The sequence below is a fragment of the Bittarella massiliensis (ex Durand et al. 2017) genome (genome assembly GCF_001486165.1).
Taxonomy (GTDB): domain Bacteria; phylum Bacillota; class Clostridia; order Oscillospirales; family Ruminococcaceae; genus Bittarella; species Bittarella massiliensis.
The window spans coordinates 1,167,618-1,225,288 of sequence record NZ_LN908977.1; the positions used below are offsets into that span (position 1 = coordinate 1,167,618).

The window sequence follows — 57,671 nt, forward strand, 5'->3', positions numbered from 1 at the left end:
GACCCAGCGGGGGGTCCCCCGCTTGAAAAACCAGAAGGGGGCCGCCCGGGTCAAAAAGGTCACCGCCCCCACGACGGCGATCACCGCCACCACACGCCAAGCGCTCACTGCTCCCCCTCCTCTCCCAGCTTTTTCACGATCGGCCGCGAACAGGCCAACAGCCCCAGCACCGCCAGCAGCAGGGCGGGGATCAGGAACTTGTCCGGCCCCAGCAGGAGCAGGCAGGCCAGGGCGCACCCGGCCCCCCAGAGGGCGGGGAAGCGGCTCTTGTAGGCCTGCCACTGCTCGACGGCGATGACGATGAAGAGGGCGGTCATGGCAAAGTCGATGCCGGTGGTGTCAAAGGGGAGCAGCCCTCCCACCACCGTGCCCAGCACCGCCCCGGCGATCCAGTAGAGCTCGTCCAACAGGGCGATGGCAAAGAAAAACTGCCCCTGCTCCACCCCTTCCGGCGCCCGCTGGGAGCAGAGGAGGGAGTAGGTCTCGTCGGTGAGGGAGTAGATCATGTACCAGCGCTTTTTCCCCATCTGGCGGAAGCGCTCGGTGAAGGAGAGGCCGTAAAAGAGGTGGCGGAAGTTCACCGCCAGGGTCATCAGCGCCACCTGCACCAGGGAAAAGCCGCCCCCCAGAAAGTTGAGCATCACAAACTGCATCGAGCCGGCGTAGACCGCCGCGCTCATCCCCGCCGCCCAGAGGGGGCCGTACCCGCCCTGGCGCAGCAGCACCCCAAAGGCAAGCCCCACAAACAGGTATCCCAGCAGCACCGGCACCGTGACCGGAAAGGCCGCGCGAAAGGCTTTTTTCAACTGTCTCTTCTCCCCTTTTCAACATCCTGTTCCGCTCGGGGCGTCAGCGCCCCAGGGTGTGTTCCAAAAAAATCTTGACGCCGATGCCCACCAGCAGCCAGCCCCCCACCACCTGGGCCCAGCGCCCCAGCAGGCAGCCGAAGCGGTGGCCCAGGTAGACCCCGACAAAGCAGCACAAAAAGGTGCAGCCGCCGATGATGGCCGCCGCCTGCCAGATATTCGCCCCGATACAGGAGAGGCTGACCCCCAGGGCCAGAGCGTCGATGCTGGTGGCCACGGCCTGCCCCAGGAGCAGCTGCCCGGTGAGCCGGCGGGGGCGGGAGAGGGGTTCGATCTCCTCCTCCCGGGCCTCCCAGACCATCCTTCCCCCCAACAGCGCCAGCAGCGCCAGGGCCACCCAGTGGTCAAACCGGTGGATGTACCCGCTGAAGGTGTACCCGGCAAAAAAGCCCAGCAGCGGCATCGCCGCCTGGGCCAGGCCAAAGGCCGTGCCGCAGGCCAGGGCGCAGGGGAGCGGCCGCCCCCTGTGCGCCAACCCGTTGGAGACCGAGACGGCAAAGGCGTCCATGGCCATCCCCAATCCCAGCAAAACCATGGTGGCAAAATCCACTCTTTCTTCCCTCCCACACGATACCACAAGGGCAGCGGTCGTTGGCCATTGGGCAGGGAGCAAACGGCATTTGTGCATCTGCCTGGCCATTATACCGCTATTTGTATGCACTCGGCAACCGCTTTACCTCTCCCCCCCGCTTGCCGGGGGGTGGATTTTCCCCGCCAAATCCTCTATAATGAAATCGGTTTGGGCCCGCAAATCCCCTGCGCCCAACCTCCATTCGCCGCTAAAGGAGTTTTTTGCCATGATCATTGAACCGAAGATCCGCGGGTTTATCTGCACCACCGCCCACCCCGCCGGGTGCCGCGAAAATGTGCGGGAACAGATCGCATACGTCCGCTCTCAGCCCAAGACCGAGGGGGGCAAAAAGGCCCTCGTCATCGGCAGTTCCACCGGGTACGGCCTGGCCACCCGCATCGCCCTGGCCTATTCCTGCGGGGCCGCCACCCTGGGGGTGCAGTTTGAAAAGCCCGCCGCGGGCAAGCGCACCGCCTCCGCCGGGTGGTACAACACCGCCGCCTTCGAGGCGTTCGCCGCCGCCGACGGCCTCTACGCCAAAACCGTCAACGGCGACGCCTACTCCCAGCAGTGCAAGGACGAGGTCATCGCCCAAATCAAGGCCGATCTGGGCCAGGTGGACGTGGTGATCTACAGTTTGGCCGCCCCCCGGCGCACCCTCAAAGACGGGACCACCGTCTCCTCGGTGCTCAAGACCACCGGCAGCGACTACACCAACAAGACCATCGACTTAAAGGAGCGCACCCTCTCTGAAATCACCATCCCCCAGGCCAGCGAGGAGGAGATCGCCCACACCGTGGCCGTCATGGGCGGCGAGGACTGGGAGGACTGGATGCTCGCCCTGCAGGGTGCGGGGGTCCTGGCCGAGGGGGCGGTGACCGCCGCCTACTCCTACATCGGGCCGGAGCTGACCCACCCCATGTACAAAGACGGCTCCATCGGCCGGGCCAAGGACCACCTCTTTGCCACCGCCGCCAAGCTGGCCCAAGAGATCCCCGGCCTGCGCAGCTACCTGTCGGTCAACAAGGCCCTGGTGACCCAGTCCAGCGCCGCCATCCCCATCGTCCCCCTCTACATCTCCCTGCTCTACAAGGTGATGAAGGAGAAGGGGCTGCACGAGGGCTGCATCGAGCAGATGTACCGGCTGGTGCACGACCGGCTCTACGCCGAACCCACCCCGGTGGACGGGGAGGGCCGCATCCGCCTGGACGACTGGGAGATGAAGGACGAGGTCCAGGCCGAGATCGCCCACATCTGGGAGGGGCTGAACGACGAAAATCTGGAGCAGTACGCCGACATCGACGGCTACTGGCAGGACTTCTACCAGATGTTCGGCTTTGACCTGCCCGGCGTCGACTACCAGGCAGACGTCGACCCCGACGTGAAGATCCCCAGCATTGCCGAATAGTGCCGGAGCGGGCGGGATACCGCCCGCTCCTTTTGTGTTAAGGAGAGGAGGGGGAGCAGATGCTGCGCATCGGGGTATTTTCCGACCCACACGGCAACCTGCCCGCCCTGAAGGCCGCCCTGGCCTACCTGGAGGGGGCGGGATGCCGCGAATTTCTCTGCTGCGGCGACCTGGTGGGGGTCGGCCCCTGGCCCCAGGAGGTGGCCGCCCTGCTGCAAAGCCGGGGGGACATCCACTGCCTGGCGGGCAACCACGACCGCTACTTTGACCGCTGTCTCGCCCCGCCCTATCCGCCCCGGATGGAGGAGGGGGAGGCCGCCCACCACCGCTGGGTGTACAGCGCCCTCACCCCCGCCTCCCGGGGGTGGCTGCGGGACCTCCCCCTCTCCCTGACCCTGCGTCGAGAAGGGGTCTGCATCAGCGCCCTCCACTACCCGCTGGACACGGCGGGCGAGTTTGCCGCCCCCCGCCCGTCCCCCACCGCCGGGGACTGCCGCGCCCTCTTTGGCCATCTGCCCGGACAGGTGGTCCTCTGCGGGCACGACCACGCCGGCTTTGCGGTGGCGGACGGGGCCCGCCTTTACCTCGATCCCGGCTCTCTGGGCTGTCCCCACGGGCTGGGCGGCGTCGCCCGCTGCGGGGTGCTCACCCTGGACCGGGGCCGCTGGCGGTGGCAGGCCGTCGCCCCCGCCTACGACCTGGAGGAGGTGCGGGCCGCCTTTGCCCGCCGCCGGGTGCCGGAGGGGCCCGCCCTGCTGCGGGCCTTCTATGGGCCGGCCCACCCCTCCCCCTAAAAGAAAGCACCCGTGAAAAAGAACTGGCAGCCCATGACCCCATTTCCCCGTTTTAAGAGAAGCAGCGCGATGGCAAAAACCATCGCGCTGCTTCTCTCTTTTGTTTCACAACTTCGTGGATGATGGCGCGTCCGCCGACAAAGATATGGCGGATGACCGCCTGCCGCCTTCGTCGGCTGCCGGACCTGTCCAGTGCACGGACGGCGCCCTTCTCAATCGGGAGTCAAAGCCCCCCCGTATTGGCTCCTCGACACCGAGGCGCCTTGACCGCTTTCAAAAAGCTGCGGATGTACAACGCCTTCTCGCCTGTCCTCTAAATTGCCGCCTGGCGTTGCGGCACCTGAACTTTTCAGGGGAACTTCTCATCCCCGCAGCCAGCCGAGAGGGCCGGGACGTGCTTGCCGGGGAAAATCGCTCCAACAGGTGAAAAAGGCATTCCTCTCCACTGCCTGTGCGGGCGGCCACGGCCGGACCTTTCCTCGGTTCAAGGGTTAAACAAAATCATGTGCAAGATCGCGGTCCCGTCCCCGACATTTCTGTACGAGTGCACGCGGTCGGCCTTGAATCGAATGCTCTCCCCTGTCGCAACGGAAAACCGCTGATCCTCTGTCTCAATTTCAATATTCCCTTTAAAGATGGTGATAAACTCGGTGGTCCCTCTGAGATGCGGTTCCGACTCCCAATAGCTCCCCCCGTCCAGCTCCAGATAGTAGACCGCAAACCGGCGGTTGTCGTCGTCGGGAAAGATCGAATAGTTCTTGACCTTGCCGCCATCTTCAAGCAGCGGCTGCAACTCCGACGTTTTTACAATTTCGTATGGGCTTTCAGGGCGAACCGTCAGGGCGTCAAAGGGCACATTCATTCCATTTGAAATTTTCCACAGCGTGGAGATGGTCGGGTTCCCTTCGCCGCGCTCGATTTGTGAGAGCATACTTTTGCTGACGCCGCTCAACTTGGAGAGCTCGTCCATGCTCAACTTGTTCTTTTCACGGAGCCTTTTGATGTTTTTAGCGACGATCTGATTCATGGAATCCAAAAAAATCCGCCCTCCCTGTTGACAATATATCGAACTATATGTATCATTATATCAAACGAACAATATATTGTTCGTTTTGTACCATTATAATTTATATTTCAATTTTGTAAAGAGGAGAGCGAATAGAAATGGTCCCAAATTTACAACAAGCCCGCGATTTGCTGAAAAAGTACAATAGCGGCGAGTTTCACCTGCTCCACGGAGAGGTGGTTTCCGGCATCATGGGCTACTTCGCCCGCCGGGATGACCCCCAAAACGAGGAGTATTGGGCATCGGTGGGGATGCTGCACGACATTGACTTTGAACGCTATCCCGAGGAGCATTGTGCAAAATGCGTTGAGATCCTGCGGGCGCACAGCGTTGACGAGGGGATGATCCGCTCCATCGTAAGCCACGGCTATGGCCGTTTAAACTGGGTGACGGTCAAGCCCGAGCAAAAGATGGAGAAGATCCTATTTGCCACCGACGAACTGTCCGGGCTGATTGGAGCTTGTGCGATGGTGCGCCCCTCTAAAAGCGTCCGGGACATGGAGGTGAGTTCCATCAAGAAGAAGTTCAAAAAGAAGGAGTTTGCCGCCGGCTGCTGCCGGGAAGATATGGTGCAGGGCGCAGAGATGTTGGGGATATCGCTGGAAGAGCTGATGCAGCAGACACTTGACGCCATGAAGACCCTGGTCGACGTACTCCCTGTTTAGTGCCTGCTCCCGGACTTCGGCGCCGTGAAGGTCGGCGTCTGCATCTATCTTCGCCGGGAGGGGTCCATTTTGAACAGCAACCTGCTCCCCCCGGGGAGCTCGGTATTTTTTCTGCTTTGCGTGCGCCGCTCTGGGTGGGGTCGGGAGCGTTTTGGTCGGGAGCCCCCCAGCAAAAAGGGGCCGCCCGATTCCAGTTTCGCCTCAAAACCATCCCTTGTATTTTCCCGGTAAGAATCCTCACCGGCGGCTATCCGTCCTTTTAAAATCGCCCCCATCTGTGGGGGACAGGAGGGTCTTAAATTGTTCGATTTGTCAGATTTCTTGATTTATTGTTTGATTACGGCATACACGCCGGGGGCCAACAATTTGCTGTCCATGAGCAACGCGGCCCGGTTGGGTTTTCGCCGCAGCTTCCGCTTCAACTTGGGCATCCTGGCCGGATTTGCAGTTGTGATGTCGGCCTGCACCCTGTTCAGCACCACGCTGTACTCCTCCCTCCCCAAAGTGAAGATCTTCATGCAGCTCTTCGGGGCGGCCTATATGCTTTACCTCGCTTGGAAGGTGTGGAAAAGCTCGGCCGATGTGAATGCGGACAGCGGAAAAGAGGCCAGTTTTCTGTCGGGGATGCTCCTGCAATTCGCCAACCCCAAAATCTACATCTACGCGATCACCGCCATGACCCTCTACATTTTGCCGGTCTACCATTCCGCCGCAGCGATCACTGGATTTACAGTCCTCCTCGCGCTGATCGGGGCATCCGGCTCCTTCGTATGGGCCCTGTTCGGATCGGCCTTCTGCAAATTCTTTTCAAAGCACACAAAAGCGGTCAATCTTGTGATGGCTTTGCTGCTTGTCTACTGCGCGGTCGCTCTGTTCCTGTAAAACACCTACACCAATTATAAGGCCCGCGCTCCTTTCGCTTTTTCCCGTCATGCGGCCGCCCGATCCGCATGGTCAGCGGCCGCTTTGCTTGTCCACCGGGCCGCCCCGCGGGCCCTCTTTTACCGCTGGGCCCCCGCCCCTTGCAGATAAGCCAAAACAGGGGCCAACTCCCCCTCGTCCGCCCGGCGCACCGCGACGCCCAACAGGTCCCGCCTCGCCAGGCGGATGAGCCCCTTGTGCACCAGCCCCAGCGCGTCGAAATCAAAGTCCCCCGGCAGCCAGAAGGCGGCGGCGCCAGAGGGGAGGTTCTGCCCCTTGAGGGCGTTCAGGTCCACCTCTTCCCGGGGGGTGAGCCCACAAAAACAGGCGACCACCTCTTTGCCGGCCAGTTGGGTCGCCCGCTTTTTCACCCCGGAGGCGCAGCTCCAACAGCCGGCGTAGACCCCGCCCACCAACACCAGGGTCTGCACTCCGGCCAGCGCCTCTGGGCGCACCCGGTCCCACTCCACGGCGGGGCAGTGCAGGCGCTCGGCCAGCCACCCGGCGTACCGGCGGGAACTGCCGTAGTGGGAGCGGTAGGCCACCAAAATCGTCTTCGTCATCTCTCCATCTCCTCCAATCGGTTGCAGAGGGTCAGCAACAGCCGGTTTGCCGCCGCCAGCTCCTCCGGGGCGACACCGGCAAAGAGCCGCTCGACAAAGGCCCCGTCCCTCTCCTGCCGGCGCGCCTGGTAGGCGGCCAGTTGTTCGGTGGGTCCCACCCGCAGGGCGCGGCGGTCACTCTCGTCCCGCACCAGGGCGACAAACCCCTTCTTTTCCAACTTCAGGGCCAACTGCTTGACGTTTTGGCGGGAGCTGCCCATCTGTTCCGCCAGCTGGCTCAGGGTCGGGGGCCGCTCAAAAAAGGTGGTGAGGCAGAGCAGCAGGTACCACTGCTTGGCCGTCAGCTCCTCCAGATAGCGGTCCCCCACCGTCTCCAACCGGTTGCTGGCCGCAAAGAGCAGGCCAAAGGCCAGATAGCGCCCGTCCATCCCCTCCAACTTCTCCATCCTCTGCACAGCGCATCCTCCTTTGCAAATAAGTAATATATTACTTATTTTGAGTATACCCCCTCTTCTCCCCCCTGTCAACCGCCCGATGGCGCAAAACAGCCGCCCTCCCCGCAAACGGGGGAGGACGGCTATTCTTTTCATTGGCTATGGCCCCGGTCAGTTTTGGTAGAAGGCCACCATTTCCTGCAGCAGGGCGTAGAGTTTTTCCTTGTCGGCGGACATGGCCACGTCCACATTGGGCTCTTTCTTCCAGCGGTTCGGCAGGTCCACCACCGTCTGTCCCTCGGTGAGGCTGCCCCGCACCTCGCAGGTGGCAAAATAGGGCTCGGTACGGATGACCTCCGGGCAGTAGATGGCGGCAATGGCCAGCGCGTCGTGGAGGATGATGCCGCTCTCCCGCCCCTCTCTGGCCTTCTGGGCCCGGGTGTACTCCCAAATGCCCCGCAGCAGCGGCGAGATCGCGCAGTCGGGGGCCAGCAGCCGGTCCATCTCCTCCGCGGTGAAGAAGGTCTGGCGGGTGGCGTCCAGCCCCACCATGGTGATGGGGATGCCGCTCTTAAAGACCACATCGCAGGCGTGAGGGTCGATCCAGATGTTGAACTCCGCGTAGGGGGTGGAGTTGCCCACCCCCCAGGCCCCGCCCATCATGGTGATGCGCTTGATCAGGGGCTTGATGTCGGGGTATTTCAGCAAGGTGATGGCGATGTTGGTCAGGGGGCCGATGGCAGCGATCTCCAACTCGCCCTTCTGGGCCACCGCCTCCCGGTAGATCACGTCCCAGGCGGGGTCCTCTTCAAAGGTGCAGCGGGGGGCGGGCAGTTCTACCTCGCCCAGCCCGTTTTCGCCGTGGGTGGCGGGGTTGATCACCCGCTCTTTGATCATGGGGCGGTCGGCCCCCTTGCCCACCGGCACCCCCAGGGCCAGGTAGTCGTTCAGGGCCAGGGCGTTGGGGGCGGTGTGCTCCAGCCCCACGTTGCCGGAGACCGGGGTCAGGGCGCGGATGTCCAGCCGGCCGCTGGCCTTTGCCAGGGCAATGGCAAAGGCGTCGTCGGTGCCGGGGTCGCAGTCGATGATGACGGGGATCTTCTTCACAGCAATCTCTCCCTTTTGATCTGTTCAGGCGGCCAGGGCCGCGCGTGTTTCCTCGCTCTAGGGCAGCCGCCGCAGCGCCGCCAACAGGCGGTGGGCAAAGGCCTCGCGGTCCACCTCCACCCCCACCAGGGCGTTGCAGGGGCGGCCGGTCTTGGCGCCGCCCACATCCACCGCCGTGGCGCCGCGGGTATAGCGGCCGCAGAGGTCCGCCTCCAGATGGGCGGGCAGGGCTTTCACCAGCGCCTCGTCCAGCGCCCAAGCGGCCGCCAGGGGATCGTGGAGGGCACAGCCGGGCGCGCCCTCGTAAAAGGCGGCATAGTGGACAAACATCTCCCAGGCAAACCGGCCCGCCCGGGTGCCGCAGTCCCGCCAGGCCGCCCGCTCCGCCGCGGTGACATAGGCCTTGTAGGTGACGTCCAGCCCCGCCAGCTTGACGGGGATACCGGCGGAAAAGACGATCTGCGCCGCCTCCGGGTCGCGGCCGATGTTGGCCTCGGCCACCGGGGAAAAATTCCCCCGGCACCAGGCCGCGCCCCCCATCAGCACCAGCTGTTCGATCTTCTCTTTCAGATGGGGGTAGCACAGCAGGAAGGTCGCCAGGTTGGTCATGGCGGCCACCGCCACCACGGTGACCCTTTCCGGGCTCTCCTCGATCAGGCGGGCCATCAACTCCACCGCCCGGCAGGGGGCGGGCCGCCGCACCGGGTCGGGGATGGAGACATTCCCCAACCCGTTTTCCCCGTGGATGGAGACCTTGCCGGAGGGGGAGAACCGCCCCAGCAGCGGCTTTTGGGCCCCCAGCGCCACTGGGATGTCCTCCCGCCCGCACAGCCGCAAGACCGCCAGGGTATTGCGGGCCACCTGCGCCAGGGGGACGCTCCCCTCCATGGCGGTGATGCCCAGCAGCTTGGCCCGCGGCTCCCCCAGCAGGTAGAGCAGGGCCAGCGCGTCGTCGATGCCGGTGTCCACGTCCAGCAAGACCGGCACCGGCCGCCCCTCCTCGCCCCTCACTTCAGCCTCTCGCAGGCGGCGGCCAGCAGGTCGATAAAGGCCTCTCTGTCCAGATCCATCGCCACCTGGACGTTGGGGGCCTTGCCGGTGACCCCCCGCAGGTCGCAGACGGTGCAGCCCTGGGTGTGCTCCCCCTCGATGTCCACCGTCACGTAGCAGTCGCGCAGGGTGAGCACCTGGGGGGCCACCACCGCCGCCACCGCCACCGCGTCGTGCATCGGCACCTCCAGCCAGTCGGTGCCCGGCAGGGTCTGGTCTTTAAAAAAGTCCATCAGTCCGGCCACCAGCCGCCCGCCCCGGGTGTCGATGGCGTGAAAGCGGGCCAGGTCGCCCAGGGTGGGGCGGGCCTTGTTGGTGGCGTCCAGCCCGCACATGGTGATGGGGATGCCCGCGTCAAAGACGATGCGGGCGGCCTCGGCGTCCTCCCAGATGTTGAACTCGGCGGTGGGGGTCCAGTTTCCCCCCACCGCGGCGCCCCCCATCAGGCAGATGCGGGCGATCTTCTGGTGCAACTCGGGGTTTGCCAGCAGGAAGATGGCGATGTTGGTCAGGGGACCCATCCCCACCAGCACCGTCTTCTCCTCGCTGCCGCGCACCTTTTCGGCCATGAAGTCCCAGGCGTTTTGCTCCACCGGCGCGTGGGTGATGGGCGGGAAGACCGGGCCGTCCAACCCGCTCTCGCCGTGCACGCTGTCGGCGATCTCCAACCCCCGCATCAGGGGCTGGGCCGCCCCCTGGCAGACCGGCACGTCGGCCCGGCCGACCCACTCCAACACCCGAATGGCGTTTCGCGAGGTGTTTTGCAGGGTGCTGTTGCCGGCCACCACCGTCATCCCTCGCACCTCCACCAGGTCGCTGGCCAGGGCCAGCACCATGGCCATGGCGTCGTCGTGCCCCGGGTCCCCATCCAACAGGACGGGTATCTTCTTTGTCGTTTCCACCGCTTCAAACTCCTCCCCTGTGCGGCGCAAAAAGGGCGTCGCTTGTCTCCCTTAGTATACAGGAAAAATCCCCCTGGCGCAACGCCGTCCCGCCGGGGAGAGGCCCCTCTTTTTTCGCCTTTTCACCCGGCTGCCGTCCCGCCTGCCCGGTGCACAAAAGGGGATGTTTTCGCCAAAAGGGGGCCCTTCCCCGACCCGGCGCGCATATCCCCCCCGCCCCGGCCGTATAGATAAAGCAGTGCAAAACTTTGGCAGCGATGGAGTGGATGATATGAAGTGTTATGTGTTTCGCCTGAAAAAGCGGATGCTCGTGATCCCCCTGGCGGTGCTGGCGGCCATCGGCATCTGCGTTGCCGCCTTTGCCGGGCGGGGCGGGGAGAGCGAGTCCGACCTCTTCCCCAGCGAGTACGGGCTGAACGCCGAGACCCTGGCAAACGCCGTTCCCCAGTCGGAAAGCGGGCAGAAGGTGGCCTACCTGACCTTTGACGACGGCCCCTCGGAGGAGACCGAGAAAATCCTCAACACCCTCCAGGAGAAGGATGTCAAGGCCACCTTCTTCGTGCTGGGCACAGAGCTTGAAAAGCGGCCCGACACCTACAAGCGGATCGTGAGCGAGGGGCATGTGCTGGGGCTCCACTCCTTCTCCCACGAGTACAAGGAGATCTACGCCTCCCCCGAGTCCTTCTGGAACGACCTCAACAAGCTGCAGGAGGCGGTGACCACCCTCACCGGCCAGCCCAGCACCGCCTACCGCTTCCCCGGCGGCAGCTCCAACACGGTCTACCGGCGCTACAGCAAAATCAGCGGCCTGATGGACACCCTCATCCCCCAGCTGTCGGAAAAGGGGCTCTCCTACTACGACTGGACCGTCTCCGCCGAGGACGCGGTGGGGAGCAAGAAGAGCGCCGACTACATTGTGAACAAGGTGGTCAAAGAGGCCCTCAAACAGGACTGCCCGGTGATCTTGATGCACGATGGAGCCGGCCACAAGGCCACCGCCGAAGCAGTCCCCCGCATCGTCGACGAGCTGCAAAAGGAGGGGTACTCCTTCGCCACCCTCTCCGACTCCGTCACCTGCCACCACAGCCGCAGCAAGTGATCCCCTGCGGCCTCCTCCCCCCTGTGCAACCCGACAGGCGGGCCTTGCGGCCCGTCTGTTTTCGTGGTATTTTGTACGATAGACAAAAAACAGAGGAGGGCGAACCGTGGCACAGAGAGAGAAGACAGAGCCGGTGGAACTGACCAACATGGTGATGGTCTACGACCCCCAGAGCAACCGGGCGGTGGTCCAGCGCCGGGTCAAGAGCTGGAAGGGGGTCACCTTCCCCGGCGGCCATGTGGAGCCGGAGGAGAGCTTGGTGGATTCCGCCGTGCGGGAGGTGAGGGAGGAGACCGGCCTTGCAATCTCGCAGCTGGAGCCCTGCGGCGTCATCCACTGGAGCACCGGGCACGGCCGGCCCCGCTACCTGGTCTTTCTCTACAAGACCTGCCACTACCAGGGAGAACTGCTCGCCGCCACCGACGAGGGGGCGGTCTGGTGGCAGGAGCTGGACACCCTGCCCCAGCTCGACCTCTGCAAAAACTTCGACCTGTATCTCCCCCTCTTTTTAGAGGGCGGGTACTGCGAGGTCTACGGCACCGGGATCGAGGCCGACGACAGCCGCCGCATCACCTACAAATAGGGCGTCAAAACAGGCCCCCTGGGGGGAGGAAAACCGTTTTTTCCACCCCATTTTGGGCCGCGCGCTCCACTCGGGCGAAAAAAACGGCTCAATTTGTCCACACACAGCCAGTATTTACAAATTGTCCATTGTCAAAGGCGGTGGGCCGTTGTAAACTGATACTATTCCAGAGCAGCCGGACCGGCTGCTCTGTCCATCGGGTGGTGTTTCCTTGTTCGGCTATGTCAAGCCCTTTCAGCCCTATCTCCGCGTCTGCGAGTTGGACACCTACAAGTCCCTCTACTGCGGGCTCTGCCGCCAGCTGGGGGCCAGTTTCGGCCCCTTTTCGCGGCTGACCCTCAGTTACGACTTCGTCTTTCTCGCCCTCCTCTTCACCGGCCTTTCGGAGGAGGGACCCCAGTACGGCCGCTGCCGCTGTATGGCCAACCCCCTCAAAAAAAAGGCCTGCTGCCTTGAAAATGAGGGGCTGCGCTTCTCCGCTGGGTGCGCCATGATCATGGCCTACTACAAGGCCAAGGACAACCTGCACGACCACGGCTTCAAGGACCGGGTGCTCTCCGCCCTCTCCTACCCCTTTTTGGCCCGGGCGCGAAAAAAGGCCGCCCGCCAGTACGGGGAGATCGACGCCATCATGGCTAAAGCCATGGCCGCCCAGCGCCGCATCGAGGAAGAGGGCTGCGACAGCATCGACCGGGCGGCCGACCCGTCCGGCACCTTTTTGCGCCAGGTGTTTGAACAGGTGGCCCGCACCGACGGGCAGCGGCGCATCCTCTCGCGCATGGGCTACCTCCTGGGCCGCTGGATCTACATGATGGACGCCTTTGACGACCTGGAGAGCGACCTCAAGCGGGGAAACTACAACCCCCTCATCGGCCGGTACGGCCTGCGCGGGGGAGAGGATTATAATCGGGCGGCCATCGGCCAAGATATTGTGGAGATGCTCAACTTTACCATCAGCGAGTTTTCCGCCGGCTACCAACTGCTGGAGCTGTATCACTACAAGCCCATTTTAGACAACATCGTCTTTCTGGGTTTTAAAAATACCCAAGCCAATGTTTTTACCAAATACAAAGGGGACGCATAAATGGACGCATATCGAGTACTGGGGGTATCCCGCGACGCCAGCGACGAGGAGATCAAATCCGCCTACAAAAAACTGGCCACCAAATACCACCCGGACAACTATGTCAACAACCCGCTGGAGGACCTGGCCGCCGAAAAGATGAAGGAGATCAACGCCGCCTACGACGAGATCATCACCGACCGGCGCTCCGCCAAGCACACCGGCAGCGCGGCCGGCTCCGGCGCGGGTCCGACCAGCTCCCAGCGCCGCTACGGCGCCACCACCCAGTTCGGCGACGTGCGCAAGCTCATCGAGCAGGGGCGGATCGTCGAGGCCGAGGAGATCCTCGACGGGGTGCCCGGCGGCTCCCGCAGCGCCGAGTGGTACTTCCTCAAGGGCTCCATCTTCTACAACCGCGCCTGGCTGGAAGACGCCCTCAAGTACTTTCAGCAGGCCCAGAGCATGGACCCCGGAAATCCCGAGTACGCCGCTGCCATCCGCCAGATCCAGAGCCAGCGGGGCGGCGCCATGTACGGCAATCCCTACGGGGGCGGGTACAACACCAACCCCAACGTGGGCGGCTGTTCGGCCTGCGACGTCTGCAACGGCCTCATCTGTGCCGACTGCTGCTGCGAGTGCATGGGCGGCGACCTGATCCGCTGCTGCTGACAAGCTCTGTAAACGCCTTTCAAGATTGCGGGGGACCGTTGTGAAATCCAGAAGTTTTCGGGTGGCCCTGGGCGGGGTCCTGGGTGCGTTGAGCATCGTCATGCTCTTCTTCTCCGGCCTCTTTCCCTTCGCCTCCATCGCCCTGCCCGCCGTGGCGGGGGTGCTGTTTATGCCCATCGTGGTCGAGTCGGGCCGCCGGTGGGCCTTTTTCTGCTACCTGGGGGTGGCGGTGCTGGCGGCGCTGCTGGTGCCCGACAAAGAGGTGGTCTGTCTCTTTGTCTTCTACCTGGGCTACTACCCCATCCTCAAATCCAAAATCGAGGAGCTCTCCCACCGCTGGCTCCAGTGGGGCTGCAAGCTCCTCCTCTTCAACGGGGCGATCCTCCTCGCCTACTACCTGATGCTCCACGTCTTTGGGCTGGCGGCGGTGGCCGACGAGTTCTCCACCTACACCACCGGCTTCCTCGCGGTACTGCTGGCGGTGGCCAACGTCACCAACGTGGTCTACGACATCGCCCTCACCCGGGTGGTCTCGATGTATGTCCACTGGTTCCGCCCCAAATTTCTGCGCCGCTTCTGACCCCGTCCCATCGCCCTCCGCCCCCCGCCTGCCACGGGGGCTTTTTTGCGCCCGCTTTTGCAGGGAGCGCCTGCCCATCCTGCAACTTAAATGGGAAGGGACTGGCGGACACCCCTCCCTCTCCTCTCCAGTGATCCCCTTTTGGCCCGTCCCTTTCGAGCGGGAGGGGGGAACGCTTCTCCCCTCCCCTCTTTTCTTTTTGGGGGAGAAATCGCGCAAAAAGCAGCACGAATTTTGACTTTTTGCATAACATGGGGTATAATATCTTTCACTTGTGAGGAGAAAGGAGGGCAGGGGAAGAGAAAGCGCCAGGGCCCACGGGGCCGACGAGGTGGAGGGTAATCGAAGATTCGGCGGATGCCCTCCCGGCTTTGGCAGAAGAGATTCTGCCCGGTCGTGACCGTCGCCACAAAACCCGCTGGCAACAGCGGGGACAAAGGGCGTTCGGGGAACAATTTTTGAAATGATTTGAGGGATACATAGTATGTGTGGAATCGTAGGGTATGTCGGCCGTGAAAACTGCGCCGACCTGTTGATCGACGGTCTGAGCAAACTGGAGTACCGGGGGTACGACTCGGCCGGGGTGGCCATCTTTGACGAGGGGGCCATCCGGGTCGTCAAGGCCCAAGGCCGCCTGGCCTGTCTGGAAGAGAAGCTCAAGTCCCAGGGCTGGCCCACCGGCCACTGCGGCATCGGCCACACCCGCTGGGCCACCCACGGGGTGCCTTCCGACGTGAACTCCCACCCCCACTGCGGCAAGCACACCGCCGTGGTGCACAACGGCATCATCGAAAACTACATCGAAATCAAGGAATTTTTGCTGGGCAAGGGCTACACCTTCCAGTCCCAGACCGACACCGAGACCGTCGCCAAGCTGCTTGACTACCACCTGGAAAACGGCGCCAAAGACGAGTTTGACGCCATCAGCCGCACCCTGCGGCAGGTGCGGGGCTCCTACGCCCTGGGCATCCTCTTTGACAGCTGCCCCGACAAACTCTTCGGCGTGCGCAAGGAGAGCCCACTCATCGTCGGGCTGGGCGAGGGGGAAAACTTCATCGCCTCCGACGTGCCTGCCATCCTCAAGCACACCCGCAACTACTACCTGCTGGAGGAAAACGAGGTGGCCACCCTCACCGCAGAAGGGGTCACCATCACCGACCTGGACGGAGCCCCCATCGAGAAAGAGGTGCTCACCGCCACCTGGGACATCGAGGCGGCCGAAAAGGGCGGCTACCCCCACTTCATGCTCAAGGAGATTTTTGAGCAGCCCTCAGCCTTCTCCAACACCGTCTCCCCCCGCCTGCGCGACGGGAAGATCGACCTGGGCATCGAGCTGACCGACGAGCAGCTAAAAAACTTTAAGCAGATCCACATCGTCGCCTGCGGCACCGCCATGCACGCCGGCATCGTCGGGCGCTACCTCATCGAAAAGCTGGCCCGCATCCCGGTCAATGTGGACGTGGCCTCCGAATTCCGCTACCGCGACCCCATCCTCAACAAAGAGGACCTGGTCATCATCATCTCCCAGTCGGGCGAGACCGCCGACACCCTGGCCGCCATGCGGTTGGCCAAGAAACACGGCGCCCACACCCTGGCGGTGGTCAACGTGGTGGGCTCCTCCATCGCCCGCGAGGCCGATAGCGTCCTCTACACCTGGGCCGGCCCCGAAATCGCCGTGGCCAGCACCAAGGCCTATACCGTGCAGCTGTCGGTGATGTACCTGCTGGCCTTCAAGCTGGGGCTCTGCAAGGGCACCCTCTCCCAGGCCGACGCCGCCGCCCTCATCGACGAGCTGGCCGGCATCCCGGTGCAGCTGCAGTCGATCCTCGACCACGCCGAAGAGTACAAGGCCATTGCCGAGAAGTACTGCCACGCAGAAGATATGTTCTTCATCGGCCGGGGGCTGGACTACGCCCTCTCCCAGGAGGGGTCTCTCAAACTCAAAGAGATCTCCTACATCCACAGCGAGGCTTACGCCGCCGGCGAGCTGAAGCACGGCACCATCTCCCTCATCACCGACGGGGTGCCGGTCATTGCCCTGGCGACCCAGCAGCGGCTGTGCGAGAAGATGGTCAGCAACATCAAAGAGGTCAAGGCCCGCGGGGCCGACGTCCTCTTCATCTGCTACGAGGGATACGGCGACTGCTCGGAGTTTGCCGACAGCGTCATCGCCCTGCCCCAGTCAAACGACCTCTTTGCCCCCCTGCTCTCCATCATCCCCATGCAGCTGTTTGCCTACTATGTGGCCCTCCTCAAGGGCTGCGATGTGGATAAACCCCGCAACCTGGCCAAGAGCGTCACTGTGGAGTAAATTTCCAAACAACAAAATCTTTAAGAGGGAGCCCGCCTTGACGCGGGCTCTCTTTTTTGCACCCCAGCCCCAGTCTTTGTGGAAATAGAGGGGCGGTTGTGTTATGGTGGGTAAAAAGAAGAGTGTCCGCCGCAAGGCGGACGCCCTAGAAAGAAAAACATCTGTGGAGGTGTAGGAAAAATGGAGTACCGGGTGGACGACCGGGGGCTTGACGCGGCGGCGTTTCTCTCCTTTGTCAACCAAATATGGCCGGGCGACTACGACCTGCAAAAGACCGAGCGCGCGCTGGCCAAGACCATCAACATTGCGGCCTACGACGGCCAACTGCTGGTGGGGTGCCTGCGCATCCTCACCGACGGCTATTATTTCGGCACCATCACAGAGTTGCTGGTCCTCCCGCAGTACCGGCGGCAGGGCGTCGGCAGCCACCTTCTCCGGCTGGCCCGGGAGCACACTCCCACCATGCTGTATTTCGGCGCGCAGCCGGGGGCAGAGGGGTTCTACGAAAAGAACGGGTGCCGGCCGAGTCTGCCCTCCTACACCATTCAAAAAAAGGGGTCGCAGTGAACCCCTGCCTCTTCCAGAGAGCGGCTTGTTGCTGGTGGCTTGTTGCCTTCGTCGATCGGCATCCATCACAGAACCTTTGACCCTCCCGCAGTGCCGGCGGCAGGACATCAGCAGCCGCCTTCTCCGGCTGGCCCGGGAACGCACCCCCACCATGCTGTATTTTGGCGCGCAGCTGGGGGCAGAGGGGTTCTATGAAAAGAACGGGTGTCGGCCAGGCCTGCCCTCCTACACCATTCAAAAAAAGAGGTTGCAGTGAGCCCCTTTCTCTTCCAGAGAGCGGCTTGTTGCTGATGGCCCCCCCTCTGTAACGGGGACAAGGCCTTTCCCCCCTCTCCTCCTTTTACCCCAGAAATCGACTGCGCCGCTGGGCCTTTTCGCTCTCCTGGCGGCAAACGTACTCTCATCTGGGGAGAGCGCGAAAAGCTGCTGCCAGACAATATCGCCTTTTCGCGGTCGGCGAGCCCTTCGCCCAGCCATATAAGAAAATGGCGTACACGCCTTTCTCCATGGGGACGGCCAATCACAGAGAAGCCTCCCCCGTTCCGAAGAACGCAAATCCCTTCTTCTCCTTTCCCCTCGCCCGGATGGGCGCTTGGGCATTTTGGCCTTTTCATTCACAATCTTCCAACTCTAAAATAGCGCTTAAAACCACCGCCGGATAGCGCCGTCTTTCCCCCGCGATTGACAGGCTTTTTGTCCAGCCGTATAATGGATAAGGAAATGCTGTAAAGCAGTAAAATCATCGCGCTGTCCCCTTCACCCGCGACCGCGGGACAGCCGCTCTATTGGGAGGAAGAACAGATGGACCTGCATCAACTTGTCAAATCGCACGAGTCATACGTGGTGGAGCGCAGACGGGAATTTCACATGCACCCTGAGCTGAGCTTGCAGGAGGAGTGGACCTCCGGCCGCATCGCCGAGGAACTGGACGCCATGGGCATCCCTTACGAGATCGTGGGCCGCCGCAACGTGGTAGGCGTCATCGAAGGGGGAAAGCCGGGTAAATCTCTGGCCATCCGCGCCGACTTCGACGCCCTTCCCCTGGAAGAGGAGACCGACGTCCCCTATAAATCCCAGATCCCCGGCTGCATGCACGCCTGTGGGCACGACGCCCACGCCGCTATGCTGCTGGGCACCGGCAAGGCCCTGCTGGAAATCAAAGACCAGCTGGCAGGGAAGGTCTACCTCTGCTTCCAAATCGCCGAGGAGGCCGGTCAGGGTGCCGACGAGATCGTGGAATACCTGCAGGGCAAGGGCGGGGTCGATCAGGCCATCGGCATCCACGTGCTGGGGGACTTGAATCCCGGCACCCTTGAACTGGTGCCCGGGGCCCGCCTCTCCGGGGCCGAGATTTTCTACATCGATGTCAAGGGGGTGGGGGGACACGGCTCCCGGCCCGACCTGACCGTCGACCCCATCAAGGCCACGGTGGACTGCTACCAGCGGCTCATCACCATTCCGGTCAACCACCACAGCATGTTTGACACCTGCGTGGTCAGCCCCTGCGCCATCAAATCGGGGGACCGCTTCAACATCGTCCCCGAGACCGGACACATCGAGGGCACCATCCGCTACTACAAGTACGGCGACGGGCAGAAGGTGCTGGAGAAGATCCGCCAGACCTGTGAGGGGGTCTGCGCCTCCCACGGCTGCACCGTCGAGGTGACCAGCGCGGTCGCCGCCAAGTTCCCCCTCATCAACGACCCCGCCGCCACCGAGGACGGCCGCCAGATTGCCCAGGAAATGGGGCTGGAACTGGTCGACGGCAGAGACCCCTCTGCCGCTTCCGACAACTTCGCCGAATTCCTGGCGGCCTTCCCCGGCTTCTACGCCAACCTGGGCTGCCACTCCACCCGCCCCGGCACCTCCGGCAACCACCACAACCCCACCTTTGACGTGGACGAAAGCGCCCTCCCCCTGGGGGTCGAGTTCTTCGTCCGCTACACCGCTTTCTTCCTGGGCCAGTAGGGCCCCTTTTCCCAGATATATAGAGAGGGAGATGCACAGGATCTGTGCATCTCCCTCTTTTTTTACCGGTACCGCCGTGCTATCCTGCCCTCCTGGCGCGGTCCTTTTTCGCCAGGATGCGCACACTCTCACAGCCTGCAAGGCAGAGTTTTTCAATATAGCTGGCGGCATGGTCGATGGCCTTCTCCGGCTCAAAGTTGCCGCTTTCACCGGCGCATTGGCAGACATTGTCCAGCACCACTGAAATACCCCCGGCCCGCAGTCCCCAGACCCGGGCCAGCACAAAGATGAGGCTGGCCTCCATCTCGGCCGCCACCACCCCCATCCGCTTTAGGTCATCGAAGTGGCTGGCCCAACTGGACTGCCAGTAGCCGCCAAAAGAGGAGCCCGGCTTTGCATGGCGGGCGTAAAAGGTGTCAGCCGAGCGGGTGGTCCCCACATGGTACCGCTCTCCCATCCCCTCTGCCGCCTCGACACAGGCGTTCACCACTTCGTAGTTGGCGGCGGCGGGGAACTCTACCGGCGCGTAGAGCTTGGAGGCCCCATCCAGCCGGACGGCCGAGTCAAAGATGGCGATATCCCCGTTCTGAACCCAGTCCTGAAAGGTACCGCAGGTCCCGATGCGCAGAAATGTCGTGGCGCCGCACCGGGCCAACTCCTCCATGGCAATGGAGGTGGAAGGCGCGCCGATCCCCGTGCTGGCGCAGCTGATGGGCACCCCTTTGTACTCCCCGGTATAGGTAACGTACTCTCGGTTGCTCATCACTTTGGTGGCTTTGTCCCAATACTTGGCGACCATCTCCACCCGCCCCGGGTCTCCCGGAAGCAGCACGTAAGGGGCCACCTGCCCCTCCTCGATTTTCATGTGGAATTGCTGTGACATGGTCCGTTCCTCCCTGTTTTTTTGTAGTGTGGGAAACGGTTAGAACGGAGGAAAGAGTTCCCTTAACGCTTCGGCCTGCGAGGGGGCGAGGGCGACCTTTCCCTTTTTGGAGCCCGCCAGCCCCCGCTCCCGCAACCGGTGCAGGATGCGAGTCACCGTGCGCACCGAAAGACCGGTGGCCTCTGCTATCTCCTGGTGGCTGCGCCGGATCACCACCTCTGTCCCTCCCTTGCGCCCCTCCGCCTGAAAGCAACTGACAAGGTAGAATGCCACCCGACTCTCGCTCTCCATCACCAGGGTATTTCGGTCCAAGAGCCCCTGATAAAGCAGAGCGCTCACCGCTTCACTCGCCTCCTTCATCAGGACTTGCGGGCTGTCTGTGAGCCAGCGGAGATAGGCCTCTCGAGAGAGGGCGCAGAACCGGCAGGTGCTCTTGGCCCGCACCGTCGCCGCCAAAAACGGGCTTTTCCCCAACGCCTCCCAGTGTCCAAATCGAACAAAAGGCGAAAACTCCCGCAGGGTGTGGGTGGTGTAGTTCGGCTGGTGGGTAGCCACCTGTACCCGACCCTCGATGAGGGTACAAACCTCCCACCAGCTGTCTCCCTGGCGCATCAGCACCTCGCCCGGATTTAGGTCGAGCAGGCGGATCTCGGTTCCCGGCGCCAAATTGGCAAACTGTTCTTGCAGCTGCGCCCGGCGGCCCTCCTCTTCTCCGGCCAACCACTCCTGCACCGTCACAGGTACTCCTCCTCTCCTGCCAATGTCGATGGGCAGACCGCCGATTTGGAGGCTGCTCCTTTCCGTTTCCCTGGCACCATTGTAGTCCCCTCTTCTTTCACAAAAAAGGCCAGCTGTCCATACCTTCTCATTTTGTACATCCTTTCCACTCCTCCCTTCTTTTCTTGACGACCCTTTCAAATCGGATTGCTGTGTCTAACCCCTGTTCCCTCACCTACAACGAAGCCTGCTCTCTCAAAGCACAACCGCCCCCTGCTTGCCAATCTGGGGAGCGGCTTTTTCCCCCTTTGCCTGCAAAGGGGGCCATGCTGCCTACAACCGAAAAAAGGCCGGAGCAGATATATCCCCGCCCCTCCTTTGTCAATCTTTTTTCCCTATCATAACATCTGGCCAGCCGCAAGGGGAGATGGCAAACAGGCGCTGGGCTACCTTCCAAAAGCAGCCCAGCGCCTGTTTATAGGATAAAAGAAGAAATTATCGCAGACAAATGACCTGCACACCGTTCCCATTCTCCCCTGTGCGGGTAAAAAGCCTGCATGATAACATAAGTCCTTCCCCTGCCAGCGGGGCCAGGTCGAGCCCGTTCGCGTGCAAACTCCTTCTAAGACGTCTCTGCCTTATCTCCCAAATGTTTGGGCAGGGCGCTCCGGGTGCCGTCAGGAGAGGAGGATACCGGCCTTGTCCGCCATAAACTTCATCCACCGATCCCGCTTCATCATCGAGACCCTGTCGGTCACCGTCTCCCCTGTCTTTGCGTCCTCATGGGTGATGACAATGCCAATGGGCATCAAGCTCTGCGAACACTTTCCCAGTTCGCGGATGGTCTTGTAAGGGATGATGAGATTCTCTTCCAGCAGCCCTGTCGTGACAATCAGCCGCTCTTCAGTAAAATAGGCCCAGCCCTGTTTCCATCTGCCCATCTTTCCGACCAGGCGCTCCACATAACTCGCCTGCAGAAAGTCGATTAGGGTGTCTCCCTGCTCCATGGCGCCCAACTCCACAAGTTTTGCCTGCTGTTTCTCCAACTTTGATGCGCTCATCTTATCTTTTTCCTCCTGTTTTTTGATTCGCCCCACTGTGGTGAAGTATCTGTCTCTATTTTACCACTAATTTGGCAATATGAAAACAGGCCTTTTTTTGCACACTTTTCTGCCTTTTAAAAATTGATTGAAAGACATCTACATCCAGATCTTTCCTAGTTATTTTGAGGATTGCAAAGTCTGCATTGTCTTAAAAAAGGGCGAACAAGTTTTTTAAAAAGCATTTGTTTTGCATGTTATTTTTCTGCTGTCTTGGAGAAAGGAGGAAATCGCCAGCTGCCAGAGTGCCCCCATCGCAGCGGACAGCCGGCAAAATCATCCCCTTCTCTTTTTTCATTATCCGGGTCGAGTGGCCGTCGTAAACAATCAAGAGCGCGACCGCTCAAGGCGACCGCGCTCTCTTTCATCGCTGCTATTTGGCGTAAACTTCCGCCATCTTATAAAACAGGTTGACAAACCGCTGGCGATCGGCGCCTCTGACCACCCGGCAGTTAGGGGTCTTCCCCTCTCGGTTGCGGTAATCCACCACCGTCCGGCCCATGCAGGGACCGTGGGTCTCCACCGAAACGGGCAGCCATTCATAGGTAAAGAGATCCTCGTCCAGCAGAGCGGCAATGGTCACCGCGTCCGGGGGCGAATGTTTGCCGGCAAACGGCGTTCCAGCCATGCGGGACTTTCTCTCTTCTTCACGCTTGGCCATAAACTCAAAGAAATTCTCGCTGTACCGGTTCTTCATCCCCACAAAGGTGTCGTACTCCTCGTCGGTGAGGTAGCTCATGTGGCAGGCGTCCAGGTCGATCATGGTCATGGGCACCCCCGCCTGAAAGACAATTTCCGCCGCGTGGGGGTCCGCCCAGACGTTGAACTCGCCATAGGGGGAGTGATTGCCCGTTGTCTGGGCCCCCCCCATGATGGTCAGGTGCTTGATCAGGCCCTTGAGTTCCGGGTATTTGAGGAGGGCGATGGCGATGTTGGTCAGGGGGCCAACAGCAACAATCTGCATCTCCCCTTCGGCCTTTTTGCACTCCTCATAGATGACATCCCAGGCGGGCAAGAGGTCCAGTTCCTTATCGGTCTCGGGCAATTCCAGGCCGCCCATCCCGTTTTTCCCGTGGGCCATCTCCGCCGTCTCCTGGGGCACGATCAGCGGCTTCTCCGCTCCGGCTGCCACCCGGGTCCCACGCAGCCCCATCATCCCCGCCAAACGGCGGGCATTCTCTTTTGTGTGGCAGAGGGGGACATTCCCCGCCACTGCGGTGATGGCGCGGATCTCCACCCGGTCGCTGGAATTTGCCAGCAACATGCAGAAAGCATCGTCCACTCCCGGGTCGGTGTCAATAATCAGGGGAATCTTCTTTTCCAAATCAATCATACTCCTCTCAAATGGCGGTTTATCCGCCTTGTTTTGCAGGTCGGTATAGGGGGCCTCTTCCTTCACGGAGATTCGGCGGCAGGCGCGCCCGGCGCTCCAGCTCGGCCGCTGCATCAGGATATTGAGACTGTCCTGCCCTTTGGCCTTCCCTGCTTTTCGCTCTCTTCGCAATCTTCTCTTACCGGGAAACCTTGTTGCCCGCCGTTTCCCCATAGCCCCGCCGCAGGGCATCTTTCTAGACATCGGGCGAAATGATCTGCCCCTCCGGCTGCAAATGCAAATTCACGTTTTCTTCACAGCCATTGGCGCAATGTAGCCATTGAGGCCGTCTGCCGTCCATCTAAGCGGCATTTAAAGGGGCTCAGTCAACACACATAGAACCAGCCTACCGGCAGTCGCTTCCTGTCCCTCTGCCTTTGCAGCGGCGAGTCTTTTTGTTCATCGCGGCCGTCCTGCCGTCAATTCTTAATGCATTTTTTGTCTAGGCAACCTGCCCGTCGTAGTGGTGTAACAGCTCTTTGATGAGCCCCACAAAGGCCTCTCTGTCGATGTCCAGCCCCACATCGCAGTTGGGCTCTTTGCCGGTGACACCGCGAAAATCGGTCACCGTGCAGCCCACCGTGTGCTCGCCGTCCAAATCGACCGAGACATTGAGGCGCTCTGTCCGGCAGATGCTGGGCTCGATGACCCAGGCTACGGCCACCGGGTCGTGCAGAGGGGTTTCATTGACGCCGATGGACTTGTAGTAGCTCGAGAAAAAGTCCAGCAAATCGGCCACCATCACCGCTGCCCGGTTGCCGATGGCCCGGAAGTCGGCGATATCGCTGTCCCGGATCAGGGCCTTGTGGGTGATGTCGATGCCGCACATGGTGATGGGGATGCCGGAGGAAAAGACCAGATGGGTCGCTTCCGGGTCCTGCCAGGTGTTGAACTCGGTGGTGGGGGTGCGGTTGCCACTGAGGGCCGCCCCGCCCATCAGGGAGATGCGGCTGACCTTCGCCTTGAGTTCCGGGTGGGCCAAAAAGAGGGTGGCGATATTGGTCAGGGGGCCCAGGGGAATCAGGGTGACCGGGCGGTCACACCCCTCGATCAGTCGGCGCATAAACTCGACTGCGTGGGTGGAAACGGGCTTGGAGTGGGGCGGCGGCAGCGTTGGGCCGTCCAACCCGCTCTCGCCGTGTACGTTGGCCGCCACCGTCAGCTCTCTGCGGATGGGGCCCTCTGCCCCCACAGCCACCGGCACCTCTTTGCCGATGTAGTCGAGCACCGTCAGGCAGTTCTTGGTGATTTTCTCCAATGTCTGATTGCCGCCCACCAGGGTCACCCCCAGCACCTCCAGCTTTTCGCTGGCCAGCGCCATGGTGAGAGCAATGGCGTCGTCATGCCCGGGGTCGCAGTCGATAATAACGGGGATCTTCTCCACAGATGTCTCCTCCTTTAAATAGCTACAGCCCTCTTGGCCGGCTGCCTTGGAAAAAACAAATGGATAGCCAAACAGCTATCCATTTGCAAGATATTTGGATTTTGACTATCTGGACATGCGGAGCTTTTTGATTTTCGCTTCGCGGCGGATAGCGTAGACGATCAGGCCGATCAGGGTGACGAAGTAGGGGATCATCAGAACCAGCTGATAGGGGATCTTCAGCGACTGCAGGATGGTGGCGATCGCTTCGGCAGCGCCAAACAGCATGGCGGCCAGCATGGTGCCAACAGGATGCGAGTTGCCGAGGTTCATAGCAGCCAGGGCGATAAAGCCACGGCCAGAGGTCATTTCACGCTGGAACCAGGTCACATAGTCCATGGAGAGGTAGGCGCCGCCCAGAGAAGCGAAGAAGCCACAGATGATCAGAGACATGGCTTTGATCCTCTTGACGTTGACGCCGACAGACTCAGCGGCATCGGAGTTCTCGCCGACTGCACGGATCCGCAGACCGATGGCGGTCTTGAACAGCAGGAAGGCGGCGATGAACACGCAGATGAAGGCAAAGTAGGTCAGGATGCTGTGCCCGGAGAGGATCTCGCCCAGAACAGGGATGTCCTTGATCAGGGGGATGTCGATGCTGGGCATTTTGTAGCTGGTCAGCTTTGTTGATGTGCCCTTCTCACCCGTTATCATAAACAGTACGAATATGGTAAGGCCGGAGACGAAGGTGTTCAAAGCGGTACCGGCAAGCACCATGTTGGATTTCATGTAGATGCCGTCCCAAGCGAGGATGGCGGCAATCAAAACGCCTACCAGAATGGCGGCCAGAATGCCAGTCCAGAGGCTTCCACCGTAGTGGCACCCGAGAACGCCGCCCAAAGCCGCGGCCAGCATGGTACCTTCCAAGTTCAGGTTCAGAACGCCTGCTCTTGCAGTAAAGATAGCGCCCAGAGAAGCCAGCAGGATGGGGGTTGTAAAACGCAGAGCAGCTTTCAGGGTAGCCCAACTAAACAGAGTCGAAAAAATCTGTTCTAACATTACTTCGCAACCTCCTTCACAGCAATCTGTTTCTGAGCATTCTTAACGATGAGCTTGTGTTTCCACTTGGCCAGGAACATGTCGGCAGCAACCAGCATGATGACAACGCCCTGGATGATGAACACGAACTCGATGGGCATATCGGTAACACGGGACATGACGTCAGCACCGGTACGGATGTATGCCAGGAACAGAGCGGACAGGGGAACCATCGCGGGGTTATAGCGAGCCAGGATGCCGACCATCAGGGCGTCGTTGCCGTAGGTCGGGGGAGCTTCCCAGGTGAACCGGGTGAACAGACCCATCATCTCGACAGAGCCGCCGATACCGGAGATGATACCGCCGATGATCTGGGAGTACATCATAACGGAGGCAACCGCGATGCCGGAGTACTTGGCGAAATCCTGGTTCTGGCCGACTGCGCGGATGGCGTAGCCCCATTTGGTTTTGTAAAGGAGCAGGTAAGCGAAGACCACGACCAGGGCGCAGACAATGATGCCGGTGTGAATGCGGGTGCCCTTGATCAGAACGGTCAGCTTAGCGGATTTGTGGAACTCGTAAGAGGCGTTGAAGCCAGCATCTTTGTCTTTGAAGACGTAAATCAAGAAGTAGGCGACAAAGTTGTTGACGATGTAGTTGAGCATCAGGGAAGAAACGACCTCAGAGGCCTTCCATTTCACCTTCATGAAGGCGGGAACAGCGGCGATGGCACCGCCGATGATGGCGCCCATGAGGATGACCAGCAGGCTGTGCAGGCCCCTCGGCAGCTTCACGTAGATGGCAAACCAGGAGCTCAAGCAGGCCGCCAGGAAGAAGGAGGACTGGGTGATCATGGAGAACTGGTTGGCCGAGTACATGATGGCAACACCGACGCCGCAGAAGGTCAAGGGGATCGCCAGCTCGATGACGTTCGCCATCCGGCGGACGGACTGCAGAGGCCCAATCAAGAAGACCTTGAAGGTCTCAAACGGGTCTTTACTGACCAGCAGGATGAGGATAAACGCAATTACAAAAGAGATGAGAACACAGAGAACAGTTTTGAAAAAGTCAAAGCGTTTTTCAATTTGTTTACTAGTCATAGCAGACCCTCCCGATTTCCTCGTCGGACATTCTCTTCAGGCCCAGCATATACTCACCAAGAATGAAGTCGGTGACCTGAGAGGCATCTTCAAAGTAGGCAACGATCTCGCCGCCGCACATGACAACCAAGCTGTCGCTCAATTCCAGCGCTTCGTTGAGGTCTGCGGTGATCAGCAGGACAGCCGCTCCGCCATCTCTCAGCTCGACGAGCTTTCTGCGGATGAATTCGGTGGCGCCGACGTCGATACCGCGGGTGGGCTGGTTGGCGACAATCAGGCGGGTATCGCCGGAGAACTCTCTGGCGACAACGACCTTCTGCATGTTGCCGCCGGAGAGCATCCGGACCGGCTCATTGCGGTCGCCGCATTTGACCAAGAACTCCTTGATGAGCTCGTCTACTTCGGAGTCGAGCTTCTTGTTGTTCATCAGGGGGCCCTGCTTGTAGTCTTTCTTGTAGTAGCGGTCAGAGATGATGTTGTCCTTGACCGACAGGTTCTCGGAGCAGCCGTAGGTCATGCGGTCCTCGGAGATGTGGGCGACGCCCATCTCGCGGATCTGGCGGATGGACTTGCCGCGAATGGACTGGCCGTCGATGGTGATCTCGCCGTTGTTCAGCGGCAGCAGGCCGGTGATGATCTCGGAGATCTCGCGCTGGCCGTTGCCCTCAACGCCGGCAATGCCGACGATCTCGCCCTTGCGGACGCTGGCACTGAAGCCTTTGACAATGTCGCGGCCCTCTTCATCTTTGTATGTAAGATCGCGGATCTTCAGCACGGTCTCTGTGGGCTGTGCTTTGGTCTTGTCGATCTTCAGCATGACGTCGCGGCCGACCATCATCCGGGAGATATCCTGCTGGGTCACGTCTGCCACAATGGCGGTGCCCACGGATTTGCCCAGGCGCAGGACGGTCAGGCGGTCGCAGAGCTCTTTGACCTCGTCCAGGTGGTGAGAGATGAAGATGATCGTATGGCCCAGCTCTTTCAGGTGGCGCAGCTGCACGAACAGCTCGGCGGTCTCCTGCGGGGTCAGAACAGCGGTGGGCTCGTCGAGGATCAGGATCTCGGCGCCGCGGATCAGAGCTTTGAGGATCTCAACTTTCTGCTTGTTGCCGACAGCCAGCTCCTCGACCTTTCTGGTGACGTCCAGCTTAAAGCCGTACTTTTCACAGGCTTCCTGGGCGACCTTGTTGGCCTGCGCCATGTTCAGCGGCCCGAACTTGCCGAACTTTTTGGGCTCCATGCCCAAAATCAGGTTTTCAGCGATGGTCAAAGAAGGGCAGAGCATAAAGTGCTGCCAAACCATGCCTACCCCAAGGGCGATGGCCTCTAGGGGGTTGTTGATTTTGACCTCTTCTCCCTTGATGACAATGCGGCCTTCTTCGGGGGTTTCACTACCGAAGAGGACCTTCATCAAGGTGGACTTGCCAGCGCCGTTCTCGCCACACAGCGCGTGGATCTCGCCCTTATTAACGGACAATGTTACGTCTTTGTTGGCCACAAAGCCATTGGCGTACACTTTGGTAATGTTGTCCATTAATAGAATTTCTTCTGGCATACAATCACCTCGTACTTACCTTTAAACGGCCTGCCTTTTGACAGGACATTTGCAGTAGATTTTCGTGATTTCGGGCGCTCGGGACACCCAAAGATTAGTACTGAAAACCCCGCGGCCGCACCATACGCCGCACGGCACCCAATACTAATTTCACTATCATAAATTCTAACCAATTTGCTTGGAAATGTAAACAGGGAATGAAGAAAACCTCTTTATAGCACATATATGGCTTTTGGATTTTATGCAAATTGTCAATTTCTGAATTTTTGCTAAGAGGAACACTCTAAAATAACTAGATAAAATTGCCATAAACATTGAAAACAAACTGAACTTAATTTGTACAACTGTATAGATGATTGTGTTTTTGCGGTGGTCCCCTCTTGTCAAATATAACAGTTTCCTCATTTTTACAGTTCGTTCACAAGTTTTGTCAATTCCGTCTGTTTTCCCCTTTTCTCCCCCTCATGCAAAGGGATGCTCTATCCTGCCCACAACTTGCACTTTCTCCATTTAGAAATGTTGCTTCTCAAGAAAGCAAGCGCTTTTTTGTTTTCGATGGGAGCCTGACAAACCTCTTTTGCAAAAAAAGAAGAGCGGAATCATCCGCCCTTCTTTTTATTGTTCGCTAGCAGTTTACGGTTTCACAGAGTCACGGCGTTTGTTCAGCTCGTCCTGAGCCATGCCGTAGCCGGTGGTGACCTTCACTTTGCCGCTCTTGATGTCCTCGCGGGCAGCAGCGACAGCGTCTTTGCACTTCTGAGGAGCATTCTGCTGGTAGTAGTCGTTCTCAGCCAGATCGGCAACGCCCTTCTCAACGCCCCAGTCCTCACGGGTGCCGTAGTAGGTGGCAGTGCCGTTGTAGGTGTCGGTGATGGCGGTCTCCAGAGCCACGTTCACTCTCTTTTCAGCGGAGGTGATGATGACTGCGGCGATCTCAGGTTTCTCGTCTTTGAAGAACTCGTACTGGTCAGCGTCCACGCCGATGCCCCAGATTTTCTTCTCCTGGCAGGCCTGGAACACGCCCAGACCAGCGCCACCGGCGACCTGGTGCAGAACGTCAGCATTGTTGTTGTTGACCATCATCAGAGAGAACTCTTTGGCTTTGGGGGCGTCGGTGTAAGAGCCGTTGTAGACCATGGCGACCTTGCCATTGGCGTCAGCTCTCTGGACACCCTCAATGAAGCCAACCAGGAAGTCGTTGATAACGGGGGCTTCCATGCCGCCGACAAAGCCAACAGTCTTGGTGTCGCTCAGGGTGATGGCGAAAACGCCGGCCAGGTAGTCACTCTCGCACTGACGGAAGGTGATGGCGAAGACGTTGGACATTTTGATCTCGGTGCCCGGCTCGATGTCGAAGCAGACGAACTTGGTGTTGGGCCACTCGTCAGCGTGTCTCTCGAGGATCTCCAGGAACTCGTTGCCGGAGAAGATGATCATGTCGTACGCATCAGCGCTGTCCAGCAGGGTGGGCTCCATCTTGGATTTGTCGGTGCCGTACTCAACTGCTTTGTAGGTGATGCCCAGCTTTTCGCCGGCGGACTTGACACCCTCGTAGGAGATGTCGTTGAAGGACTTGTCGCCCAGGTTACCACAGATGAAGCCGACGCTCTTGATGGCGCCCTCTTTGGCGTCGCCGCCAGAGTTGCCTCCCTCTTTGCTGTCGCCGCAACCGGTCAGGGCCAAACCCGCGACCATGGTCACTGCTAGCAGCATTGCCAGAAGTTTTTTCATTTTGAATAGCCTCCCCATAAAATTACTTGAGATGGGTTTTTCCATGCTTGCAGTATAATCCTTTCGTAACAGTTCGTCAATAAAATCGAACCGTTTTCTCTAATATGAAACAAAATCTCGCCCTTTTTTTGTGCACGATTTATAGAAAACCATAAATTCCATTTAAAAGTTCCCCTTCCTTATATAAATGGGCGTTTTCTCTTCAACTTTTGTTCAACATTTTCTATCAAATGTGATTTTCTGCGAAAAATCTGCCTGCTTTCCAATTTTGGCAGAAAGATCCGCTCAGACGGACAATTCCCCCTTTTTGCATCTGTTTTCAGCTGCAAAGTCGCAGAGGATAGAAGATCCTTTCTCCTCCGTTGGCCTTTTGCCACTCCTTCTTTTTCACCCGTCAACTGCTATCTTTTTGCAACCACAAAGAAGGAAGGGCGCTCAGGCGCCCCCCCTCCTCGCAACTTCCCTTTAAAGTTGTTACGGTTTTACCGAGTTACGGCGTTTGTTCAGCTCTTCCTGTTCCATGCCGTAGCCGGTGGTGACCTTTACCTTGCCGCTCTTCACATCTTCGCGGGCCGCGTCGACCGCATCTTTGCAGGCCTGTGGTGCGTTGGCCTCATAGAAGTCGTTTTGGGCCAGGTCGGCAACCCCCTTTTCAATTCCCCAGTCCTCCCGGGTGCCATAGTAGGTGGCGGTGCCGTTGTAGGTATCGGTGATGGCGGTCTCCAGGGCCACATTCACCCTCTTTTCAGCGGAGGTGATGATGACCGCGGCGATTTCGGGTTTCTCGTCTTTGAAGAACTCGTACTGGTCGGCATCCACGCCGATGCCCCAGATCTCAGCTTCTTGGCAGGCCTGGAATACACCCAACCCAGCGCCGCCGGCAACCTGGTGCAGAACGTCCGCCTTGTTCTGATTGACCATCATCAGAGAGAACTCTTTTGCTTTGGGGGCGTCGCTGTAAGATCCATTGTAGACCAGCGCCACCTTGCCGTTGGGGTCTACCCTCTGCACCCCTTCAATAAATCCGACCAAAAAGTCGTTGATGACAGGGGCCTCCATGCCGCCCAAAAACCCGACGACCTTGGTTTTACTCAAAGTCATGGCGAAGGCGCCGGCCAGGTAATCGCTTTCGCATTGGCGGAAAGTGATGGCAAAGACATTGGCCATCTTGATCTCGGTGCCCGGCTCGATGTCAAAGGCCACAAACTTGGTGTCCGGGAATTCATCGGGGTATTTGTACAGATACTCCAAAAATTCGTTGCCGGAGAAGATGACCATGTCATAGGTCTCTGCGCTGTCCAGAAGGGCCGGTTCCATCTTCGATTTGTCGCTGCCGTACTCCACAGCCTTGTAGGTGATGCCCAGTTTCTCACCGGCGGATTTGATGCCGGCGTAGGAGATGTCGATAAACGACTTGTCGCCGAGCGCGCCGGCGAGGAACGCCACGCTCTTGATGGCCCCCTCTTTGGTCTCGCCAGAGCCGCCCTCCTCTTTGCTGTCGCCACAGCCGGTCAGAAGCATTCCCGCTGTCAATGTCAGTGCCAATAACAGTGCGCCGATTTTCTTCATGTCAAGCAGCCTCCTCAGAATGGCCTCTCAAGGGTGGATTTGTTTGCCTTGACCATATACTATATCTAAAAATATGTCAACATGTAAATAAAAACTTCTCTCTTTTCAATTAATGCAGCCACTCCTTTTGTATCCATTGAACAGAAATATCGGTAAAGTCACCTGTTTTTACCCGCCACTGATCCCAGCCTCTCTCTGTCAAAGGAAGCTCACCGGCAGCCTCCGCTTCCGTGGCACGCCCCTTTTCTGCACACAAAAAAGAGGAGAGCGAAATCGCTCTCCTCTTTTGATTTGATTGAGCCGTTTGAAAACCCGCTTGTTGAGAGACCTCTCTCTTAGGCTTTGGCTTTGTTGCGCAGGGCGTTCAGGGTATCCTGATCCATGCCGTAACCGGTGGAAACTTTGATGGATCCGTCGATGATGCCCTTCTTGCACTCGTCGACAAATGCGCGCTGCTCTTCGGTGGTGTTCTCTTTGTAGTAGTCGTTCTCGACCAGAACGGTAACTTCCTTCTCAACGCCCCATTTTTTGATGGTGCCGAAGTCGCTGGTGTCGCCGTTGCAGGTGCGGGTGACGATGTCCTCGATGGCGATATCATTGCGTTTGAGCATGGAGGTCAGGATAACATTGGCGATCTCGGGCTTGGAGTCCACGAAGAACTGCCGCTGGTCGGCGTCAACGCCGATGCCCCAGACACCCTTGTTGTCGGCAGCAGCCTCGAACACGCCCAGGCCAGCGCCGCCGGCCACGCCGTGCAGAACGTCCGCCTTGTTGGTGGTGATCTGAAGGAGAGCGAACTCTTTGGCCTTGGGGGCGTTGGTGTAGTCGCCCACGAAGGCGATGGCCACCTTGCCGTCAGCCTTGGCGTGGAGGGCGCCCTCGATGTAGCCGACCATGAAGTCGTTGATAACGGGGGCCTCAGCGCCGCCGACAAAGCCGATGACACCGGATTTGGAAATCTTCATAGCCAGCGCGCCGGCCAGGAAGTCGCCCTCGTTCTGGGCGTAGGTGATGCAGAAGATGTTGGGGAACTTGGGGTCCTTGTCGGGGTCGATGTCAAAGCCGACAAACTTCACGTCGGAGAACTCCTCCGCGTGGCGCTGGATCAGCTCCAGCTGCTCGCCGCTGGAGAAGAAGACCATGTCGTAGTTCTCAGCCGCGTCCAGGAAAGCGGGCTCCATCTTGGACTTGTCGGTGCCGTACTCGATGACCTTGTAGTCCAGGCCCAGTTTCTTGCCGGAGTTGACGATGCCGTCGTTGGCGATGTCGTTAAAGGATTTGTCGCCCAGGTTGGTGGTGACAAAGCAGATGCTCTTGATACCGCTCTTGTTGTCGCCGCTGCTGTCGCCAGTACCCTTGTCCTTGCTGTCGCCGCAGCCAACGAGCGCCAGAGAGGCGATCATGGTCACGGCAAGCAAAGATGCCAGTAATTTTTTCATTTTGAAACCTCCTCCAAATGGTTCCCCGCGCCACACGGGGATTGTCAAACGGGTTTTGCTGTAACTAATTTTAGCCAGCTGGGAATGCCTTGTCAATTCAATTGCCCCATCTTTGCCGATTTCCATTAAAAGCAATTTTGATTTTTGTCTACTTTTCCTTTTTATATGTAAGTTGTTCATATAGAAAACCGTTTTTACATTTCATTGTAGTAAAATGCTACAACTTTTTTGTCAAAGTCTTCTTTTCCTCCTCTCCCGTTGCCGGCCGGTCGAAAATATGCAAATTGCATGCAACTATCATTTTCGTTAAAAACATTCATCAATTTTCATTTCTCGACGCAACCCTTCACCGGGGGGATAAAAATTTTTTTGCGGCATTTTAGGGCACAAAATAGACGCGCCCCCCTCCCGCACAAAAAAAAGACGCCTCCACCCGCTGTATGAAGACGCCTTTCTATTCATTCTTTCCTGAATTTACATGTCCCGCTTGTCGCCGAGGAAGAAGATAGCCATGGTGCCGCAGCCGGTATGGCTGCCGATGACCGTGCCGATATAGTTGATATACACCTCTTTGACGCCAAAGCGCTGCTTGATCTGCCTGGCCGTCTGCTGGGCGTCCTCTAGGCAGTCGGCATGACAGATATAGACCACGTCGTTGTCCTCTTTGACAAACTTCTCCTCCATGGTCTTGAGCAGGGACTCGATCCCCGCCTTGCGGCCCCGCGCCTTGCCCACCGGGATGAGCTTGCCCTCGTTGTTGACGTGGATGATGGGCTTGATTCCCAGCATGGTGCCAAAGACCGCCGCCGTCTTGGAGACGCGGCCGCCCCGCTGCAGGTGGTGCAGGTCGTCGGCAATGACCTGGTGGCACAGGCGCAGCTTGTTGCGCTCGGTCCACTCGGCCACCTCCTCCATGCTCTTGCCCTCGTCCTGCAGGCGGCGCATGTGGTGGTAGAGCAGTCCCTCCCCCAGGGAGGCGCAGAGGGAGTCGATGACGGTGATCTTGCGCTCGGGGTATTTTTCCCGCAGTTCGTCGGCTGCCACCATCATGCTGCCGCAGGTGCCGCTGAGGCCGGAGGTGAAGGCCAGGTGGAGGATGTCATACCCCTGCTGCAAGAGGGGCTCAAAGAAGCGGATCCCCTCCTCCGGGGTGACCTGCGAGGTGGTGGGCATGGCCCCCGCCCGCAGGGCGTCGTAAAAGGCCTTGTAGTCGCCTGTTTCGGTGGCGTTGAGGTCGGGGTGGCTCACCCCGTCCACCACGTAGGAGAGGGGGACCATGTGGATGTCGTGTTCCTTTATATAAGCGGGGTCAAAATCGGTGGTAGAATCGGTGGTGATGAGATAGGTGTTTTCCATGTTGGATACCTCCCTGTTTATTGTCTACATTTTATAGTATCTGCACTGGGAAATCAAGGCAAACCCGTTTTCCCCACTTTTTCTCCAAGGCTGTTCCAAAAAAGATGTGCAGTTTGTCGGCGCGATTGTTTTTCCACACAAATTGTGATAAAATTTGATAAGCTGTGTCGATTTCAGCAAAACCAAAGGAGGTCATCTACAATGGAGCACTTCGGCTTCTGGTCCCTGCTCCCCCCCATTTTGGCCATCGTTCTGGCCCTCATCACCAAAGAGGTCATCTCCTCCCTGCTGGTGGGCATCCTCTCCGGGCTGCTCATCTACACCGGCGGCAACCCCCTTCAGGCCCTGGTGGAGCTCTTTTCACTCATCACCACCAAAATTGGCGACAACGCCTACATGGTGGTCTTCCTCTCCCTGCTGGGGGCCCTGGTCTGCGTGGTCACCATGTCCGGCGGCTCCCGCTCCTACGGGGAATGGGCGTCCCGCAAGATCAAAAAGCGCTCCAGCGCCATGCTGGCCACCAGCGGGCTGGGACTGCTCATCTTTATTGACGACTACTTCAACTGCCTCACCGTGGGCACCGTCATGCGCCCCATCACCGACAAACACCTGATTTCCCGCGCCAAGCTGGCCTACGTGATCGACGCCACCGCCGCCCCCATCTGCGCCATCGCCCCCATCTCCAGCTTTGCGGCCTACGCCATCTCGGTGCTGGCGGACACCGGCGCCACCCAAAACGGGATGACCACCTTCCTGCAGTCCATCCCCTTCAACCTCTATGCCATCCTCACCATCATCATGGTCATCGCCCTCTCCCTCTGTCAGCTGGATTTCGGCCCGATGGAGCGCTTTGAGAAGACCCGCCGGGAAGGCAGTGAAATCACAAACGTCCCCGCCGCCCAGGCGCAGGACGAGCTGGACGGGATCGTCCCCTCGGAAAAGGGGCGGATCTGGGATCTGGTCCTCCCCATCGCCTCCCTCATCCTCTTCACCGTGGCCTCCATGCTCTGGACCGGCGGTTTCGGCACTGTGGTGGATGGCGAAAAGGTCGGACTGATGGCCGCCTTTGCCAACACCGACTCCAACGCCTCCCTCACCTACGGGGCCTTCGGCGCCCTGATCGTGGCCCTGCTCCTCTACCTGCCCCGCCGCCTCATGACCTTTAAAGAATTTTTCGGCGGCATCACCACCGGCTTCAAGTCCATGCTCAGCGCCATCACCATCATGGTCCTGGCCTGGTCCATCGGCGGCGTCTGCACCGAATACCTGCTCACCGGGCAGTACGTGGGCGAGCTGGTGCGCTCCTCCCACTTCCCCCTGCAGCTCTTCCCCGCCGTCATCTTTGCGGTGGCGGGCGGCCTCGCCTTCGCCACCGGCACCTCCTGGGGGACCTTTGCCATGCTCATCCCCATCTCGGTGGAGATCTCCCGCTACTCGGCGCCGGAGCTCATCCCCATCATCTTCGCCGCCATCCTGGCCGGGGCGGTCTACGGCGACCACTGCTCCCCCATCTCCGACACCACCATCCTCTCCTCCGCGGGGGCCGGGTGCAACCACATCGACCACGTGTCCACCCAACTGCCCTACGCCACCCTGGCCGCCGGCTGCTGCTTTGTGGGCTTTGTTGTGGCGGGCTTCACCGCCAACGCCCTCCTCACCCTGGTGGTGGCCGTGGCCCTGCTGCTGCTCTCCCTCCTCTTCCTCCACCGCCGCACCATGAAAAAAGAGCGGGCCGAGGCAGAGGCGGCCAGCCGCTAGGCGCGGCACCTCCTCCGGCAAACCCGTCCACTCGGGCAGCCACACGACCTTGGAAAGGGGATCTTTTATGGACAACGAATCGCTGGTCCGCGCCTCCTACATGGCGGGGCAGACCCTGGTATACGCCCTATTGATGCTCATTGCGGTCTTTGTCGTCCGCAAGCTCATCAGCAACCACTACAAGAAAAAGCAACAGCAAAAAGAGGAATTCAACCGGGCCAACAGCCGCGCCTACGACGGGCCGGCGGAAAAGCTGGAGATCCAGCCCCCGGAACCCCCTGCCGAGCACCTGGAGATCCAGGAGCCGGCGAGGGAGGAGGACGACGCCCCTCCCCCAGAGGACGGGCGCTGACCCCTCAAGAAAAGACAGGGCCGGTGGAGCAAACGATGCTCCACCGGCCCTGTCTTTTCCCCTCTCCGCGGGAAAGTCCTTCTGCAGTGGGGGCGCTGCGGGAGAAAAGGGCGGGCGCTGGGACGGCAGCCCAGCGCCCCCGGTAGAGGGCCGGACAGAAGCGGACCCTCCTCGGGCAAACCGGCCGTACCCGCCCTGCCGTCCCGCCGCATCGGCAGACAGCAAAAGGGGGAGGGACAAGCGCATGCGAGGCGCCGTCTCCCCCTTTTTTATGGTGCCGTCTATTGTGCCTTTTTGGGGCAGGTGTAGCGCGGCAGGCCCCTGCTGTGCCGCCCGTACTCGATGGCCTCTTTGGGGCAGCGGCAGATACAGGCCATGCAGTGGGTGCAGCGCTCCCCCCATACGGGTTTTCCGCCCGACAGGCGGACGTTGTCGAGGGAGCAGACCTCGACACATCTGCCGCAGGAGACGCAGGCATCGGTGGCGTAAAACTTCTTGGCGTGGACAAACAGGGGGTAAAAGAGCCGGTTGACCAGCCCGCTGTTGACCCGACCGCCAAAGGAGACCTCTGGTCTGGGGAAATTTTCGCCCCCCTTGAGGAGGCGGGTTGCGCTCTCGATCCCCCTGTCCGCCTTCTCTATCGTCCGCAGCGCCTCCTCCCTGGTCGGGGTGGTGAACAGGGCGAGGTAGTTTTCGGGCATCACGATTTCCATACACCCGCGGTCATTCATCCCCTTTTGGGTGCAGAGCTCCGCCAGATAGCGCCCGGCATCTCCAATGCTCCCGCCGCAGGTCATGACAAAATACAGCTCCGCACTCCCGGAGAGGGGGGTGCGTTCCAGCCACGCCTGCAGGATGCGCGGGATCCTCCAGGCGTATGTCGGGGCGACCACCACCCAGGGGCGCTGGGAGTGCCGCTCCGAAAAGTCGCTGTTTTTGATGGCTTCAAAGAGGTTCAAGACCTCGTCGCCGACCAACCGCCCCAGCTTTTGGGCGACATACTCGCTGTTTCCCGTTCCTGAAAAGTACAAAATCATCCTTCTTCCCCCTCCGATGGCGCACTGATGTGCTGGATGCTCGAATAGACGCGGCCCACCAGATCGGCGATCTCTTTCCACCGCGTCTCGTCGGCGCTCAAATAGTAGTAGTGCTTTGTCCCCTCCCTGCGCATGGCGACGATGCCCGCCTCTTTCAATATCTTCAGGTGGTGGGAGACAGAAGGGCGGGTGAGATGGGTTTTCTGGGCGATCTCCCCCACCCGGATCCCGGACAGGTCGCTCTCCAACAGGGCGAGCAGGAGGGCCTGCCTCGTCTCATCGCCGATCGCCGTGAAGGCGTCCCGACAGCGCCGAAAGCCGGCGGCGAGCTGCCGACGGTTTTCCTCACACCCTTTTTCCATTCCCGATCCCCCCTATAAATATCGCACATCCAGCGCCCGGTGAGGGGTCGACCGCAGATACTTGACACCCGGATAGCCGAGCACCAACGTCATGGCCACCCGTTTCCCCTTGGGGACGCCGATCACCCGTTTTATCTTTCGCGAAGCGCGGGCGGCCATGGTAAAAAAGCCGCTGTACAGCACGCCCAGGCCGTTTGCCTCCGCGACGAACTCCATATTCTGCGCGGCGAGGACGCCATTCGTCGGATCGTTGGCCAGGATGACGATGACAGTTGGCGCGCGAAAGAAGAAAAAGTGCTCGTCGATCCGGCTGTTCCTCGCCAGTGGGCTAAACCAGCCCGCGATCGGCCGCACCGCCCTGAACAGCCTGACCGCCATCCCCTCCACGCGGTCTTTTTCCCTGTCGAGGACGGCAAAGGAGAGGTCCTGTGCGTTCTTTGCCGTGTGGGTGAGCCGGCCCGCCTCCAAAATCTGTGCCAGCACCTCCCGCGGGATCTCCCTCTGCTGAAAGGTGCGGACGCTCCTGCGAAAGCGGATGGCGTTCAAAACGTCGTCGGGGCAGAGGCGGACATCCCCCTCCTTCTCGACCTGTCCGTCCCCGCAGCCCACCATGGAAATGGCCTTTTGCGGACAGACCGCCGAGCACTGCCCGCAAAAGATGCAGGACTCTCCTATTGTGCCCGCTTTTTGGCCGCTGATGGCAATGTTGCGGGCAACGCAGACCCGACTGCACAGACCACATCCCACACAGCGTTCTGTGTCAATGATCACCTGGCGCTGTTTCATCTCTTCCCATCCTTTCGTCAACCTTCTTTAACTGTTATAACAGAGAGACGGGGGCAAAACAACATCGGTAAAGGAATTGGCTCCCATTCAGCCCCCTGCGCCCGGCGCGGGCCGACACGGGACCACCCCCGAAGGAGGCGCCAAATGCCGCCCAGACGAAAAAGAGGGCGGCGGCACAGCCCCTTGGCCGCGCCGCCGCCCCACCTCTATTCCCGCCGCCTGCCCCTCAACCGGGGGTGGCTTTTCTATTTTAAATCAATCCTCCAGCGCGGGGCGGTAGTCCGGATCCCGCCGCTTGAGGATAAAGTCGGCCAGGATCAGCTGGGCCATCCCCATGTAGCTGTTGACATAGGCCAGGTAGAGCGAGCAGGCCAACCGCACCCCAATGGCCGCCCACAGGCCGTAGCCCTCCGCCGCCATCCCCGCCAGTTCCGGCGGCACGACCCAGAGGATAAAGGAGAGGATGAGGACGATCACCTGAACGGCGTTGTGCCGCATGGCCTTGCAGGAGGCCACCACCGACTGCAGGGGGTTGCGCCGGGGCGACAGGGCCTGACAGTACTTGGCCAGGAGGACAAAGAGGGAAAAGATGACCGCCAGCAGGGAGAAGATCGTCAGCACCAGCCCGGTGCCCAGCCCCCCGGTGCCCCGAACGGCCATCAGCCCGTCGGCCCGGCTCAGCAGGGTGGAGAAAAAGCTCATCAGCACATCGGTGCAGAGGCCCAGGACCAGCGCCCGCCAGAGGCGGCCGGGGGCCGTGTAAAACCAAAAGAGGTCGGCCATGCGGGCCCGCTCCTCCTCCCGCACCCGCCAGAGGGCGCGCACAAACCCCAGCGAGAGGGGGAAGAGCAGCCATTTGACCGCCGGTGAGATCAGGGTCAGCCCCAGGGTCAACGCCTCCCCCTGGGGGAGGAAATAGCCCACTGTGCCCCCCGCCGTCACCAGGAAGGAGTAGACCAGCGCCACCAGATAGAGCCCCTTCTGGCCCCGGCAGAGCTCCTTTGCCTGCCGCTTGATCTCCTGTGTCAAAACAGACCCCTCCCCATGCCGCGTCTGCGGCCGCAATGTAGTGAAAAGTATAGCACATCCGCCCGGCCCGGACAAGGTCTGCCCCAGACAGAGAGGGCGGGCGGCGCGAGGTGCGCCGCCCGCCCGGGCAATTTGTGTTTTTTGTCAGTCGGCGGCCTGGGACTTGGCGTCCTGGGTGCGCAGCCGCAGGGTGCAGATGACCGGGTAGTGGTCCGACGGGTAGAACCCGTCCTCACTGCGCTTGTCCAGCTGCACGTCCAGCACCTCGAACTCCTCGGTGACGAAGATGTAGTCCAGCCGCCGGGTGGTGTTGTCCTTTCCCTTGAAATAGTGAAAGGTGTTGACCCCCTGTCCCCCGTTTTGCAGGGCGGTGAAGACGTCCTGAAAGTGGGGGCCGTTTTTTAGCGACCGCTCCCGGATCCGCCGCACCGAACCCGATCGGGGCCCGGCGTTCAGGTCCCCCATCAGGATGGTGGGCAAGGGGTCGATCCGCTGGTACTCGGCAATGCGGTCGAAGATGACCTTGACCTCCAGGTTGCGGGCCACCGGCAGCAGGTGGTCAAAGTGGGTGTTGAAGACCCGGATGCGCTGGCGCACCTTCTTCAAATAGACCTCCACCACCGTACAGATGCGGGGAAAGATGGCAAAGGCGTAGCGGCTGCCGATCTTGGCCGGGCTCTTGGAGAGCCAGAAGGTGTCGTGAAAGAGGACGTCCACATCCTCGTTCTTGACGATGATGTCCGAGTGCTCGTCCCCCAAATTGCGCTTGCGGCCCCAGCCAAAGAGGCTGTACCCCTCCAGCAGGGAGGCGATGTCCTGGCGCATCACCGGCATCAGTTCCTGCACCCCCACCACGCTGGCCCCCGAGTCGCGAATGACCCCGGCCGCCAGCTCCCGGCGGTTTTCCCATATTTTTTTGCGGGCAAACCGGCTGTCCCGCTTGAGGTTAAAGGTGATGACTTTCAGCACCTGCTCACTCACAGCTATCCCTCCAACTTACCCTTTCAGTATACCACAATCGTCGCAAAAGGGAACCTGTCCCCAGGGGGTTGGGAGGAATTTTCAGCATTTTGAAAGGGCGCTGTAACCTTTTTTACCGCCCCGACCGCTTCCTCCCTCCATCCCCGAAGAGGGCAAAAAAGGGAGAGCGGCCGACGGCCACCCTCCCCTGTGGAAAAATGCTATTTTTCATACCGCTTGCGGCGGTTTTTGATGCTCCGCCGCACATTGATGAAGAGGGAGGCGGCGATGGCCCCCGCCACAAAGACGGGGATGATCCAGCGGTTGACGTTCTGGTCGTCGCTGAGCACCTCGATCCAGAGCTGCTGCATGTACTCGTTGGTCTCGTCGTCCAGGTTGAGGAAGGTCTCGGCGCGCTCCAGCACCTCGTCCCCGGGGTAGAGGACCGGGTCGGCCTTCTCCTCCTCGTCCATCAGCTCCACCGCCCCGGTGTTGGGGGAGGAATAGCCGATGGTCTCGAAGTTCTCGTAGGCCACGGCGGGGTCGTTGAGGAAGTTGATGAAGAGCTCCGCCGCCTCTTGGTTGTTGCAGTCTTTGGGCACGCAGGCCGCGTCCACAAAGCGGTTGGTCCCCTCTTTGGGAAAGGCAAAGGCGATGTCCGGATTGTCCGCCTTGATGAGGGCGTAGTCCCCCGCGTAGTAGGGGGCGATGGCCGCCTCGCCTGCGCCCAGCTTGTCAAAAATCTCGTCCATGACGTAGGCCTGCACCAGGGGCTTTTGCTCCTTGAGCAGGTCGGCCGCCTCTTTGAGCTGGTCCTTGTCGGTGGTGTTCATCGAGTAGCCCAGCTTTTTCAGGGCGATGCCGAAAGCGTCGCGGGAGTTGTTGAACATCAAGATTTGGCCGGCGTAGTCCATGTCCCAGAGGATGTCCCAGCTGTCCACCTCTTTTTCCACCATGGCGGCGTTATAGAGGATGCCCACCGTCCCCCAGGTGTAGGCCACCGAGTACTTCCCCTCGGGGTCGTATTCTAAATTCTTGAAGTTGTCGTCCACATAGCGATCGTAGTTGGGGATGTTCTTGAAATTTAGTTCGGCCAACATCCCCTCCTCGATGAGCTTGCCCACCATGTAGTCGGAGGGGAAGATCACGTCGTACTTGGAGGCGCCGCTCTTGAGTTTGGCGTACATCTCCTCGTTGGTGGCGAAGTTGGTGTAGTTGACCTTGATGCCGGTGAGCTTTTCAAACTCCTTGCAGACGTTCATGGAGTCGTCCTCGCCCTCGGCGATGTAGAGGCCCCAGTTGTAGACGTTGATGGAGACGTTTTGCCCCCGGAACTTCTGGTAGTCCACCCCGGTGGTGTCGAACTCGTAGCCGTCCTCCTCGGCCAGAACTGGGCAGGCGGCGCAGAGGAGGAGCGCCAGGCAGAGCAACAGGGAGAACACCCGCTTGAAAAGATGGTTTTTTTTCATCTTCCCGCCCTCCCTTTGTTGCGCTCCCGCCGGGCGGAAATCAGGTTGTAGATCACCAGCAGGGAGAGGATGACCGCGAACATCACCGCCGAGAGGGCGTTGATTTCGGGGCTGACCTTTTTGCGGGTCATGGAGTAGATGGCCAGGGGCAGGGTCTGGGCGGTGGGACCGGCCACAAAGTGGCTGATGATGAAGTCGTCGAAGGAGTAGGTCAGGGCCATCAAAAAGCCGGACATGATCCCCGGCATGATCTCGGGGATGACCACCTTGAAGAAGGCCTGCACCGGGTTGCAGCCCAGGTCGCGGGCCGCCTCCACCTGGTGGGCGTCCATCTGGCGCAGCTTGGGCATGACGTTGAGGATCACATAGGGCACATCGAAGGTGATGTGGGCGATGATGAGGGTGGTGAGCCCAAACTGAAAGCGCAGAAAGACAAACAGCAGCATCAGCGAGACGCCGATGACGATCTCCGGGTTGATGACCGGCAGATAGGTGAAGTTCATCACCAAACTGCGCATCTTGCGACCCATGGCGTTGATGCCCACGGCCGCCAGGGTGCCGATGGCGGTGGCCGCCACCGAGGCGATGACCGCCACCACCAGGGAGTTTAGGAGGGCGGACATGATGGCCTCGTTGTGAAAGAGCTTGGCGTACCAGTCAAAGGTGAAACCGGAGAAGACCGCCCGGCTCTTGGACTCGTTGAAGGAGTAGACGATGAGCACCAAGATGGGCAGGTAGAGAAAGGCATAGACCAGCACCATGTAGAACTTGGCGCCAAAGGACATTTTCTTTTTGTTGTTCACGAGTAGATGCCCTCCTTTCCAGAACTGTCGAACTGGTTAAAGAGGCTCATGCACAGCAGCACGATCACCATCAGCACCAGCGAGATGGCGGAGCCCATGTGGGGGTTGTAGCTGGCGCCGATGAACTGCAGCTCGATGATGTCACCGATAAGGCTGTTGCCGCCGCCCCCCAGCATCCGGGAGATGATAAAGGTGGAGATGGCCGGCACGAACACCATGGTGACGCCGGTCATCACCCCGGGCAGGCTCAGGGGGAAGACCACCCGGCGAAAGCTCTGAAACCAGTTGGCGCCCAGGTCCTGGGCCGCCTCCAGGGTGGTGTTCTCGATCTTGACCATGATGGAGTGCAGCGGCAGGATCATAAAGGGAAGGTAGTTGTAGACCATCCCCAGCACCACCGCGCCGGAGGTGTTGATCATCTGTACCGGGCCCAGGCCGAAAAAGCCCAGAAATTTGTTGATGAGGCCGCCGTTTTCCAGCAGGGTCATCCAGGCGTAGGTGCGCAGCAGGAAGTTCATCCACATGGGGAGCATCACCAGCATGATGAAGGTCCGCTGGACCGAGGCCCGGGTGCGGGAGAGGAAGAAGGCCAGGGGGTATGCGATCAGCAGGCAGATGACCGTGGCCACCGCCGCCAGCCAGATGGAGCGCAGCAGCACCCCGGTGTACTGGCCTACCTGGGAGATGTTTTCAATGGTGAAGGCCCCGTCTTGCGTGGTGAAGGCAAAGTAGAGCACCAGCCCCACCGGGACGACGATGAAGACCGCCATCCAAATCAGATACGGGAGGGAGGGCAGCTTTGACTTCATTTCTCCCCCTCCATCTTCCGCATGATGTGGATGTCGTCGGGGGTGAGGGTCATCCCCACCACGGCGCCCACCTGCTCGCTCTGGGTGGAGTGGACCTTCCAGTGGTAGCCCATGGAGTCGATGCCGATCTCGAAGTGTACCCCCTTAAAGATGATGGATTCCACCACCCCGGTGATCTGGCCGGAAATCTGGGGGACGATCTTCACGTCCTCCGGGCGGACCACCACGTCCACCTGCTCGTCCTTATCAAAGCCCTTGTCCACGCAGACAAACTCCGCGCCGCCAAACTCCACCAGGAAGTCCCGCCGCATGATGCCCGGCAAGATGTTCGACTCGCCGATGAAGTTGGCCACAAAGGCGTTGATGGGCTCGTTGTAGATATCTTCGGGAGAGCCGATCTGCTGAATGACCCCGTCGTTCATCACCACCACCGTGTCGCTCATGGTGAGGGCCTCTTCCTGGTCGTGGGTCACGTAGACAAAGGTGATCTCCAAACTCTTCTGGATCCGCTTGAGTTCCACCTGCATCCCCTTGCGCAGTTTCAGGTCCAGGGCGCCCAGGGGCTCGTCCAATAAGAGGACGCGGGGGCGCAGCACCAGGGCGCGGGCAATCGCCACCCGTTGCTGCTGTCCGCCCGACAGCTGGTCGATGCTGCGCTTCTCGTAGCCCGAGAGGTTGACCAGGGCCAGCATCTCCTGCACCCGGCTGGCGATCTCCTGCTCCGGCAGCTTTTGGATGCGCAGCCCGAACGCCACATTCTCAAAGACATTGAGATGGGCAAAGAGGGCATAGCGCTGAAAGACGGTGTTCACCTGCCGCTTGTGGGGCGGCAGGGCCTTGATGTCTTTGCCATCAAAAAGGACCTCTCCTGCTGTCGGCTCCACAAACCCGCCGATGACGCGGAGGGTGGTGGTTTTGCCGCAGCCGGATGGCCCTAGCAATGTCACAAACTCCTTGTCGCCGATATCCAGGTCCATCCCGTCGATGACGCGTTCGTCGTCGTAGTCGACGACAAGGTTTTTGATTTCAATTATATTGTTTTTCATCTCTTTATCACATCCCCTTTGCGGTTTTTTGCAGGCCGCCTCCCGGCTTGCGCGCGACAGCTTTTGACTCCACCCCGCAAAAGGTTTTTACCGGATTGCCCCGGTTTCTGTGGGCATACGCTGCCATGCACATGTGCCTGCATGAATGAGATACCCCTACACTATACGTGCTTTGTAACACTTTGTCAACAAATTCAGCCCTCTGCTCTTGTAAAATACATTTTTGAGCGGAAAACAGCATGGTCATCCCCTTTTTGAGAGGGCAAGCAAAAACAGACGGTTTTTTTGAAAAAACCCCCTTGCAATTCAAAATTGAATATGCTATATTAGTAGGGCAGTTCCGGGTGTAGCGCAGTTTGGTAGCGCGCTTGAATGGGGTTCAAGAGGCCGCAGGTTCGACTCCTGTCACTCGGACCAAAAAAAGACCGCCGACAAAAATCGGCGGTCTTTTTTATTTTTCCGACTCAAAATAGATAGGATTTGAACTCAAAGAGCTATTTTATATCGACGAGCACCTATTTTTATGTTAATATTGTAAAATAGGAGTGATAAAGATGCATACTACAGAAGTATTTGGTATTTCTACTCGTGTTAAGCCGGCTTCCTATGTCGATCGAAATAACCTAGATGCTGTTATTCAGCGACTTCTAAAACACGATACCCATATTGCCTTAAGGGGAGCTTCTAAGTGTGGAAAGTCTTGGCTCCGTCAGCACACCATACCAGAGAATAACACCGTTCAATGCAGACTGAATAAAACGGTCCAAGATATTTACATTGAGGCACTGGCGAATTTAGGTGTATGTTTAGAGATAGAACAGACACAATCAACTAGGATCAATGGAAACCTAAATGCCACTGGTGAAGCTGGACTAAAAATTATTGCCAAGGTTGCAGCCGAACTGGGTTTTACTGTTGAGTACTCTAGCAAAAAGTCGATAAAGGATCTGAGATGCGATTTAAGCAACTTAAGATTCATCGCAGAATTGATAAAAGAGTCTGGGAAAAAGCTGGTGATTGAAGATTTTCATTATCTTTCCTTTGATGAAAGAAGAAAACTGGCATTTGATTTAAAAACCCTTTGGGACTTAGAGTGTTATGTTGTAGTAGTAGGTGTCTGGACACAAACAAATTTGATCACCTTCTTAAACCCCGATTTATCCGGTAGGATTGAAGAAGTCAGTATAAGCTGGTCAAATGAAGACCTGGAAAAAGTGATCAATAAGGGATCTGACTGTTTAAACATTTCAATATCCAAAGAAATCAAAAAATCTTTAATTCAGGATTCAGTAAATAATGTTGGAATCTTGCAGAAACTTCTCTTGGATTTAGTTGAGGGGATGGGAATAGAAGATCGATGTCAAAAACTTCAAGAGATTAATAGTATGGACTTATATCATCGCACAACGCTAAATTATGCAAACCAATTGGATGGTCTTTACCAAGAGTTTGCCAAAATAGTATCTGCCGGTATCCGCCGGCGAAAAGATGCCACTGGAATTTATGCGTACACTATGAAGGCGATTGTTGAAGCATCAGACCAAAAGCTTCTATCTGGTTTTTCTGTCGATGAGATATTTGACATAACTCATATTTGGCAAGAACGAATTTCCAAACAAAATTTAAGAACCATTCTAGGAAAGCTTGAAGAACTACAGGTGGATGAAGGTCGACGTCGTTTGGTTGTTGGATATGATGAATCCACGAACTGTGTATATATTGTAGATCATCAACTCCTATTTTATCGAAAGCACCACTCAATGGATTGGCCTTGGGAACGACTGGCTGTGGAATCAATTGCTATCGAAAAGAATCAAATTATTCTTGAAGGCTTTAACGACGATTGCATTTAAAATTGATATTTCACAAGAATGTTTTTTTCTCGTCCTTCAATTTCTTTTTAGTGAGAACACAGTGTAAGCAAGGAACATGCAATCTCTATCGACTCTACGTCTCAGCTTTTTGTTGGGTAGTTTTTATCAGTTTGCATAACACAATACAAATATACCATTTCTTAATACTAGATAATGTACTCCGTCCTGTTCAATATCTAGCATTTTAACCTTTGATTTCGACCACTGTCTTTCGCTACACCTACGCAGTCGCAACCCCAAAGATTTCCGTCGCCTTGGTCATTAGTAAACCTTCGTTCCCTCTGCTGCCCAAATATCTTTGACAAAAAAGAGAACTCACCTGCCGGTGAGCTCTCTTTTATCTGTTTACAGCCCAGCGCCATCTGCTCCGTAAGCTGCCTGTTCCGCGGTGAATCCTTCATATTTGAGCTGGTTGATCAGCTCCTGCCGGGAATAGGAGAAAATCGTTAGGTAGGACTTGGCCTTTTTGACCGCCTGTTCATTCCAGTTTGCCCCACAGTTGTTCACCCCATAAGCCGTCTGCTCGTCGGTGAACCCCTCGTATTTGAGCTGATGGGTCAACCCCGATTGGGAAAAGGCCGCCGTATTTAGATAGGATTTGGCCTTCTTCAGCGCCTGCGCGTTCCAATCCGCCCCACAGTTGTTCACCCCGTAGGCCGTCTGCTCGTCGGTGAATCCCTCGTACTGCAGCTGATGGGTCAACCCCGGTTTGGAAAAAGCCGCTGTATTTAGGTAGGACTTGGCTTTTTTCAGCGCCTGCGCATTCCAGTCCGCCCCGCAGTGGTCCGCGCCGTAGACCGCGTCCTCGTGGGAAAATTTCTCGTACTCCAACTGCTTGACCAGCCCCTGGTGGGAGAAGGCTGCGGAGCCCAGATAGGACTTGGCCCTGCTGAGGGCCTTTTTCTGTTCCGCCGTGGCCCCGCCCATCAAGGTGCCACCGCTCTGAGAAGCGCTGCTCTGAGCGCTGTTGCTGGGTTTTGAGCTGCTCTGCCCCGCACCGCTCTGGGTCGAGCCGCTTTGGCCAGAACTGCTCGCGCCTGCATGGCTGCCCCCACCCTGATTGCCGGCAGTCCCCTGAGAACTGCTGGCCGTACCGCCGCCTGCCGCAGCGCTGGAAGAGGGCTTTGACGATCCGCCGCTTTCCCCGCCACCGGATACCTCCCCCCAGCTGATCCCTTGGCTGCTGAAACGAAAGCTGTCGGTGATGGGGGTGATCTGGGCGCTCATCTCCTCTTTGAGGGCGTCGCCCATGGTGAAGATGGCAAAATACATGGCCTCTTTGTCCGGGCCGGCGAAGATATACGCCTCTATGGTGTAGACCCCGTAGGGGTCAACCCGCTCGGTGTAATTGACCTTCAGCGCCTCCACCCCCGCCAGCTTGACCCGCTCTTTTTTGTTCAGGTGAAAGTCGACCGCTCCCTTTTCCATCCCCTCCAAGACCGCGTCATACACCCCATAGAGTGCCTCGGTGTCGGCGGCAGAGGAGACATCTCGGTCGGAGTAAAAGAGGAAGAAATAGCCCGCCTTATTCTCCTGGGTGGGGTAGTGGTAGCACCTCGTGTCGTCCTTCACCCTCCGCCAGTCGGCGGGCACTTTATAGGAAAGCTTCTCCAGCTGCACACTCTCCATCTGTGGGGAGGAGCTCTCTTTTTTCTCCTCTTCCCTCTTGGGGATCGTTTTGCAGCCCGTCAGCTGCAGACACAGGGCCAGCGCGAGGATGGCCCCAACCGCTCTCTTCATATCAACGCCTCCAAACACTCATCTGTGGGCCCATCTGGCTGCCCGGTTTCTCACTTGTGAAACTGCACGCTGTTGACAATGGGGGCGATGGCTGGATTCATGGTCTTGGCCAGCTCGTCGTTCATGATGAAAATCAGAAAGTACATGATGTCGCTGTCCACATCGGCCAACAGGTAGACCACGGTGGTGTAGGGCCCCCGCCCGCCAATGGTCTGGGTGTAGGTGACTTTCATGGCCAATTTGCCCGCCAGATCTACATACTCCTTTTTGTCCAGTCGAAAATTGTCCGCGCTGCCCTGGACCCCCTGAAAGGCCAGCTCGTACCCCAATTTGAGGGCATTTTCGCTGGTGGCGACCGAGAGGTCCGCCTCCATATAGTTGACGTTGAGCAGCCCCGCCGTCTTGTCGGAAGAGGGGTAGTGCCAGTAGCCCGTCTCCCCCGCCTGCTGGACCCACTCCTCAGGGACCTGGTAGGTGATGCCCTGCAGGGACACCGTCTTCATCGCCACCTTCGACGCGCTCTCCCCGCCCTTCTGGGGCTTCCCTTTGCCGCACCCAGTCAGCTGCAGGGCCAGACACAGCGCCATGACGACTGCCAAACACCTTTTCATACAAACTCCTCCTTGCGGGCCGTCGATGGCCCGTTTTGCCCATTATAACACATCCTAAACGACAAAAAAGGAGAAAATTCGACATACAGGTTGTGCAGATTGCTCGGCGGCCCAAAGCCCCCATTTTCGCCCTCCCCTTTTAAAAAAACAGGACCCGCACATGATGCGGGCCCTGTTCTCTATTTGGGGGCGCAGACAGCCGCAAACGACACGGCGTCCCTTACTTTTACATTGGGGCCGTCATCCCTTTCCCGTCACCGGGAGGAGGGGGAGCTGTCTGTTCTGCGATTGCGGCGGGGAAGAAGGGTGAGACCTCCCAGGCCGGCAGCCAGGGCCGCCAGGAGGAGGACCATCCCATCCCCCTTCTCGCCGGTGGTGGGACTGCCGCCGTCCGGCTCTCCCCCGCCGGGGGTGGGCGCGGGATCGGGGGCAGGGGCGGGGGTAGGCGTGGGATCGGGCTTGGGGATGGGGTCGGGCTCCTCTGTGCCGGCGGCAACCAAGGCCTTAATGGCAAAGAGGGCGCCCGAGTCGTTGCCGTAGTAGGCGACGCCGCTGGCCCCGTCGATGACCACATTGGAGAGGCAGTAGTTCTGGCTCCCCTCCTGGGGGGTGTAGACGGTGGCGAGGGTCAGCTGCCCATCTTTGAGGGTCGCCCGGTAGAGGGCGCCCGGGTTGGCGTTTTGGGTGAACCAGGCGCTCACCTCTTCCCCGTCAACGGTGAGGGTGGGGGTGTTGCCTGCGGCCGCCAGGGCCAGTTGGGTGATGGGGGCCAGGGTGGCGCTGTCAAACACCGCCAGGTAGCCGTCGGCGAAGGTCCCGCCGGCCACAAACACCTTGCCCTCCGCCACCGCCGGGCTGGCATTGGTGCCGGCTGGGAGGGCGGCCTTGGCCGAGAGGGTGGGGACGCCGCCCTCACTCAGGGTGACGCGGCAGAGCTGGCCGTCTTTGGTGGCACAGTAGAGGGCCCCGCCCGATTGGACAATGGCGCTGCGCACCCCGCCGCCCAGGTCGAGGGTCCCCTTGACGGCACCGGTCTTGGCGTCGGCCGAGACCAGCACGCCGTCGTCCCCGGCAAAGGCGATGAAGTCGCCCACCATGGTGGCTCCCGCCCCGTAGTAGCCGGGGCCGTCCACGCCGTAGGTCCAGAGGGGGGCCACCTCCTCATCGCTGCGGCGGCCGTCGGTATCCGCCGCCGAAAAGGCGGCAAAGTACCCCTTCAACCGGCTGCCGGAAGAGCCGTTGGTAAAGCCGGTGTAGAAGACGCCGTCGCGGTAGGTGATGGTGGAGAGCGCCTGCATCCCGCTGACGCCCTCGGTCAAAAAGAGGGATTCGAGGGTAGAGGCGCTAAAGACCTGTACCCGCCCGTCCCCCAGGGGGACAAAGAGTTTGCCCTCGCCGTAGGCGAGATAGGCGTAGTAGCCGTTCGGGGCCGCCAGGGCTGCCGCCTTTTCCACCTCGCCGGTGGAGGCGTTTAGCAGCTGCACCTGGTTGTCCCGCACCAGGGCCAACTTGCCGTCCACCAGGATGGGGGAACCGGCATAGCCGCCGCCCCAGAGGGGGTCGACTGCGGTGCAGGTCTGCTGCCAGAGCAGCGAGCTGCTGCCGGCGGGCTTGAGGGAGGGGAGGACGGCGTTGTTGCCGACATCCCCCTGGTGCATCGGCCAGGCGGAGGGGAGAGCGGGCTGAACCGGGCCGGGCACCGGGGTGCGTTTGAGGACCAGATTGAGGGTGTTGGTCTGCCCCTGCACGGTGACGGCGAGGACGACCGGGGTCTCCTTCCCCGTCAGGGGGATGGTGACACGCACCGGGTTTCCCTTGGCCTCGGCGGCCAGGGAGACCGCCTGCGCCCCCACCTCTTTGCCGTTTACGGTGACGACGGCGGCGGGGTCCTTGACATTCAGGGTGAGGGTCACCTCGTCCTTGGCCTCGTCCACCGGGATGGTGTAGCTGCTCTCCCCCGGCTGCAACGCGATGTCGAGCCCCTCGACCGAGAGGGCGGCGACCTCGTTGGTAAAGGCGGGGATGGTCAGCGCGACCTGGGCGGTGATGCCGGGGACGGCCGCTGTGCCGTCGGCGTTCTTCACCTTCTCATAGCGCAGGCTCTTCAGAGGGGTGGAGAGGGTGACCTGCGCGTCGGGCTCGCCAAAGTCGGGCCGCTTGAGCAGCTCAAAGAGGTTGGAGCCGCCGTAACCGCCGGTGGTGGTGCCGATGTAGCCGTAGGGAGAGGCGCTCCAGCTGCCCAGCTCCACCCCCACGTTGCCGGGGCAGGAACTGTTTTTCAGGGTGTAGACAAAGGCGTCGCCCTCCCTGTGCATCCGGTAGAAGGAGACATGACCGTTTGCCCGGTCCCACCCCAGGTTGTGGGTGATGAAGTCAGGGCTCTCGTTTGCGCCCTTGATGCCGTCAAAGAGGGCGGCCTCGCAGGCCTTCATCTCGGCGTTGGCGGCGTCCACCTCGGCCTGGGTGATCCCCTTGATGGTGACCGGGAAGGTCTTGGTGGCGCTGACCCCCTGGTAGGTGAGGGTCAATTTGAGGTTGGTCTGGGTGTCGGGCGCGCCGACGCTGCGGTAGACATTGCAGCGCAGATAGCTGGCGGTGAGGTAGTTGGTCCCATCCGCCGCCGCGCTGTCGGTGGACCACTGGTAACTCATGGCCCTGTTCTCGGGGGTGTCGGCGATCATCCCCGCCTTGATCAGGTCGCTGACATCCTTGAGCTGGATGTCGAATTCCAGCGCCTGGGGGTCGATTTCGGTCAGCCCCAGGCTGCTCATCTCGGTAAAGCCGTCGAGGGTGACCCCCGCCAGCGCCGCATCGACGGCCGTCTGGGCGGCGTCCTGCTCCTGCTGGGTGACGGCGGGGACCATGAGGGGAATCTCCACCGTCCGCTTGGTGACCGAGCCAGAGGTGTAACTGTCCTTGTCGATGGTGAGGGTCAGCTTGACGGTGGCGTCGGGCTCGCCGTAGGCGGGCCGGTTGACCTTCACCGAGCTGGAGCCGTAGGAGGGCGGATCGATAACAGCGGTGTTGTCACTCGCCCACTTCAGCGCGATGTCGCTGTACCCGCTCACCCCGTAGGAGGAGAGGGTCTTTTGCAGTTTCAGCGGGCCCACCACGTGGTCGGCGCCGGCATTGTCCAGGCCGATGAGGGCAAATCCGTCCGCCCCGCCAAAGAGGGCGGCGGCGCCGTCGATCTGCTCCTGGGTGGTCTTAACATGCACTGCCACGGTGACCAAAACGGTCTTGTCGTAAGAGACGCCGGGGACGCTCGCCTTGGAGAAGCGGAAGACGACCTCTCCCTGCACCTTCTCATCCGTATAGGCAATTCTGCCGTTTTCGGCGCCCGCGGCAGCAGAGATGTTGGCGTTGCCGCTGGAGACCACCTCGACTGAAATGTCGGTGCGGTCCATCTTGTCCTGCCAGACCTTCTCGATGCTGGTGCCGCTGGCGTAGGAGTATTCGCTCACATAGAGGCCGGTCACTTGGTGGAGGCTCACCCCGTCCACCGCGGCCTGGATCTCGGCGCGCACCTCGTCGGCGGTGACGGCCTTGACGGTGACCGAAAAGACCTTGGTGGCGCTCGCGTTGCCGCGGGAGATGGTGGCGGTGAGGGTGAGGGTCACATCCGTCCCGTCGGTGGGGCGGGTGAGCTTGCCGTTGTCGCCGAGGACCGCTTGATTGTCGCTCTGCCAGGCGATGCTGGTCCCGGCGCTGCCGGCGGTGGGCAGGGCCAAATCGCCCTTCACCGCCGAGAGGTCGCCCAGATCCAGCTCGCCTTTGGCCTTGGCCACCGCCTCGGCGTCGGTGTAGGTCACCTCGGTGACCGTCAGCTCGGCATAGGGGCGGCTGATGTCGATGGCCGGATTCCCCTTGCTGTCGTACCAACTGCTCTTGCGGACAGCGGAGAGGGTGTACCGGCCCGCCTCGTCAAAGGTGAGGGAGGCGACGCCGTTTTCGTCGGTGGTGCCCACCTCGGCCTCTGCCCCGCCTTCTTTAGAGGCGAGGATGGTGGCCCCCTTGACCGGCGACGCCGCTGCGGCGTTCATCCCCGCGGCGCCCATGAGGGTGACCGAGACGGGCTCGCCGGTGTTGGCCGTCAGGCTGTCACCGGCAAAATAGGTGTAGAGGCTGCCGGCGTATGCACTGTACCAGAGGTCGTATAGGGTGACCTCGTCGCCATTTGCCAGGGGGCAGCCGTCGATGAGGTAGCCGGTGCCGTCCTTTGCGGGATAGGCGTCGTTGACCATGTACATGAAATAGACATCGGTCGGGGCGTCGGCGTTGGTGTCCAAAAAGTCCTGCAAAAAGCCGGGAGTGGCGTCGATAACGTCCGCCGGGTCCAGGCCGTTGTCCACGCAGTACTGCGCCAGCAGGTGCAGGGGGGTGTAAAAACCGGGGTCCTTACCCGCCCAGGCCGTGAGGCCGTATTCGGGCAGGGACTTGTAGGTGTCGGGCAGGGTGACGGCCGTCGGCTCAACCGCCGTAAAGCCGTACCCCTCGACCCGCAGGGTGGTGCTGATCCCGGCGCCGCCCCGAGGGGCGCCGGCCGCGGCGTAGGCCGGGGTCAGTAGGGCGCCCAGCGCCAGACAGAGCGCCAGGACCAAGCTTGTCAGTCGTTTTGTCATTGTCTCTCTCCTTTTTTTGTTCCCTTCGGGGGAAAAAGGAAAGGGCCCGCCGAAACTCGGCGGGCCCCAAAGAGCGTACAAACATGATTGGGGGGCCAGGACACGCCCCCGCGCACTATTGTACCGTCTTTTCCTCACCGAAAGATAGGTTCCAATGCGCCGGCGGATATCCTGACTTGAGGCTGCGGGCGGCCTGTTGGCCGCCACTCCTCCCCCCGCCCTTCCCAGCGCGCGCCCAGAACGCACGCCAGTGGTTGCGGGGTTCGTCCCCTCTCACAGTAGAGTGAGCTGCTGCGGATTTGCACCGCATTCCCCGTCCGGCGGCAGGGCTTTTGCCCGCCGCCTCCACAGCCAAAAGGCTGTACCGACACCCCTATGGTACAGGCATTTTTTGGAATTGTCAATGCCTGACCAAGCGATTTTTCCCCCTTTCGGCAGGGGGTGGCCTCCCCGCAAAATCGACGTCCTTCCTTGTTTTGCGGCCAGTTTCATGGTATGATAAAAAATATCGATCCCGGCGAACAAGGGGCGCCGACTTGAAACGAAAAAGGAGCGATCTCCCCCATGGGAATTTTTGTTGCAATAGCCATCCTCTTCATTTTGATCTCCTGCGTCCTCTTTTTGGTGCGCACCCCGCTGGCCCAGTGGGGCAGTTGGCAGTGGATCTTCCTGGCCTTCAGCGTGCTGCTGCTGCTCTTCTTTGTGGCCATGGTCTGGTACTCCATCCAGACCCATCGGGAGCGCAAGGAGGAGAAGGCCGAGCGGGCCCAGCAGGAGCGGGAGGCCCGCCGCCGGCAGGCCGCCATCACCTACGACGACCTGGACATCCTCCCCGAGGAGGAGCGGGAGGAACCCGACGACTTTGACTACGAGGGGTACAGCCAGGTCGAGGAGGGTGAGATCGTCTACATCGACGGCAAGGTGATGATCGCCGGTTCGGAAGAGGCCAACGCCGCGGTGGCCGCCCTCAAGGCCGAGAAGGAGGAGGCCCGCCGCCGGGACGCCGAGGAGAAAGCCCGCCTCAAGGCCGAGGAAGAGGCCCGCCAAAAGGGCGAAGATCCCCAGGAATGACCCCGTTTTTCGGCAGCCAAAAGCCGCCCTCGCCGCGCGTTGCGGCAGGGGCGGCTTTTTTGCTGGAAAGGGGCTACTTCTCCCCCTCCTTGTGGCGGGCCTTGATCCCGTCCCAGTAGGCCTTGGCGGCCTGCTCGGTCTTGTTGGGGCCGTACTGGTAGTAGACCCGGCCGCGCAGGCTGTCGGGCAGGTACTGCTGGGCCACATAGTGGTCGGGGTAGTCGTGGGGCAGGCGGTAGCTGAGCCCGCGGCCCATCTTGGCCGCCCCGCCGTAGTGGGCGTCTTTGATGGAGGCGGGCACGTCGGAGTAGCGGCCCGCCTCCACGTCGGCCATGGCGGCGGCGATGGCCAGGTTGGCCGAGTTGGATTTGGGGGCGGTGGCCATGAGGATGGCGGCCTGGGCCAGGGGGATGCGCCCCTCGGGCAGCCCCAGTTGCAGGGCGCTGTCGACGCAGGCCTTGACGATGGCCACGCACTGGGGGTAGGCCAGACCCACGTCCTCGCTGGCGATCACCAGCAGCCGCCGGCAGGCCGAGGGCAGATCCCCCGCCGCCAGCAGCCGGGCCAGGTAGTGGACGGCCGCGTCCGGGTCGGACCCGCGGATCGACTTTTGCAGAGCGCTCATCACGTCGTAGTGAGCGTCGCCGTCCCGGTCGTAGCGCATGGCCGAGCGCTGGGCCACCTGCATCGCCCGCTCCAGGGTGATGGTCTTTTCCTCCCCGCCCTCGTCAAAGCCGGTGCCGTTGCAGCACAGCTCCACCGCGTTGAGGGACTTGCGCACATCCCTCCCGCAGCTCTGGGCGATGTAGTCGGCCACCTCGTCGGGGCAGTGGATGGGGTAGCCCATCTCCCCCGCCATCTTCTCAAAGGCGCGCAGCACCGCCCGCTTGACCTCCTGTGGCTCCACCGGCCGGAACTCGAAGATGGTGGAGCGGCTGAGAATGGCGTTGTAGACGTAAAAATAGGGGTTTTCGGTTGTGGAGGCGATGAGGGTGATGGAGCCGTCCTCCAAAAATTCCAGCAGGGTCTGCTGTTGCTTTTTGTTCAGGTACTGGATCTCGTCCAGGTAGAGGAGGATCCCCCCCGCGCCGGAGAAGGTGTCCAGCTCGGCGATGATCTGCTTGATGTCGGCGGTGGAGGCGGTGGTGCCGTTGAGGCGGTGGAGTTCCTTCCCCGCCTGCTTGGCCACGATGCGGGCCACGGTGGTCTTCCCCACCCCCGAAGGGCCGTAAAAGATCATGTTGGGGATCTGCCCCGAGTCGGCGATGTTGCGAAAGACCGAGCCGGGGGCCAGCAGGTGTTGCTGGCCCACCACCTCGTCGAGGGTCTGGGGGCGAATGCGGTCGGCCAAGGGCATGGCGGTCTCCTCCTGTTTTTTGCAAAGTGAAGTCAAAACAGATGGGCCGGCGGGCTTCTCCCCGCCGGCCCATCTGCTATTGTAACACAGTCTCCCCTGTTTTTAGAGGTAGAGGGGATATTTTTCGCACAGGGCCCCCACCCGCTGGCGGATGGCGTCGGCCTGGCCCGCAAAGTCGGCGGCGGCCAGGTAGATGAGCTCGGCGATCTCGGTCATGTCCGCTTCCTTGAGGCCGCGGGTGGTGACCGCCGGGCTGCCGGCGCGGATGCCGCTGGTGACAAAGGTGCTCTTGGGGTCAAAGGGGATGGCGTTTTTGTTGACGGTGATGTAGACCTCGTCCAGCCGGCGCTCAAACTCCTTGCCGGTGAGGTCGAAGTTCTGCAGGTCCACCAGCACCAGGTGGTTTTCGGTGCCGCCGGAGACCAGGCGGAACCCCCGCTCGGTGAGGCCGGCGGCCAGGGCGGCGGCGTTTTTCACCACCTGGCGCTGGTAGTCCTTGAAGGCGGGCTGCAGCGCCTCGCCAAAGCAGACGGCCTTGGCGGCGATGATGTGTTCCAGCGGGCCGCCCTGGGTGCCGGGGAAGATGGCCTTGTCGATTTTTTTGCCCAGCTCGGGGTCGTTGGAGAGGATGAGGCCGCCCCGGGGGCCCCGCAGGGTCTTGTGGGTGGTGGTGGTGACCACGTCGGCCCAGGGCAGGGGGGAGGGGTGCTCCCCGGCGGCCACCAGCCCGGCGATGTGGGCCATGTCCACCATCAGCAGGGCGCCGCACTCCTTGGCGATCCCCGCAAGGGTCTCAAAGTCGATGGTGCGGGGGTAGGCGCTGGCCCCGGCCACGATCAGTTTGGGCCGCCACTCCAGCGCCTGGGCGCGCAGGGCGTCGTAGTCGATCTGCTCGTCCTCGCGGGTGACCCCGTAGGAGGCAAACTGAAAGTATTTTCCCGACATGTTCACCGGGCTGCCGTGGGTCAGGTGCCCGCCGTCGGCCAGGGACATCCCCAGCACCTTGTCGCCGGGGGCGAGGAGGGCAAAGTAGACGGCCATGTTGGCCTGGGCGCCCGAGTGGGGCTGCACGTTGGCCCACTGGCAGTCAAAGAGCGCCTTGGCCCGGTCGATGGCCAGGGTCTCCACCATGTCGATGTACTCGCAACCGCCGTAGTAGCGCTTGCCGGGGTAGCCCTCGGCATACTTGTTGGTGAGGATGCTCCCCATGGCGGCCATCACCGCCGGCGAGACGATGTTCTCGGAGGCGATCAGCTCCAAATTGCGGCGCTGGCGGGCCAGCTCCAGCCCCATGGCCTTGGCCAGCTCGGGATCGGTCTTTCCCACAAAGCCGATGGTGTCCATCATATCTGCAAACATAGTTCTTCCCTCCTATTTTCCAAGCCGCAAACCGGGGCCGCGGCCGCATTATCAACCAGTATACCCCGATTTCTTCAAAAGCACAAGGCGGCGCACAGACCGCCGGGCCTCTCACCGGGCGCCGTTTGCCCAAAGTGGGGCGGATGCGGCCAGAACCGCCCCCGCCCCATCCGCCGTCCCCCCGCAGAGTGAGGGCGCACGGCCGCAAGGGGAAGG

The 57,671-nt window shown here is 60.1% G+C and carries 51 protein-coding genes, 1 tRNA gene and 1 riboswitch (1 of these 53 only partly in view); of the genes, 17 read left to right on the plus strand and 35 right to left on the minus strand.

Annotation, left to right across the window (positions count from 1 at the left end; translation table 11 throughout):
• The 3 genes in view from BN3266_RS12410 to BN3266_RS12420 are tightly spaced (at most 43 nt apart) and all read right to left on the minus strand, a layout consistent with a single transcriptional unit that may run on beyond the window.
• Positions 1-108, minus strand: the start of a protein-coding gene (locus tag BN3266_RS12410; protein WP_059005419.1) for a branched-chain amino acid transporter permease. It extends 219 nt beyond the left edge of the window; 108 of the gene's 327 nt are visible here — the first part of the coding sequence; it begins with the start codon at positions 106-108; its stop codon lies beyond the left edge, outside the window.
• Positions 105-806 carry an AzlC family ABC transporter permease gene (locus tag BN3266_RS12415; protein WP_059005421.1) on the minus strand — a complete coding sequence of 234 codons (702 nt, stop codon included), beginning with the start codon at positions 804-806 and terminating at the stop codon, positions 105-107. The genes BN3266_RS12410 and BN3266_RS12415 overlap by 4 nt, the downstream gene beginning before the upstream one ends.
• Positions 807-849: 43 nt before the next feature.
• Entirely contained in the window at positions 850-1,416 is a 567-nt protein-coding gene (locus tag BN3266_RS12420) for a manganese efflux pump MntP (RefSeq protein ID WP_154669086.1), read from the minus strand.
• A 247-nt stretch (positions 1,417-1,663) separates the two neighbouring features.
• On the opposite strand from BN3266_RS12420, the gene fabV reads away from it, so the two are divergent.
• Together fabV and BN3266_RS12430 are read left to right on the plus strand one after the other, a co-directional pair.
• Positions 1,664-2,845, plus strand: coding sequence for an enoyl-ACP reductase FabV (fabV, locus tag BN3266_RS12425; protein ID WP_059005423.1), 1,182 nt, complete (start codon positions 1,664-1,666; stop codon positions 2,843-2,845).
• Between the two features lie 59 nt (positions 2,846-2,904).
• Positions 2,905-3,639, plus strand: coding sequence for a metallophosphoesterase family protein (locus BN3266_RS12430; protein WP_059005425.1), 735 nt, complete (start codon positions 2,905-2,907; stop codon positions 3,637-3,639).
• A 484-nt stretch (positions 3,640-4,123) separates the two neighbouring features.
• On the opposite strand, the gene BN3266_RS12435 is transcribed toward BN3266_RS12430, so the two are convergent.
• Complete coding sequence (locus BN3266_RS12435; protein ID WP_368013959.1) at positions 4,124-4,666, minus strand: helix-turn-helix domain-containing protein; 543 nt, start codon at positions 4,664-4,666, stop codon at positions 4,124-4,126.
• Positions 4,667-4,803: 137 nt separating this feature from the next.
• Here BN3266_RS12435 and BN3266_RS12440 point away from each other — a divergent pair, with 137 nt between their 5' ends.
• Both BN3266_RS12440 and BN3266_RS12445 read left to right on the plus strand, forming a co-directional pair.
• Positions 4,804-5,370, plus strand: a complete 567-nt coding sequence (locus BN3266_RS12440) for a hypothetical protein (protein WP_021658541.1) — start codon at positions 4,804-4,806, stop codon at positions 5,368-5,370.
• Between the two features lie 300 nt (positions 5,371-5,670).
• A complete protein-coding gene (locus BN3266_RS12445) occupies positions 5,671-6,252 on the plus strand; it encodes a LysE family transporter (RefSeq protein ID WP_059005429.1) in 582 nt (193 codons plus the stop codon).
• A 119-nt stretch (positions 6,253-6,371) separates the two neighbouring features.
• On the opposite strand, the gene BN3266_RS12450 is transcribed toward BN3266_RS12445, so the two are convergent.
• From BN3266_RS12450 to BN3266_RS12470, 5 genes are all read right to left on the minus strand, one after another.
• On the minus strand, positions 6,372-6,854 hold the full coding sequence (locus BN3266_RS12450; RefSeq protein WP_059005431.1) for a flavodoxin domain-containing protein: 483 nt from the start codon (positions 6,852-6,854) through the stop codon (positions 6,372-6,374).
• Positions 6,851-7,300 carry a MarR family winged helix-turn-helix transcriptional regulator gene (locus tag BN3266_RS12455; protein WP_059005433.1) on the minus strand — a complete coding sequence of 150 codons (450 nt, stop codon included), beginning with the start codon at positions 7,298-7,300 and terminating at the stop codon, positions 6,851-6,853. Before BN3266_RS12455 ends, BN3266_RS12450 begins: the two co-directional genes overlap by 4 nt.
• Before the next feature lie 159 nt (positions 7,301-7,459).
• A complete protein-coding gene (locus BN3266_RS12460; protein WP_059005435.1) occupies positions 7,460-8,395 on the minus strand; it encodes a nucleoside hydrolase in 936 nt (311 codons plus the stop codon).
• Positions 8,396-8,452: 57 nt separating this feature from the next.
• The gene (locus BN3266_RS12465; RefSeq protein ID WP_075109799.1) at positions 8,453-9,382 is read right to left on the minus strand and encodes a nucleoside hydrolase; all 930 of its coding nucleotides are present in this window, start codon (positions 9,380-9,382) and stop codon (positions 8,453-8,455) included.
• A 20-nt stretch (positions 9,383-9,402) separates the two neighbouring features.
• Complete coding sequence (locus BN3266_RS12470) at positions 9,403-10,347, minus strand: nucleoside hydrolase (protein ID WP_242861778.1); 945 nt, start codon at positions 10,345-10,347, stop codon at positions 9,403-9,405.
• 271 nt (positions 10,348-10,618) lie between these two features.
• On the opposite strand from BN3266_RS12470, the gene BN3266_RS12475 reads away from it, so the two are divergent.
• From BN3266_RS12475 to BN3266_RS12515, 8 genes are all read left to right on the plus strand, one after another.
• Positions 10,619-11,446: a polysaccharide deacetylase family protein gene (locus BN3266_RS12475; protein ID WP_059005438.1), complete on the plus strand. Its 828-nt coding sequence runs from the start codon at positions 10,619-10,621 to the stop codon at positions 11,444-11,446.
• Between the two features lie 106 nt (positions 11,447-11,552).
• Positions 11,553-12,029, plus strand: a complete 477-nt coding sequence (locus tag BN3266_RS12480) for an 8-oxo-dGTP diphosphatase (protein WP_242861779.1) — start codon at positions 11,553-11,555, stop codon at positions 12,027-12,029.
• Positions 12,030-12,240: 211 nt separating this feature from the next.
• Positions 12,241-13,113, plus strand: coding sequence for a DUF5685 family protein (locus BN3266_RS12485; protein ID WP_021658554.1), 873 nt, complete (start codon positions 12,241-12,243; stop codon positions 13,111-13,113).
• Positions 13,114-13,761 carry a J domain-containing protein gene (locus BN3266_RS12490; RefSeq protein ID WP_059005440.1) on the plus strand — a complete coding sequence of 216 codons (648 nt, stop codon included), beginning with the start codon at positions 13,114-13,116 and terminating at the stop codon, positions 13,759-13,761. It abuts the gene before it with no gap.
• Positions 13,762-13,801: 40 nt separating this feature from the next.
• A complete protein-coding gene (locus BN3266_RS12495; protein WP_143161532.1) occupies positions 13,802-14,341 on the plus strand; it encodes a hypothetical protein in 540 nt (179 codons plus the stop codon).
• A gap of 484 nt (positions 14,342-14,825) precedes the next feature.
• Entirely contained in the window at positions 14,826-16,652 is a 1,827-nt protein-coding gene (gene glmS / locus BN3266_RS12500; RefSeq protein WP_059005442.1) for a glutamine--fructose-6-phosphate transaminase (isomerizing), read from the plus strand.
• 180 nt (positions 16,653-16,832) lie between these two features.
• The gene (locus tag BN3266_RS12505; protein ID WP_059005444.1) at positions 16,833-17,219 is read left to right on the plus strand and encodes a GNAT family N-acetyltransferase; all 387 of its coding nucleotides are present in this window, start codon (positions 16,833-16,835) and stop codon (positions 17,217-17,219) included.
• 801 nt (positions 17,220-18,020) lie between these two features.
• A complete protein-coding gene (locus tag BN3266_RS12515) occupies positions 18,021-19,187 on the plus strand; it encodes a M20 metallopeptidase family protein (protein ID WP_059005447.1) in 1,167 nt (388 codons plus the stop codon).
• A 79-nt stretch (positions 19,188-19,266) separates the two neighbouring features.
• Here the strand turns inward: BN3266_RS12515 and BN3266_RS12520 are convergent, their stop codons facing one another.
• The 12 genes from BN3266_RS12520 to BN3266_RS12580 all read right to left on the minus strand — a co-directional run bounded on the left by BN3266_RS12520 (position 19,267) and on the right by BN3266_RS12580 (position 34,410).
• Complete coding sequence (locus tag BN3266_RS12520; protein ID WP_021658562.1) at positions 19,267-20,070, minus strand: nucleoside phosphorylase; 804 nt, start codon at positions 20,068-20,070, stop codon at positions 19,267-19,269.
• A 39-nt stretch (positions 20,071-20,109) separates the two neighbouring features.
• Positions 20,110-20,808 carry a Crp/Fnr family transcriptional regulator gene (locus BN3266_RS12525; protein WP_059005449.1) on the minus strand — a complete coding sequence of 233 codons (699 nt, stop codon included), beginning with the start codon at positions 20,806-20,808 and terminating at the stop codon, positions 20,110-20,112.
• A 656-nt stretch (positions 20,809-21,464) separates the two neighbouring features.
• Positions 21,465-21,848, minus strand: a complete 384-nt coding sequence (locus tag BN3266_RS12530; protein ID WP_044992047.1) for a hypothetical protein — start codon at positions 21,846-21,848, stop codon at positions 21,465-21,467.
• Between the two features lie 412 nt (positions 21,849-22,260).
• Complete coding sequence (locus BN3266_RS12540) at positions 22,261-23,211, minus strand: nucleoside hydrolase (protein WP_059005454.1); 951 nt, start codon at positions 23,209-23,211, stop codon at positions 22,261-22,263.
• 490 nt (positions 23,212-23,701) lie between these two features.
• Positions 23,702-24,643, minus strand: coding sequence for a nucleoside hydrolase (locus BN3266_RS12545; protein ID WP_021658569.1), 942 nt, complete (start codon positions 24,641-24,643; stop codon positions 23,702-23,704).
• A 105-nt stretch (positions 24,644-24,748) separates the two neighbouring features.
• Complete coding sequence (locus BN3266_RS12550) at positions 24,749-25,681, minus strand: ABC transporter permease (protein ID WP_021658571.1); 933 nt, start codon at positions 25,679-25,681, stop codon at positions 24,749-24,751.
• On the minus strand, positions 25,681-26,760 hold the full coding sequence (locus BN3266_RS12555; protein WP_021658572.1) for an ABC transporter permease: 1,080 nt from the start codon (positions 26,758-26,760) through the stop codon (positions 25,681-25,683). Before BN3266_RS12555 ends, BN3266_RS12550 begins: the two co-directional genes overlap by 1 nt.
• Positions 26,753-28,294, minus strand: coding sequence for an ATP-binding cassette domain-containing protein (locus BN3266_RS12560; RefSeq protein ID WP_368013955.1), 1,542 nt, complete (start codon positions 28,292-28,294; stop codon positions 26,753-26,755). The genes BN3266_RS12555 and BN3266_RS12560 overlap by 8 nt, the downstream gene beginning before the upstream one ends.
• 654 nt (positions 28,295-28,948) lie before the next feature.
• Positions 28,949-30,010 carry a BMP family ABC transporter substrate-binding protein gene (locus BN3266_RS12565; RefSeq protein ID WP_195891629.1) on the minus strand — a complete coding sequence of 354 codons (1,062 nt, stop codon included), beginning with the start codon at positions 30,008-30,010 and terminating at the stop codon, positions 28,949-28,951.
• 510 nt (positions 30,011-30,520) lie between these two features.
• The gene (locus BN3266_RS12570; RefSeq protein ID WP_059005457.1) at positions 30,521-31,615 is read right to left on the minus strand and encodes a BMP family ABC transporter substrate-binding protein; all 1,095 of its coding nucleotides are present in this window, start codon (positions 31,613-31,615) and stop codon (positions 30,521-30,523) included.
• 335 nt (positions 31,616-31,950) lie between these two features.
• Positions 31,951-33,054 (minus strand): BMP family lipoprotein, encoded by a 1,104-nt coding sequence (locus tag BN3266_RS12575; RefSeq protein ID WP_044992050.1) that lies wholly within the window; start codon positions 33,052-33,054, stop codon positions 31,951-31,953.
• A gap of 474 nt (positions 33,055-33,528) precedes the next feature.
• A complete protein-coding gene (locus BN3266_RS12580) occupies positions 33,529-34,410 on the minus strand; it encodes a DegV family protein (RefSeq protein WP_059005459.1) in 882 nt (293 codons plus the stop codon).
• Between the two features lie 201 nt (positions 34,411-34,611).
• Between BN3266_RS12580 and BN3266_RS12585 the strand changes: the two genes are divergently transcribed.
• The gene (locus BN3266_RS12585; protein WP_059005464.1) at positions 34,612-36,168 is read left to right on the plus strand and encodes a Na+/H+ antiporter NhaC family protein; all 1,557 of its coding nucleotides are present in this window, start codon (positions 34,612-34,614) and stop codon (positions 36,166-36,168) included.
• 67 nt (positions 36,169-36,235) lie between these two features.
• The gene (locus BN3266_RS12590) at positions 36,236-36,520 is read left to right on the plus strand and encodes a hypothetical protein (RefSeq protein WP_059005466.1); all 285 of its coding nucleotides are present in this window, start codon (positions 36,236-36,238) and stop codon (positions 36,518-36,520) included.
• A 281-nt stretch (positions 36,521-36,801) separates the two neighbouring features.
• Here the strand turns inward: BN3266_RS12590 and BN3266_RS12595 are convergent, their stop codons facing one another.
• From BN3266_RS12595 to potA, 9 genes are all read right to left on the minus strand, one after another.
• Positions 36,802-37,557: an EFR1 family ferrodoxin gene (locus BN3266_RS12595; RefSeq protein ID WP_059005468.1), complete on the minus strand. Its 756-nt coding sequence runs from the start codon at positions 37,555-37,557 to the stop codon at positions 36,802-36,804.
• Positions 37,554-37,919: an ArsR/SmtB family transcription factor gene (locus BN3266_RS12600; protein WP_021658871.1), complete on the minus strand. Its 366-nt coding sequence runs from the start codon at positions 37,917-37,919 to the stop codon at positions 37,554-37,556. The genes BN3266_RS12595 and BN3266_RS12600 overlap by 4 nt, the downstream gene beginning before the upstream one ends.
• Before the next feature lie 12 nt (positions 37,920-37,931).
• Positions 37,932-38,705, minus strand: coding sequence for a nitroreductase family protein (locus tag BN3266_RS12605; RefSeq protein WP_059005470.1), 774 nt, complete (start codon positions 38,703-38,705; stop codon positions 37,932-37,934).
• A gap of 255 nt (positions 38,706-38,960) precedes the next feature.
• Positions 38,961-39,734, minus strand: a complete 774-nt coding sequence (locus BN3266_RS12610; protein WP_059005471.1) for a hypothetical protein — start codon at positions 39,732-39,734, stop codon at positions 38,961-38,963.
• Between the two features lie 144 nt (positions 39,735-39,878).
• A complete protein-coding gene (locus tag BN3266_RS12615) occupies positions 39,879-40,715 on the minus strand; it encodes an endonuclease/exonuclease/phosphatase family protein (RefSeq protein ID WP_059005474.1) in 837 nt (278 codons plus the stop codon).
• Between the two features lie 200 nt (positions 40,716-40,915).
• Positions 40,916-42,163 carry an ABC transporter substrate-binding protein gene (locus tag BN3266_RS12620; protein WP_075109758.1) on the minus strand — a complete coding sequence of 416 codons (1,248 nt, stop codon included), beginning with the start codon at positions 42,161-42,163 and terminating at the stop codon, positions 40,916-40,918.
• Positions 42,160-42,948, minus strand: coding sequence for an ABC transporter permease (locus tag BN3266_RS12625; protein ID WP_044992208.1), 789 nt, complete (start codon positions 42,946-42,948; stop codon positions 42,160-42,162). The genes BN3266_RS12620 and BN3266_RS12625 overlap by 4 nt, the downstream gene beginning before the upstream one ends.
• A gap of 14 nt (positions 42,949-42,962) precedes the next feature.
• Complete coding sequence (locus BN3266_RS12630; protein WP_059005476.1) at positions 42,963-43,775, minus strand: ABC transporter permease; 813 nt, start codon at positions 43,773-43,775, stop codon at positions 42,963-42,965.
• Entirely contained in the window at positions 43,772-44,821 is a 1,050-nt protein-coding gene (potA, locus tag BN3266_RS12635) for a spermidine/putrescine ABC transporter ATP-binding protein (protein ID WP_059005479.1), read from the minus strand. Before potA ends, BN3266_RS12630 begins: the two co-directional genes overlap by 4 nt.
• Before the next feature lie 340 nt (positions 44,822-45,161).
• On the opposite strand from potA, the gene BN3266_RS12640 reads away from it, so the two are divergent.
• Positions 45,162-45,238 (plus strand) — tRNA-Pro (locus tag BN3266_RS12640).
• A 137-nt stretch (positions 45,239-45,375) separates the two neighbouring features.
• Positions 45,376-46,674, plus strand: a complete 1,299-nt coding sequence (locus tag BN3266_RS14005) for a hypothetical protein (RefSeq protein ID WP_154669088.1) — start codon at positions 45,376-45,378, stop codon at positions 46,672-46,674.
• 366 nt (positions 46,675-47,040) lie between these two features.
• On the opposite strand, the gene BN3266_RS12645 is transcribed toward BN3266_RS14005, so the two are convergent.
• The 3 genes from BN3266_RS12645 to BN3266_RS12655 form a co-directional block, all read right to left on the minus strand.
• Complete coding sequence (locus BN3266_RS12645; protein WP_059005480.1) at positions 47,041-48,435, minus strand: Ltp family lipoprotein; 1,395 nt, start codon at positions 48,433-48,435, stop codon at positions 47,041-47,043.
• Between the two features lie 50 nt (positions 48,436-48,485).
• On the minus strand, positions 48,486-49,046 hold the full coding sequence (locus BN3266_RS12650; RefSeq protein ID WP_154669089.1) for a hypothetical protein: 561 nt from the start codon (positions 49,044-49,046) through the stop codon (positions 48,486-48,488).
• A 254-nt stretch (positions 49,047-49,300) separates the two neighbouring features.
• Positions 49,301-53,668, minus strand: coding sequence for an immunoglobulin-like domain-containing protein (locus tag BN3266_RS12655; protein WP_082671841.1), 4,368 nt, complete (start codon positions 53,666-53,668; stop codon positions 49,301-49,303).
• Between the two features lie 144 nt (positions 53,669-53,812).
• Positions 53,813-54,052: riboswitch (cobalamin riboswitch) on the minus strand.
• 180 nt (positions 54,053-54,232) lie between these two features.
• Here BN3266_RS12655 and BN3266_RS12660 point away from each other — a divergent pair.
• Positions 54,233-54,739 (plus strand): MFS transporter, encoded by a 507-nt coding sequence (locus tag BN3266_RS12660; protein WP_021658855.1) that lies wholly within the window; start codon positions 54,233-54,235, stop codon positions 54,737-54,739.
• 73 nt (positions 54,740-54,812) lie between these two features.
• Here BN3266_RS12660 and BN3266_RS12665 read toward each other — a convergent pair whose 3' ends face one another.
• On the minus strand, positions 54,813-56,096 hold the full coding sequence (locus BN3266_RS12665; protein ID WP_059005485.1) for a replication-associated recombination protein A: 1,284 nt from the start codon (positions 56,094-56,096) through the stop codon (positions 54,813-54,815).
• 102 nt (positions 56,097-56,198) lie between these two features.
• Positions 56,199-57,455, minus strand: a complete 1,257-nt coding sequence (gene glyA, locus BN3266_RS12670) for a serine hydroxymethyltransferase (protein ID WP_059005486.1) — start codon at positions 57,453-57,455, stop codon at positions 56,199-56,201.
• Positions 57,456-57,671: the final 216 nt, after the last annotated feature.

What these genes read in the sequence shown, in the direction of transcription:
- fabV (WP_059005423.1), top strand. Translation starts at nt 1,664, where the DNA reads ATGATCATTGAACCGAAGATCCGCGGGTTTATCTGCACCACCGCCCAC.
- BN3266_RS12430 (WP_059005425.1), top strand. Translation starts at nt 2,905, where the DNA reads ATGCTGCGCATCGGGGTATTTTCCGACCCACACGGCAACCTGCCCGCC.
- BN3266_RS12435 (WP_368013959.1), bottom strand. Translation starts at nt 4,666, where the DNA reads ATGAATCAGATCGTCGCTAAAAACATCAAAAGGCTCCGTGAAAAGAAC.
- BN3266_RS12440 (WP_021658541.1), top strand. Translation starts at nt 4,804, where the DNA reads ATGGTCCCAAATTTACAACAAGCCCGCGATTTGCTGAAAAAGTACAAT.
- BN3266_RS12450 (WP_059005431.1), bottom strand. Translation starts at nt 6,854, where the DNA reads ATGACGAAGACGATTTTGGTGGCCTACCGCTCCCACTACGGCAGTTCC.
- BN3266_RS12455 (WP_059005433.1), bottom strand. Translation starts at nt 7,300, where the DNA reads ATGGAGAAGTTGGAGGGGATGGACGGGCGCTATCTGGCCTTTGGCCTG.
- BN3266_RS12475 (WP_059005438.1), top strand. Translation starts at nt 10,619, where the DNA reads ATGAAGTGTTATGTGTTTCGCCTGAAAAAGCGGATGCTCGTGATCCCC.
- BN3266_RS12490 (WP_059005440.1), top strand. Translation starts at nt 13,114, where the DNA reads ATGGACGCATATCGAGTACTGGGGGTATCCCGCGACGCCAGCGACGAG.
- glmS (WP_059005442.1), top strand. Translation starts at nt 14,826, where the DNA reads ATGTGTGGAATCGTAGGGTATGTCGGCCGTGAAAACTGCGCCGACCTG.
- BN3266_RS12505 (WP_059005444.1), top strand. Translation starts at nt 16,833, where the DNA reads ATGGAGTACCGGGTGGACGACCGGGGGCTTGACGCGGCGGCGTTTCTC.
- BN3266_RS12515 (WP_059005447.1), top strand. Translation starts at nt 18,021, where the DNA reads ATGGACCTGCATCAACTTGTCAAATCGCACGAGTCATACGTGGTGGAG.
- BN3266_RS12520 (WP_021658562.1), bottom strand. Translation starts at nt 20,070, where the DNA reads ATGTCACAGCAATTCCACATGAAAATCGAGGAGGGGCAGGTGGCCCCT.
- BN3266_RS12530 (WP_044992047.1), bottom strand. Translation starts at nt 21,848, where the DNA reads ATGAGCGCATCAAAGTTGGAGAAACAGCAGGCAAAACTTGTGGAGTTG.
- BN3266_RS12550 (WP_021658571.1), bottom strand. Translation starts at nt 25,681, where the DNA reads ATGTTAGAACAGATTTTTTCGACTCTGTTTAGTTGGGCTACCCTGAAA.
- BN3266_RS12555 (WP_021658572.1), bottom strand. Translation starts at nt 26,760, where the DNA reads ATGACTAGTAAACAAATTGAAAAACGCTTTGACTTTTTCAAAACTGTT.
- BN3266_RS12560 (WP_368013955.1), bottom strand. Translation starts at nt 28,294, where the DNA reads ATGGACAACATTACCAAAGTGTACGCCAATGGCTTTGTGGCCAACAAA.
- BN3266_RS12565 (WP_195891629.1), bottom strand. Translation starts at nt 30,010, where the DNA reads ATGGTCGCGGGTTTGGCCCTGACCGGTTGCGGCGACAGCAAAGAGGGA.
- BN3266_RS12570 (WP_059005457.1), bottom strand. Translation starts at nt 31,615, where the DNA reads ATGAAGAAAATCGGCGCACTGTTATTGGCACTGACATTGACAGCGGGA.
- BN3266_RS12575 (WP_044992050.1), bottom strand. Translation starts at nt 33,054, where the DNA reads ATGAAAAAATTACTGGCATCTTTGCTTGCCGTGACCATGATCGCCTCT.
- BN3266_RS12580 (WP_059005459.1), bottom strand. Translation starts at nt 34,410, where the DNA reads ATGGAAAACACCTATCTCATCACCACCGATTCTACCACCGATTTTGAC.
- BN3266_RS12585 (WP_059005464.1), top strand. Translation starts at nt 34,612, where the DNA reads ATGGAGCACTTCGGCTTCTGGTCCCTGCTCCCCCCCATTTTGGCCATC.
- BN3266_RS12590 (WP_059005466.1), top strand. Translation starts at nt 36,236, where the DNA reads ATGGACAACGAATCGCTGGTCCGCGCCTCCTACATGGCGGGGCAGACC.
- BN3266_RS12595 (WP_059005468.1), bottom strand. Translation starts at nt 37,557, where the DNA reads ATGATTTTGTACTTTTCAGGAACGGGAAACAGCGAGTATGTCGCCCAA.
- BN3266_RS12600 (WP_021658871.1), bottom strand. Translation starts at nt 37,919, where the DNA reads ATGGAAAAAGGGTGTGAGGAAAACCGTCGGCAGCTCGCCGCCGGCTTT.
- BN3266_RS12605 (WP_059005470.1), bottom strand. Translation starts at nt 38,705, where the DNA reads ATGAAACAGCGCCAGGTGATCATTGACACAGAACGCTGTGTGGGATGT.
- BN3266_RS12620 (WP_075109758.1), bottom strand. Translation starts at nt 42,163, where the DNA reads ATGAAAAAAAACCATCTTTTCAAGCGGGTGTTCTCCCTGTTGCTCTGC.
- BN3266_RS12625 (WP_044992208.1), bottom strand. Translation starts at nt 42,948, where the DNA reads ATGTCCTTTGGCGCCAAGTTCTACATGGTGCTGGTCTATGCCTTTCTC.
- BN3266_RS12630 (WP_059005476.1), bottom strand. Translation starts at nt 43,775, where the DNA reads ATGAAGTCAAAGCTGCCCTCCCTCCCGTATCTGATTTGGATGGCGGTC.
- potA (WP_059005479.1), bottom strand. Translation starts at nt 44,821, where the DNA reads ATGAAAAACAATATAATTGAAATCAAAAACCTTGTCGTCGACTACGAC.
- BN3266_RS14005 (WP_154669088.1), top strand. Translation starts at nt 45,376, where the DNA reads ATGCATACTACAGAAGTATTTGGTATTTCTACTCGTGTTAAGCCGGCT.
- BN3266_RS12645 (WP_059005480.1), bottom strand. Translation starts at nt 48,435, where the DNA reads ATGAAGAGAGCGGTTGGGGCCATCCTCGCGCTGGCCCTGTGTCTGCAG.
- BN3266_RS12650 (WP_154669089.1), bottom strand. Translation starts at nt 49,046, where the DNA reads ATGAAAAGGTGTTTGGCAGTCGTCATGGCGCTGTGTCTGGCCCTGCAG.
- BN3266_RS12655 (WP_082671841.1), bottom strand. Translation starts at nt 53,668, where the DNA reads ATGACAAAACGACTGACAAGCTTGGTCCTGGCGCTCTGTCTGGCGCTG.
- BN3266_RS12660 (WP_021658855.1), top strand. Translation starts at nt 54,233, where the DNA reads ATGGGAATTTTTGTTGCAATAGCCATCCTCTTCATTTTGATCTCCTGC.
- BN3266_RS12665 (WP_059005485.1), bottom strand. Translation starts at nt 56,096, where the DNA reads ATGCCCTTGGCCGACCGCATTCGCCCCCAGACCCTCGACGAGGTGGTG.
- glyA (WP_059005486.1), bottom strand. Translation starts at nt 57,455, where the DNA reads ATGTTTGCAGATATGATGGACACCATCGGCTTTGTGGGAAAGACCGAT.